Origin of the sequence: Sebaldella termitidis ATCC 33386, assembly GCF_000024405.1 — a bacterium.
GTDB lineage: Bacteria > Fusobacteriota > Fusobacteriia > Fusobacteriales > Leptotrichiaceae > Sebaldella > Sebaldella termitidis.
Map to the genome: position 1 here is coordinate 346029 of NC_013517.1, position 57671 is coordinate 403699.

A 57671-nucleotide genomic window follows, 5' to 3' on the forward strand; every position below is an offset into this window, starting at 1 on the left:
TAATTCAGGGAATATCTATCTGACAGCATTAGGAACTAATGAGGATCAGGTAGGAGTGTATAATTCCGGAACATTTAACATGACAGGTGGAAATATAGAAGTATATTCCAAAAACGGGGCAGGTCTTTACGCTACAAGTACAGCTTCATTATCAGGGGGAACAATAAAAACAGGAAATGGAGCTATAGGTCTTTATGCAGACGGGACAACAATAAACCTGTCTGGGACATATAAATCAATAGTAGAGAATGGCGGTATTTTTGCTTTAAATAACAGCGGTTCGGGAACTATAAATGTAACAGGAAATATAGCAGTGGATATAGAAGCCGGAGGAATGGCTTTTTCATCAACAGGAGCATTAAACACATATCTGTCAGGACTTGTAGCAGGTTCTGGAACACTTGAGATAAATCTGAAAGATCCTACATCAAAGCTGGCAATACTGGATTCTCCGGGAACTATACTTTTAAGTTCACTGGGGACAGCCTATGCACCGGGGTCAACAATAACACCAAATGTAAAAATATCAGCATCAAGTAATCCTAATTATACACCGTTTTCAATAACAAAAGGACATTTAGTAGTAGATCAGATTGTAAATCTGGACAGTACAACAGACAGTTATAATAAGTCCGATTTTATAAATTCAAGTGTGGATGTAAATTCTGCTATATCAGGAACAGGAACGGGACAGCTGGGAGTAGGACAGGTAAACTACGGAACAGGAGCAGCGGCAGCAGACAGAGCAAGAATAACAGTAAATAATAATAACACAATTGATTTATCAGGAAATAATTCCACAGGAATGCTTGCTGATTTTGGAGATATTACAAATACAAATATAATAAAAGTAACTGGTGAAGAATCAGTGGGAATTTATGGTGCAAACAGTGCTGTATCGACTAATACCGGAACAATAAATATAGGAAATAAAAGTGTGGGAATTTATGGAGTTAATTATTTATCAGGAGCAGAATTATATGGTGACGGAAAGATAATAATAAATAACAACGGAAATATAATTTCCACAGGAACGACGCACGGAGGATACGGAATATTTGCTAATGATACTGGAGCCCTAGGTTCAACGGTAACATTAGGTTCAGCATCCAATATAGATGTATCCAGCGGAGAAGCAGGAATCGGAGTGTATGCAGTAAATTCTACTTTAAGTATAGATGGTAATATAACAGTGGGAAAAGACGGAGTAGGAATATATGCAAGCGGAAGTACGGGTACAATAAACGGCGGAACGATATCATTAAACGGTGATAATGCAATAGGCTATTATCTGACTAACGGGAGTGTTTTCACTAATCTGGGAGGAAGTATAGCAGTAAACGGTCAGAATATAACATTGATGATAACAGATGCGAGTTCAAGCATAAACCTGACAACACCGTTTACGGTAACTTCAACACCGGGTTCTACATATGTAGTAGGAAATATGGTAGGAGGAGATTTCTATAATAATACATCTGCTACATTAGGTTCAAACGGGTCATTGATAAATGGAATAGGAACAGTTGCGTTATTTGGAACTGCTTCAAATATAAATTCAACAGGGACAAATGTATCGGGAATGGTGTTGAGCGGACAGCATGCTTCAATTCCAGTTCCAGGACATGTGGTGTCGGGATCTGCAATAACAGTGTATGAAGAAGGGACGAATTTAGGTGTAATAGCACTGGGAGATTCATCAGCAGGAATGTATCTGACAGGAGGAGCCCGTGGAAGAAATGAAGGAATAATAACAATAACTAATAATTCAGTAGGAATGTATGCTGAAGGAACAGGCTCATATCTGGTAAATAATAACGGAATAATAACTGTGGGACAGGAATCGACAGGATTATTCCTTAAAGACGGAGTAAGTATTTCCAATACAGGAACAGCCGAAATAAACAGTACAGGGTTGAAAGCTGTAGGAATATATTCGGAAAATAATTTGGCGGGGTCAGCAACTGTAACAAACAGTAATAAAATAGACTTAAGCGGGGACCAGTCAATAGGAATATATACAACAGGAGAAAATAATGTAGCAAATACAGGAATAATAAATATAGGTAATTCATCAAGCCAGACACAGCCAGGTGTGGGAATATATGCAGATCATGCAGGGAGCAGTATTACAAATTCGGCTACAGGTTCTGTAAATGTAGGGGATAATTCAATAGGGTTATATAACCTAAACGGAAATGTAACAAACAGCGGAGCAATAACAGCAGGAAACGGCGGAACAGGAATATATTCCGAAGGAGGAACGATAACTTTAAATGCCGGATCATCAATAATAACCGGTCAGAATGATGCTGTGGGAGTATATGCAGTAAATCAGACAGGCATAGTAACAAATAACTCGACAGTATCTGTAGGAGACGGGTCATATGGATTTGTGTTTACAGGAGCAACAGCACCGACATTTATAAATAATCAGTCAGCTGTGATAGGAAATAACAGTATATTTGTATTTTCGGATTCGGCATTATCAGCAGATAACAGCGGAATATTAACAATGACAGGCTCTGATAATATAGGATATTATTTGAAAAATGGAGGGTCTTTCACGAATAATATGGATATAATAGGTAATTCCGGAGTATCAAACATTGGAGTATACGCAAAAGGAGCCAATATAATAAACAATGCAGATATAATTTTGGGAGATTCCAATCTTGTAGAACATACAGATGCAGGCGGTGTGAAATATAAGACAGGCTATTCAGTGGGAATATACGGAGAAGATTCCAATATAACAAATAATGCAGGAAATACTATTCAGGTAGGAAAAGAAGGAATAGGAATTTATGTAAAAGGTTCGGGATATACAGCGGAAAACTATGGAATAATAAATGGTTTCGGAAATGATGCAAAAGGTATATTTGCAGCTGATTATGCAATAGTAAATAATTATGGAACGATTAATATGACTGGTGATAATGTAATGGGAATAGTGGGACAGAACGGAGCCCAAATATATAATCATTCAGGCTCGGTAATAAATGTAAGCGGAAATGATGTAACAGGAATATATCTGGCAGGAGATGATACAAAACTTGTGAATAACGGAATTATAAACATTACAGGAACAGGTCTGGGTATCTCTTATACTCCGACGGTGGAATTAAGTAATGTAACAGATACGACAGGTACAACACAGGGTTATACATCAAAGCAGTATGATCTTCCTGATATGCCTACAGTGGTAAATTCGGGCATAATAAATATAAATGTAGGCGGAAATTTTAATTATGACGGAATAAGAGTAATAGTAACAATAGATCCATCTACAAATACACCTACTACTAATTCATCAAGCCAGGTAGGATTCGGCGGGACAATACCGAATAAACTTGAAGTAGCTCCTGATTTTGCAGTAGGAACAGCAGCAGACAGATATGTATTTGAGAATATATTCAAAGGAGCAACAGGAAAAGGAGAATATATATCGCAGTCACTGACATGGGATGCAACAGCTCAGGGAAGCAATCTGATAATGACAAGAAAACCATACATGGATTTTACAGATGGATTATGGTTTGAGGATTTTGGAAAAATATTAAATGAAAAATATGCTGTTACAACAGGAGAAGGCAGAAAGATATTTGATAAGATTAACTACATAACAAATGAAGCAGATTTCAGACATATAATGGCAAGTATGGCAGGAAATGTATATGCCAATATAAATCAGAGAGAATATGACATAGCAAAAGCATTTGAAGAATCACTTCATATATTGCAGGATTCATCAAATAATACAAAAGAAAATATAAAAGTAAGTCTGATAGGCGGAAAAGGTAAAAATAAAGAAGAAACTGACGGAGTAACAGGTTATGATTATACAACAACAGGAGTACTGGCATTAAGAGAAGTGGAAAGAACTTACAGACACACATTCGGGTATTCACTTGGATATCTGCATACAGGCTTTGAATTCAAAGACGGAAATGAAAGTGAAGAATGGGTGGATACAATCCAGCTGGGAGTACATAACAAGTATAGATCAAATGGATGGAAAGTAGTAAATGATCTGACAGGAAGAGCAAGTATCCATAATGTGGACAGAAATATAGACTGGCCGAGTCCTAACAGCAGATCTGAAATGGACGGGACATATGAAACATACAGTATAACAAGTGACAATATACTCGGAAAAGAATTCGGATTAGGCAAAAAAGCAAGTATAATGCCGTACGGAGCCTTTAAGGCTATGTATGTAACAAGACCTGCATTTAATGAAAGCGGACTGGAAGCTCTTGAGGTGGAAGGAAATGATGCATGGAGTGCGAAGCCGAGAGCAGGGGTGGAGCTGAAAGGTGCACTACCTTTAGGAGCTAACTGGCAGTTAAAAGGAGCTCTTGATCTTGCATACGAATATGAGCTTGCAGACCTTAATGAAAGAGAAAAAGCAAGACTGATAGCAATAGAAGACGGCTATCATAAATTATCAAAACCAGAAGATGAAAAAGGAACATTCAGAACAAGAGCAGCAATAGGAGTAGAGGTAGAGGACAGATACGGAATATTCCTGACAGGAGAATATTCAACAGGAAATGATAAAGAAGATGATTACAGAGCAGGAGTAACTTTAAAGGCAGTATTTTAATTAATAAAAATAGAAAGCAGAGTGTTTCCGGAAAAAACCTGGTATGTTCACTCCGGAAACATTCTTTTTCTTATTAGAGAATTAAAGCAGAAGAAAACCACAGAAAGTATGAATATGAAAATTTGAAATTCGGATTATCTTAATACTATATTTATTATGGAATGAGAATAGAAAATCAGGTTCTAAAAGACCTGATTTTGTTAAGTAATTTATAAAAAAATTGTATTTTTGAAATAATAGTTGTATAATCAAAAAAGAAGGCTGTTATAATTAATTATAATATTAACAGGATGCAGATATGTGTAATTTAGTGTGAATAATCGGGTCATTTTTAATTTATTTTTTTTGAGCCTATATTTCTTTAAAATATTTTAAATGCTCAACAAAACTAAATTTTGGAGGTAGGATAAATGGCAAATGGAAATAATGTGAAGAAGAGACCTGATTATCTGTCTGATGATCATTTAAACACTGGAACAAAAGAATATCTGAAGGTTTTAAATTCAGGAGATACACCGGTAGAATCATTGCCGCCTGCAGAAGCACGAAAGGTTCTTGAAGGTGCTCAGTCTTCTGTGAATGTAGATTTATCAGGTATTGATGAAGAAGAAAAAACCATTGAAACAGACGGCTTCAAAATTGTCATAAACATCACAAGACCAAAAGGTGCGAAAGAAAAACTGCCTGTTTTCATATTTTTGCACGGAGGCGGATGGGTATTGGGAGATTATCCAACACACAGACGTCTGGTGCGTGATATTGTGGTAGAATCAGGATTTGTAAGTGTATTTGTAAATTATACAAGATCTCCGGAAGCAAAGTTTCCGCAGGCACTTGATGAAATTTATGCCGTTACAAAATGGGTCGCTGAAAATGGAGATCAGATAAATGTTGACGGGAAAAAGCTTGCCATTATCGGAAACAGTGTCGGAGGAAACATGACTATTGCGACTTCCATGAGAGCTAAACAAAATAACGGGCCGGAAATTAAATGTCAGGTATTGATGTGGCCGTATTCCAATGCTTCGACTGATGCAGATTCATATATTGAATACGGGGAACAGAGATTTTTGACTACTCCGCTGATGGAATGGATGAGAGATAATTATATACGAACACCGGAAGATCATAAAGATTTTTTTGTTTCGCCGGTGCTTGCTGAAAAAGACCAGCTGAAAGGGCTTCCGCCTACATTGATAGAGGTAGCGGAAAATGATATTTTGAGAGATGACGGAGAAACATTGGGACGACATCTGGATGAAGCCGGAGTTTATGTTTCGACAGTACGTTTTAATGGTGTTATTCATGACTGGGGTCTGTTGAACGGGTTTGCAGAACTTGCTCCTGTTCAAAGTCTGGTTTTGCTTTCGGCAGCAATGCTGAAGAAATATCTTAAATAAGAAACTGATTTTGTAATTTTCATAAGAAATTATAGAATACGGTATAGAAGGGCTGTATCAAAATGAAAAATTTTGGTACAGTCTCTATTTTTTATATTTAAAGAAATTTTTTTGCAGTATCTATAATTTAAAACAAAAAAATCAAAGTATTTCTTATCTTCTTTGAAAAAATATTCTTTATTTTTTCTAGTCTAAAAAATAAAATATTAGGTGGAAACTTTCCTGGCATGAAATTCAAGAATGGCATGGTTGTGAAGCATGATTTTATACTGTTAAAATTTTAAATGAACTTATATGAAAATACTGAATCAGTTAATTATGATTATTCAGTATTTTTTATTTTGAATTATAAAATATTAAGAGTCGGTTTATGCTTTGACAATGTAAAATAGAATTGACTTTACGAGTTGTTTTTATTAAAATATAAGAGATAGTATAAAATCAATAAAATTAGTATGCTGATTTTATTGTGAAAATAATTTCAATGAGAGGAGATAAGGTAAAGTAATTTCGAATTTAGCTAAATTATAAAGAGTTTGTGGTATATTTGAGAGAATAGTCAGAAAGTTTTTATAATTAAAGTATGGGGAAGGCTGTCTTAATTAAAATAACATCTAAAAAGTTTTTTATTATTTAAGACAGAAAAGATTTATGGAAAAATAGGGAGGAACAATGAAAACGAACAAAAAATTATTAGTATCATTTATGGCATTAAATGCGGTATTATCAACCGGTATAGAGGCTTCGGGAGCTTCGGCGCCGTCAAAATACGACAGAATGTATAATAATATGATAAAAAATCTTGATCAGAATAAATCTAACAGTAAAAATTACCAGATAATAGAGCAGGTACTTAATAAAAAAAACAAAGAGCTGAAAGATTTGTACATACAGAGTGATTATATCATAAAGCCGGAATATCTTGAATGGCAGGTATTCTTTTCGGGAGGTTATGAAGAATATGGAAAGGGTGTAGATAACAGTTCCGATAATGCAAAGTACAGTTCAAAAGTAACAGGATATTATGATACCAGCGGAAATTATGTGGTTACCAGTGGGAATAAAGGAGGAACTTTAGGAAAACCATACCAGCCGCTGCAGACACCCAAGGAAATAAATCTGGGGGTAAATATACCAATCAGCGGAATCAGCCGTGATCCTTTGAATCTGACTATAAATCCTAAAACAGTCACTGTAGTGGCTCCAAGTCAGAAAACAGTACCGGCGCCTAACCCTAATGTAGTTCTTTTAAATCTCAGCGGTATAGAAGTACCGACTGCTCCTGTTCCGCCTACAGGACTTGGAAGTTCGGGAATTATCATAAATCCGAATCAGATTTATTCGACTAATTCACAATTTACGACAGGAGTAGGAACCATAACCGGTGGTACTTACGCCATAGATTCTGCACCATACAGCAGTTTATATACATTTACGACAAATAATGAAACTTTAAATTTTACAGGAAATATAGATATTAACGGAAATACGGGAGTAATTGTGAGTAATAGCGGACCGACTACTATAACAGGGGCTTCCATTACCAATGATTCAACAATGACTGTGAAATCCAGCGGTTCAGGGCTGGGAGGATTTCATTCAAACAATAGTACAGCTGGTTATTTGGATTTTATAAATAATAATATACTTGATATAGAGTATGTTTCAGGTTCAGGTGCTACACAAAGTCTGTTTTTTTACGGGAATATAAACTTGAAAAATAATGGAACCATAAATTATGTAAATAATGACGGCGGAACAAAGGCTTTATATTCTATGTGGAATTCCTCTCCGGCGGATCCTAATCCGATGAGAGTAGAAAACAACGGAACAATAAACATAATTGGAAATTCAAGTTTAAGTTATTCAAGTACTGTTATGGCACACCATTTCGGACATTTGACTTCTACAGCCCTCGGGCAGCATACGGTTATAAATAACGGGACAATAGATCTGACAAATGCTCTCGGTTATCTGCAGGATTATTCTACCGGTGTTTATGATGCTTCAGGCGGCGGAATTATGAATGTGAGAGAAAATTCTGTGGGTATTGAGCTGACGTTAACAGGGAATTCGGAAAATATTTTTAACAGTTCAACATTAAAAGTGGGAACAATAAATGTTTACGGATCTACTAATACTGGAGGACAGTATAGTAAAGCTATAAACATGAGTCTTAACGCATTTCCAAATGTAATAGTAAATATTTCCGACGGTGAAATAAATCTGGAATCAAATTCAATGGGAATTATAACGAATATTCCGGGTACTCAGACTATAAATAATTCTGCTGAAATTAATATATCGGGAGAAAATTCTTACGGAATAATAACTTATAATAATTCGGCCAGTGCCGGAAGTATTGAAAATACCGGGGATATAACACTGGATGTTAATAATACATCAAAATTAAGTGCGGGAATTTTTCACCAGATAGCTCCCTCATTTGTAAATAAAGGGAATATATATGTAAAATCAACAGGAAGCAACGCTGAAGGAACTATAGGGATTTTGCTGTCACAGGGTGCAAAATTTACAAATGACGGCGGCGGAACGAAAGTAATAAGTGTGGACGGAAGAAAAGCAACAGGAGTGTTTGCTAATCAAAATACCACTAATACAATAAAAAATACGGCAGTAAAAGTGGCTAACAGCGGAATAGGCTTTTTCTCATATAACGGCTCTGATATTAAGCTTGAGAATATTACAGCAGAAGCATCTGCCGGAGGAATATTATTTTATTCTTCCTCTACACCTTCAAATTCTACAATAACATTTGTAAATTCTTCATCAGCAACGGTAAAAGACGGAGGAACTGCTTTTTATGTAGACGGACCTCTGTCAATGATTCCGACCTCTTATGTGAATTTGAATAATCTTAATTTGAAAATGGAGGACGGCTCTACGGTATTCCTGCTTGACAGTCCGGGGACATACTCGATAGGAGCTCTGCCGACAGCTTCTATGGCAGGATTAAATATAGATCCTTCATCAGGGAATTATAAAGATGTAACAATAAACAGAGGAACTATTAATATTGATAATGTAGGCGGAAATCAGGTCTTTGATCTGGATAATCCTAACGACGCACTTAATAAAAATAGTTTTTATTCTTCGAATCTTAATCTGATAACAGGGAGTACTATACAAGGCAGCGGAAGCGGTCAGCTTGCAATGGGGCAGACTTCTTACACGGGTGCTGCTTCCAATGCATTGGTAACGCTGACTAATGGCGGAACTATACAGCTTAGTGGTGCATCATCAGTCGGGATGTATTCTAATTACGGAACTCTTAATAATAATACAGCAATAAACGTTACAGGGACTGACAGTGTGGGAATGTATGGCGAAAACGGAACAGCGGTTATAAATTCGGGTAGTATTACGATAGGAAATAAAGGTGTAGGAATATACGGGATTTCAAATCAGAATATTTTATCTCCTGCATCATACGGAGATCAGAAAGTAAATATAACGAATAATACTTCTATAGTTTCCAACGCGGGGACAGCAGGAACAGTGGGAATATATGCCAATAATAACGCAGGAACAACAGGGAATAATCTGATATTTGGCACAGGGTCAGTTATAAATCTCGGAGCCAGTGACAGTGCAATAGGTGTATATGCGAATCAGATTGATAATGTTCAGGCTCGAGGGGTAATAACTGTTGGAAGCAACGGGATCGGGATGTATGCAAATAACAGTAATATTACTTTAAACAATTTTACAATAAATTTGAACGGTGATAATGCTCTGGGATACTATATAGAAGGAAACAGCTCTTCTTTTACAGGAAACGGGACAATAAATATAGATGGTCAGAATGTTACTTTGTTTAATATAAATTCAAACAGTCCGGCTGTAGATTTCAGCGGAATAACAGTGGGGACAGTTACAGCCGGTTCTAATTACACGCTCGGAAGTCTGACTAACGGAAAAATGACTTATGCTTCAGATGCAAGGCTGGCTACAAACGGAACAATGTTAAACGGAAGAAATACTAATATTTATTTAAACGGGACTTCAGATATAAAAGCAGAAGCCGGAGCAACAGGTGTGGTAGCTGTGGCACTGGACGGGCAGTATACTGGCGGAGCTCCTATTACACCGGGAGTAGACGGAAAGAATGACGGGCAAATTATATTAGGAAACAGCTCTGTAGGCTTATACGGAAAAAATGATGCAAGATTTGAAAATACTCATATAATAACAGTAGGAGATGATTCTGCCGGAATATATACGGACGGAGCGCTTGCAAGTATTAAGAATACAGGAACAATAACAATTGGTAATAATTCACAGGGACTGTATCTTAAGAATGGAGATACAATAGATAACGGAGGATCAATATTAAGTTTGGGAATAAGTACAGTTGGTATTTTTGCGGATAATGTAACAAATCCCGTGATAAATACCGGTATAATAGATTTATCCGGCGATAAATCAGTGGGAATTTATAAAACTGGTGCTGTTAATTCTATTTCAAATAACAATATTATAAAAATAGGAGATTCATCTGATTTGAATGATCCGGGCATAGGAATATATTCTAATACTGCAGGGGATATAATAACAAACTCCGGAACTATAGATACCGGGAAAAATTCAATAGGGATATATGCAGAAGGCGCAGCAGTAAATCAAAATAACATACTGTCAGTCGGAGCAACAGGAACTGGTATATATACAAAAGGCGGGACAGTAACTCTGGGAGCCGGAAGCAATATAACAGTGGGTTCTAATGAATCAGTAGGTGTATACGGAACTAACGGAACACATATAACTAATAACAGTACAAACGCAGTTAATATAAATAACGGAGGATACGGCTTTATACTGGAAACTGGATCTCTTCTGGACAATCACGGGATACTGTCATTAAACGGAAAAGGGACAGGAGTGTATTCTGACGGATTAAACACTGTAAATAACTATACAGGAGCCGATATAAACATGTCAGGTGATAATAATATAGGTATTTATATGGTTTCGGGCGGTATTGTAAATAATGATGCAGATATAAACGGTGCTGCTGGAAAATCCAATATAGGAATATATAACAAAAACGGTACGATTAATAATATAGGAACTATAAATGTAGGAAATTCAGTACTTGTATATAAGTCAGACGGAACAGTGGATTATGACAAAAGCGGCTATGCAGTGGGAATATACGGCGACGGTTCTTATATAAATAACACAGGCAATATAACTGTAGGAGAGAACGGAATAGGGCTGTATACCAGAAATAACCCGGCAGCAGTGGTAAATAAAGGCAATATAACTGGAACAGGAAAAGGTGCTGTTGGTTTATTTGTAGATAACGGGGTAGTGGAAAATAATCTTGGTACTACAATAACAATGACAGGCGATGATTCGATAGGAATGGTGGCTAATAAGAACGGAACAATAATAAATAACGGAGATATAATAATGTCTGGTAATAATGTATCCGGAATGTTTGCCAACATAAATTCTCATTCTGTAAATAACGGGACAATTGATATGACAGGAGCAACAGGTGACAAAAGTACGGCATTTTTATTAGGGGCAGGTTCGACTTTTGAAAATAACGGGACATTACTTCTGGGATCAAATGCCGTTATATCAGGTGTGGCGGGAGAAACTTACAAAATACCGAGTATAGTAAACGGAGGTATAATTTACTCAGACGGTGCACTGGCTGCAGACGGAATATCTCTGGCAATAAAGGTAAACCCTGAAACTGTAGTTTATCAGTCGTTATCTTCAGGTCCGCAGTTTACAGCTAACGGAACTTCGATAATAGCTGATACTCTTACTACAAGCAAGCCTATAGTTGTACTTCCCGGATTTGCAGACGGAACTAATGCTAATGTATATAAGATAGAAAATGCAGTAGTGGCTTCCGGCGGAAATTACGAATTTGTAAGCGGATCGTTATTATGGGAAGCAACTCCTGAAGCAACAGGTACAGGAGCAAATGTATATATGGAAAGAAAAAGCTTTACGGAATTTACTGACGGATTATGGTTTGAGGATTTTGGAAACGCTCTTGAGAAAAATTTCCTTGGTTCTAGAGGAGATGCAATGAAAATTTACAATAAAACAGGTTATATTGAAACAGAAGAAGATTTCAGACAGATAATGGGAAGTCTCGCAGGAAATGTGTACGCAAATATGAATCAAAGAGAAAATGATATAGCCAGAACATTGGAAAATTCAATGCTTACTTTACATGAATCACCTAATAATACAAAAGAAAATGTAAAAATAAATATTATAGGCGGAAAAGGGAAAAATAAAGAAGAAACAGACGGAGTTACGCCGTATGATTATACAACAGCAGGAGTTCTGGCATTAAGAGAGGTCGAACGTACATACAGACATACATTTGGTTATTCATTGGGATATCTGCATACAGGATTTGAATTTAAAGATGGTAATGAAAGCGAAGAGAAAGCAGATACAATTCAGGTCGGAGCACATAATAAATACAGAGCAGGCGGCTGGGAACTGAGAAATGATCTTACAGGAAGAGTAAGCTTCCATAATGTGGACAGAAATATTGACTGGGGATCATCGCTTGGAAAATCGGAAATGAACGGGACATATGAAACATACAGCATAACAAGTGATAATATACTTGGAAAGAAATTTGAGATTGGTAAAAAAACAAGTATAATGCCATATGGCGCATTCAGGGCAATGTATGTAACAAGACCGACATTCAGCGAAAGCGGTCTGGAATCTCTTGAGGTAGAAGGAAATGATGCGTGGAGTGTAAAGCCGAGAGCAGGACTGGAACTGTCAGGTTCACTGCCGCTGGGAAGCAAAGCAGTCTGGCAGCTAAAGGGAACTTTGGATTTTGCTTATGAATACGAGCTTGCAGATCTGAATGAAAGAGAAAAAGCAAGATTAACAGCGATAGAAAGCGGTTATCACAAACTTGCAAAGCCGCAGGATGAAAAAGGAATTTTCAGAACAAAAGGAATGCTGGGAATAGCTGTAGAAGACAGATATGGATTGTTTTTAACCGGTGAATACTCAACAGGAAATGACAAAGAAGATGATTATAGAACCGGATTAATACTTAAAGCAGTATTCTAAAAGAATTATAAATAAATAATATAGTAAAATTTATAAAATAAAAAAACCTCCGGGTAGCAAAAAAATATTTTTCCGGAGGTTTTAAATTTACTTAATAACAGAATAAGAAAAACAGAGCGGCAGGATCACAGGAGGCGAAGCCTGACTTTAAAGTCTCTGAGAGAGTACAAGTGTATTTTTTATTATTCTTACTTGACTTTAGTGTGTTTTATGGTAGAATATTATCAATAGGATTAGAATTGTTACTCTATTTTTTTTGAGGCAAAATCTAAAAATCAAACATTTTTATGATGTTATTTTAGATTTTGTCTTTTTTTATATAAACAGAGAACTAAGAAAAATCCTTATTTTTAGACAGAAATATCTGTGGAATACTATATATTGCGGAAATGGAGGAAGGTATGAAAAAAATATTATTAATTTTTTTTGTGTTTATGAATTTTATCGGGGGGATAATTTACGGGAAAGAGGTAAAGCTTACTATTTTTCATACGAATGATACACACGGAAGAGGTCTGGACGATAAAAGCATAGGATACGGGAAAGTTACTGCATATGTAAATCAATACCGTGCTTCAAATAAAAATGTTCTTTTTTTAGATGCCGGTGATGCTTTTAACGGGCTTCCCGTGATAGATCTGAGTCTGGGGCGCGCTAATCTGGATGTGATGAATCTTATGGGGTATGATGCTTTTACAGCAGGAAATGCAGATTTTGTACAGGGTGGGAAACAGATTCTGGAGCTTGAAAAGGCTGCAAACTTTCCGTTTCTGTCTTCAAATATTTATTATAACGGCAAGCATGCATTTAAACCTTATATTATCAAAGAAATTGAGGGAGTAAAAATTGGAATTATAGGTGTTTCGCCGATGAATTCCATGGTGGCTACCACTGATTCAAAGCTAAAAGGGTTTAAAGTTACTGATGCAATAAAAGAAGTGGAGAAGCAGGTCAAAATTGTGAAGAAAAAAGCAGATATTATAATAATTCTTGCACATCTGGGGAAGACAGATCCAGTGGTAAATGTTCAAAAACTGGTGGAAACTGTTCCGGGAATTGATATTATTGTGGATGGTCATGATCATGTACTTATAAAAGAAGGAATGAAGATAAATGAAACTTTTGTGGTTAATGCAGGTCAGTATAATGAATATCTGGGAATGCTGGAGCTTAGGATAGAGGATAAGAAATTAGTTTCGGCTTCTGGAAAGCTTCTGGGAGCAGATGAATTTAAAAATATTTCTGCTGATAAAAATGTTGAAGAATTAATACAGAAAATAACTAAAGAAAATGACAGAATTTTGAATGAAAAGGTAATGGTATTACCGTTTACCCTTGAAGGAAGAAGGGAGTTCGTAAGATCAGAACAGACTAATCTGGGTTCTATACTGGCAGATGCCGAAAGAGAATATACAGGAGCTGATGTATCAATAACAGTAGGCGCCTTTTTACGCGAGAGTATTGAGGAGGGGCCTGTAACATACGGTAAAGTACTTTCTGCACTTCCTTTTACACTGCCTACGGTTACAAGAAATATGACGGGAAGACAGATAGTAGACTTTATAGAACATAATTATACTGAGGAAAAAATAGTAAGTCCTGCTTATACACATGTGAGCGGTATGACCTTTACAGTAGATTTCAGCCGTCCGGCAGGAGCACGTATGACAGATATTATGATTAACGGAAAGCCTATAGATATGAATAAAATTTATGTTTTGGCATGTAACGAACAAATAAGCGATTTTGGAATCAGAGATACAAAAATAGAAAATAGCTTTGATATAACAATGGCACAGCTGCTTATAAACTATATAAATAAGCATCCGGATATCAAAAATCCTGAAAACAGAGTTACAATAAAAAAATAAATAACTTTATTAAGTGAAATACACCTCAAAAGTCAGATGTACCTGATGAGAAGAGGTGTATTTTATTATACTCGGAAATATAAGGAAGAGAATCTGTTATACAGCAATAAGAAAATATTAGAAAAATATACTTGCGAAATATGCAATATTGCCAGAGTTTAATATTTATAAGCATGAAACAGTTATTCTGAAAATCTGGAAGTTGACAAGTAAAATTAATAAGGGTAAAATTAGTGTAACAAATAAGAACATTTTGTAACAAAAAATATAGGAACTTTTGGGAGCAGGAATGAAAGAAAAGAGAATAGATATTATAATGAAAGAAATAGAAAAGCACGGGATAGTTTCTGTGAATGATCTGATGAAGAAGCTTGGTGTTACCAGAATGACTATAGGGCGTGATTTGAAACTTCTGGAGGATTCAAACATGCTGAAGAGAATTCACGGCGGCGCTGTCAGAAATGAAGATTCAAAATTAACAGAGCTGACACATTTACAGAAAAAGAACATAAATATATCAAAAAAAGAAGAGATAGGAAGACAGGCCGCGGGTTATATAGAGAACGGCGATATAATCTTTATCGGGGCAAGCACTACAAATGAGTGTCTGATGAAATATATAAAAAATAAACGAATAAGAATTATCACAAATTCTTTTTATATATTTGAACAATATAAGGGAAATGATGACTTTGAACTGATATTAACAGGAGGAATATGGCGGGAAAAGTCAGGTGCATTTATAGGAGATGTAACTGACAGAATTTTGTCAGAAATAAAAGTGGACAAAAGTTTTATAGGTGCTAACGGAATTAAGAATAATAATGTAACAAACTCCAATAAGGAGGAAGCCGGACTTCAGAAAATTATTATGGATAATTCCCAGAAAAACTATATATTAATCGACAGCAATAAATTTGACTTAAAGGATCTGTATACTTTTTATCAGACTGACAAAATTAACGGAATAATAACAGACAGCAGGCTTGATAAAGAGCTCAGAGAAAAATACGGAAAATATACTCAGATTATCAATATAATTAAATAAGAAAATTACATTCCTAGAAAAAACGGATTTTTATAATATAAAGAATACAGTTGCAGTAAAGCGGAGGTTTTGTTATAATCGGATAAATAATAGTATTTGCAGGAGGTAAATTATGTTTAGGGAAATCAGAAGAATAAAGAAAAAGCTTCCTGAAAGTGAAGCGGTACGAATGCTTGAACAGCTGAGCTGCTGTACTCTTGCACTGTCAGGAGATGACGGATATACATACTCTGTTCCTGTAAGTTTTGTTTATGACAACGGGAAAATTTTCTTTCATAGTGCTACGGAGGGGAAAAAATGCGATTCTATATTACAAAATAATAAGATTTCATTTTCAGCCGTGGAAAAAGATGATATAAAACCCGCAGAATTTACTACACATTATAAAAGTGTAATAGGATTCGGAGAAATAACACTGCTTGAAAAAAGAGAGGAAATTCAGCATGCCATGGAGCTTATTCTGAAAAAATATTCTCCGGATTATATGAAAGAGGGGAAAGACTATATTGAAAGAGCATGGGGACATTTTTATACTTATGTGATTGATATTCATCATATGACTGCCAAAGGGACAGAGAAGCAGAAGGAATAAAATTTATTTGATAAAAATTTTTGAAATTTTCGAATCAGGACCACCCCTTCAAGGGGTGGTTTGCTCCTTGGCTATAAGCCAACGGGTCTCTGACTACGCCTCAAGGCGTTCGCTTTCTCTTCGTTCAAGCTACTATTGTCTTTGACTCGTGGCTACCTCTTAAAGAGGTTTATTATCACTCCGACTTACCACCCCTAAAGGGGTCTTCGTATTCTTTCACACTCAGCTTATCTCGGGCTATATCCTGTTTTTCCTGTTCCTGAATATACTTTCTTATTGTCGTTTCATTCAAACCTACTGTACTTACATAATATCCTTCTGACCAAAAATGTCTATTCCCAAATTTATATTTTAAATTTGCATGCCTGTCAAACAGCATCAGCGCACTTTTCCCTTTCAAATATCCCATAAAACTTGATACACTTATTTTCGGCGGTATACTTACCAACATATGCACATGGTCCGTTTTTAAGTGTCCTTCCAGTAATTCTACTCCTTTATATTTACATAGACTCCTCAATATTTCTCCTACACTTTTTTTATATTGATTATATATTATTTTTCGTCTATACTTTGGGGTGAATACAATATGGTACTTACACATCCACTTTGTATGAGACAGGCTATTACTTTTTTTAGCCATTCTTACACCATCCTCTCTAATAGTAGCTTGAACAACTTCTATTATATTGGATTGGTGTTTTTTTGTACAACTTCGATTTCCTCACCCGCATAGCGGGTGGTTTTATGTTTCGTACGCTTTGCGTACTCAACTGACTTAAGTCTATAATAAAAAAACAGACCCCTTGTGGAAGGGGATCTGCTCTTTTACTATTATCAACTAGATTCTATTAATAATAAACTTTTCAATGAGCTCGGCTACAGCTCCTTTGTTATTGTCTGCCTCAGTTACATAATGGGCAGCTTTTTTGGCATCATCGACAGCATTGCTTACAGCTATAGATAATCCTGCGGTTTTCAACATGGAAATATCATTGTAGTTATCACCGACTGCAATAGTATCCTTAACATCGATTCCCAAAATTTCAGCCAAAGACCGTAAACCGTTGCCTTTGTCGATTCCTATGGAATTAAACTCCATGTAGCGATTCGAGGAATAGCTTACAGTACAGTTTTCTGTGAGATTCTTCATGGGTTTCTCAAGACTCATAAGATATGGAACATCAGGATTCTGAAAAAGAATTTTGTAAATCTTTTCATTTTTCAAAAAATCAACGGAATTCTCCTCCATGTATACACGGCCTCCGTTATAGCCGTCCATCTTTTCTTTTTCATACTGGTTTACATTAAAAACATAAACTGTATCTTTAGTGTAAACATGCTGACAGACGTTTTTGGTAAGCCCGAAATCAAATATCTCTTTCATGATATTGTAATCCAGACCGTTTGATCGAAGCAGTGTATTTCCTTTATTTTCCGTAATAATCGCCCCGTTATAGGAAATTACATATTCTCCGGGGAGATCATGTAATCCCAGCCGGGCAAGTTCATTCTGAATGGAAGCATAACCGCGTCCTGTAGCAGGAACAAACTTTATGCCGTATTTTTCCTTGGCAAGCTTGATCATTTTGAGATTGTTTTCACTGATTTCACGATTATCATTTAGCAAGGTTTCGTCCATATCACTTACAATAAGCTTATATCCCATTTTGAATCTCCTTTTTTCTTTTATTTACAATTTATAATTTGTGTAAAATTAAGATAAGTATTCAGTAATAATTTTAACATATTTTGTTTTAAAGAACCACAGTTTAATATAATAAAATTGTAAATATAAAAAAGTATTCAGGATGTGTGATTAGATATCGTCCTTTTCATCAACTTTTATTTGCTCAGTAATAAAAGGAATTACCTCATCAGGCTTGATGTTCAGAACATATGCAAATTCTTCATGAAGCTTTTTTTCTGCTTCCTTCATAAAATATCGGTCAGCTGCATGCATTTTTTTACCTTGGTCTAACAGCGACTGATGATAAACATGAAGTGTTTTTATCAGTATGATCAGTTCTTCCCTGTCCTCTCCCAATAAAACTTTTTCGTAATATTCCTTTCGTTGGTCCTTGTCCTGAATCCAAACGGGATATTCCGCGGGAAGAGCCTTAATTAAAGAATATATCTGATCTGCTGACAGAATACGGTGCATTTTTGACAGTGCATTATTGCTGTTTACAGGGATAAAAACCATGGATTTATCACGGTAAACGGGTTTGAGAGCATAGCACGAAGTATGATTTCCGCCAAAATCTTTCTCTGAAATCCCTACGATTTTACACACACCATGTGTGTTGTACAAAACTGTATCATTAACTTTATACATTATGTACCAGCTCCTTTCATTTATATGATGGTATCTTAAAAAAATAAAAACATGCGGCTCACTATAACTGGGCTTACGTTTCTCCAGAGCAAACTACACGTTACATATATATTCTATCATATTTTTGCAAAACTAGCTAGTAAGTAAAAAAATTTTAATTAATCATTTGAAAAGAAAAAAAATTTTATGCTGTAATTGTTAGTGCCGAATGGCGGGAAAGGCGTAAATCCGGCTTTGGATCTACACCTTTTATTTTTAATAAAAATCAGCAGTTTATGACAGCGTTCCTTAAAAGATTCAAAAAAATATTATTAACGGTGGTTATTATGGAAATAAAACAGACAATATTTGTAAATTCTCTGATGCTTAAGATGAGGCTGCCCGTGAATTTGTCAGTGGGATTCAGGCATTCTGGCAAAAGTCTCGGCGAAAACAATAGAAAATAACAGGGAATAGTATATTTTTAAGAATTTGCACATATGCGGTATTTCTGATTATAGATTTATTCAGAATAAATATTTGCGAATACAGGCAGCAGGCGTGAAAAGCTTTTCTGGCGGTTACTTCCTGCTTCGAAATGTGCTGCTTATGCTGTATTCTTTCAGACACTGAAAGAAAAAATTCCGGCTTTGAAAGCAGATTAGCAATATAATATTACAGATGAAAGGCTACAAAGAAAAAATCTAGTTTAGAGTCTGGTTAATATAATAAAGAACTGTTCAAAATTTTGAAAAATTTATAGATTTTTCTTTTTTTATAGTAAAATCAATTCGGAACAATGTTTTCATAAATTTGAAATATTTTTTGTTATTTTAGGTTTGACAGTTGTAAAGTATTGTAAAACCGTTTGATTTGATAAAGAAAATATTGATATTTAGATTTTAGTATTTTATAACTATAGATTACAAGAATATCATATGAAATATAGGGCTTTTTCAAGATTAAAAATAACGCACATTTAATTTATAATATAGAATTAAGAATAGTTGACAAATATAAAAAAAGAGAATATAATTGATATAAATACAGTTCCGTTCTATTGACAAACTCATAGATTATAACTTTCCATAAATAAAATGAAAGATTAGTAAAATGATTGAGTTATTCAGAAAGATATATTAATTTATCCAGTAAAATTTTTTACTTTTAACTCTCTTGGAACAATGTTCTGGAAGAGTAATTTTTGGATTAAAAGTTAGAGAACGAGAAAATTGGGAGAAAATCATTTAAACTTTGAAGGAGAAAAAAGAAAAATATGAAAGTGAATAAAAAAATGCTTACGATGCTGGCATTAAATATTTTAGCGGTAATGCCGGCAATAGCCGGTGAAAGTAAAACAGACAGACTGTACAACAATATAGTAAAAAATATTCAAACCGGCAAATCGAATAACAGTAATTATAAATTAATAGAAAATATTTTGAAACAAAAGAATAAAGATCTGAAAGATTTGTATCTACAGGGGAATTATGTAGAAAAACCCGAGTATCTGGAATGGCAGATATTTTTTTCAGGTTTTTATGAAGAATATAATAACGGAAAAGATAATACCGGAGAAAATGCAGAATATAATTCAAAAACGTCAGGATACTATGATGCGAACGGCAATTATGTTCTGACGGAACATTCAGTTAACGGAATACCCGTAAAGCCTTATGCGGAAGCACAGGATGGGAAATATATTAATTTAGGAATCAATATACAGGTAAAAGAAGTTGTTAAAGATGTTCTGACTCTGAATCCGTCTCCTGTCGTACCGGTAAATCTGGCTCTCAGTATAGGGAATGTTTCCGTACCTGTAATAGGAAGCATAGCACCGGTAAATGTGCCGCAGTTCAGTATTACACAGCCGAATATTAATATTACGACTCCGGCAGGAATAAATATTGTGATTCCTTCACTTTCCGCATATACAAACTGGACAAGCATAACAGGTGCCCAGTGGGCGAATAATACACAATATGGGAATGTTAATCTGACTTCGCCGAGTTATAAGACCAGTGATGGAATTAATGCCATAGCACAGTATACAATATCGGGAGATTATTATGCTGATTCAGATACAATAATGTATGTAGATGTATCACAGACGAGAGCAGTGACTGTAGATCTTACTGAAGATCTCGGAAAACCTTCCAGTAATGTTTATACGACTTTTACCAATTACGGAAAAATATATCTGACTGCTTTAAGCACAGCAGGACTGGAGATTCAGAGCGATAACAGAGGAGAGCACCCTACTCTGAAAAATTCAGGTTTAATAGAAGGACAGAATAAAACTCAGGTTGGGATGATATTCACCCCAGAGGGGTCCACTGATATAAATGCAACCTATATAATGGAGAATACTTCCAGCGGTCAAATAATAATGGGCGGGAATGATTCATCCGGAATGGCTGTAAATAAAATGGGAGCAAGACCGCTTTTCCTTATTAATGCACTTAACACAGGCCTGATAGAAACCAGAGGACTGAATAACTACGGAATAGCTTTGGATTTAAATAATCTGAATTCAGCTTCTAGTATTCTTAATAAAGGAATAATAAATGTAAAAGGAGACAAATCAGGCGGAATTGTACTGAAAGGGTCTATTGGCAATACTGATGATAATGTAGTAAATAAAGGAAATATAAATGTAACATCATCAACTTCATTCGGGATTTATTCAAATGTAAGTGATACAAAATATGTAAATGAGGGAAATATAGATCTGACTTCTGCCGCTAATTCAATCGGCTTAAGAAATGAAGGCGGATTATTAAAAAACGGCAGTAATGGAATAATAAATCTGACAAACGGAACAAATAATATAGGACTTTATTCAACAGACGGAACGACAGAAAATAATGGGAAAATAATAATTTCCAATGGAACAGATAATATAGGAATATATGCTAAAGGTTCAGGTACCTCAGTAGTCAACAGCGGAGAAATTAATGCAGTTTCTTCAGGAAAGATAAAAGGGATTGCTGTAACTGACAATGCTGATATAACAAATACTAAAGATATCAAGCTAAACGGACAGTCGGGATCTGTCGGTATATATGCATCAAATTACGGGACTTTTACTTCTTCAGGTACGGGAGATGTGGATATCAAAGTATCAGGTACAGATTCAGTCGGGATATATTCCGAAAATAACGGGCTTGTTGCTGTAAACGGAAATATAGAAGCAGCAGACAATGCAATAAATTTATATGCTTCAAACGGAAAAATTCTTTTGACAGATGCTGCTTTAACCACAAAAGCAAACTCTCTGTTATTTTATATGACAAATAACGGGAAATTTTCTTTGACAAATACACAGGCAGACATAGAGAACTCCGGAGCAGCCTTTTATTATGATGCTTCTTCATTAGGGGCCATAACTTCAGGAATAATGTCCGGATATATTTCAAATATGTTTTTATCCGGTTCTAATTCTGTTTTGAATATGTCTCAGGATTCCATACTTGTGTCTGTCAATAATGCAGCTGTGAATTTGAGCAATCTGCCGGATTTAAGAACAACACTTGGCTCTGTGGGAATAAATGTATCGGGAACTGGTTACAAAAGCTATCTGTTATATAAAAGTAACCTGACTGTAGATCAAAATGCAAATTTAGATACTGATATACTGGGAACTATAGGACTTTCAGCAACCGGTGTGGTTAATAACAGTGAGATAACGGGAACTCTTGCAGATAAAAAGGCAATAGCTGTAGAAAATGAAGATCTATCTGCAAAAAGTGCCGTAACTATTACAAATAATAATTCCATAATATTGAGCGGGAATAATTCCATGGGAATTTATACAAATTATGGAATAATAAATAACAGCAGCGGTAAAATTATAAAATTAACCGGAGATAATTCCGTAGGATTATACGCTACAAACGGAACAAGTGTACAAAACTCGGGAGATATCTATATCAACGGAGCTGGAATTTACGCTACATCATATAAAGCAGACGGGGTAAGCCAGACTTTTGGCGACGGAAAGACCTCTATAGTGAATTCCGGAACAGTTACAAGCGGTTCAAAGGCTAATTCTGTCGGAATATATTCCAGAAATAATTCAGGTGGAACAGTTTCATCCAATGATTTTACACTGGATTTATCTTCCGGAGAAATAAACATGACAGGTTCATCAGGAGGAACAGCTGTTTATGCAGAAAAAACAAAAGTAACAGACAGTGGCTCGACGATAAGTGTAGGTGAAAAAGGAATAGCTTTGTACGCGAAAGATAGTGATGTAACTTTAAACGGATCTGTAATTAATCTGCTGGGGGACAATGCAATAGGCTTTTATCTGGAAGGAGGAACAGCTTTTAACGGAACGGGAACTATAAATATCGACGGTAAGAACATAATTTTGATGATACCCGGAGCCAGCACAACTGTTTCAAATAACTTTACTGTAGGGACTGTAACATCGGGCTCTACATATACACTAAATGCCATGGTTGACAGTATATATACATATACAGGGACAGCTGCCTTAGAAAGCAACGGAACTCTGATAAACGGAGTAAGAACAGCTGCTTATATAGGCAATCCGGGAGGTGTTTATGCTAACCCTGGAGCAGAAAATATAGGAGCAATTGTATTAAACGGGCAGTATACTGCCGGAGGAACACTGCCGGCCGGAATGAGTGCAGGGGTAGACGGTGAGAATGCAGGAACTGTTATTTTAGGAAATGCATCTGCCGGATTATACGGAACAAACGGAACAAGACTTGGTAATACAGGAACAATTCAGGTAAATGATAATTCCGGTGCCATAATTACATCCGGATCAGGTTCTCTTGGACAAAACAGCGGATTTATCAGCATTGGTGCGAATTCACAGGCTATATATGTAAAGAACGGGGATACTGTTAATAATATGGCTTTTGGAAGTATTGAGAGTGCAGGACAAAAAGCTGTCGGACTGTTTGCTGATACAGTAAATACCGTTGTTAATGACGGGTATATAAATATGACAGGTGCAAATTCCATGGGAATTTATACAGCAGGAGCTAACAGCACCTCAATAACCAATAATGGCGCTGTTACAATCGGGGCTTCTTCTGATCCTGATAATCCTTCCATAGGAATATACAGCAGCTCGTCATCTGTAATTAACAATAACGGCAGTATAGCTTCCGGAGAAAACTCTGTAGGGATATATAGTAATAACGGGACGGTAAATCAAAACGGAGCCTTGAATGTCGGAACGAACGGGATAGGTCTATATCTTTCAGGGGGAGCAGCCAATATAACCAGTAATGCTTCGTTCAGTCTAGGGACTAATGCAGCAGGGGTTTATGCTGAAAATGCAGGTATTTCAAATGCTTCAAATATGAGTGTAAATAATAACAGTTACGGCTTTGTACTAACGAACAGTGCATTTTCAAATACAGCTAATAATGTGTCTCTTGGAACAAATTCCGTTTTCGTATATGCAGGCGGCGGAACGAATATTAATAACGGTAATATAATAATGAACGGTTCAGATAATATAGCTTTTTATACTTTTGACGGTGCAAGAGTAGAAAACTATGGTACCATAACAGGAACTGCAGGAACAGCTAATGTTGGAATATATAATAAAGGCGGTTCGGTTTTAAATGATGTTTCCGGAGTAATCTCCGTCGGTGATTCAATCCTTGCAAATGAAGAATATGCTGTGGGAATTTATGGAGTAAACTCTGCCATTAGTAATTCCGGGACAATATATGCGGGCTCTGGAGCTGTAGGTATAGCAGCAGAAGGTGGAAGAGCAGAAAACACAGGGAATATTACAGCAGTAGGAACTCAGTCTATAGGAATGTATACCGAAGGTGGAATTATAGTTAATGAAACCGGCGGTTTGATTACTGTTTCCGGAAAAGATGCCATCGGTATGGCCGGAAAAGGCAGCGGATCACAAATAATAAATAACGGTATCATAAATGTAACGGGAAATAATTCCAAAGGGATATACGGAGTAGAAGGAGCCACAGTTATAAATAACGGAAAAATTTATGCGGCGGGGAGTAATGCAGCAGGAATTGTTTTAGACAGCAAATCAACCCTTGTAGTTTCCGGAACTGGAGAAATAATAACTAACAGTATAGCAGCAGGAAACAGCTATAGAGAAATGACAGCATACGACACTCCGGAAATAATCAACTCAGGAGTAATACAGGTATTGGAAAAATTTGAAACTGACGGACTAAAGGTTACTATAAAAGTAGATCCTTCTTCTATGACAACGCCGGAAACTTCGGTTGTTTCATCCGGAGGGTACGATAATGTTGATATGGATGCTGAATATTTAATATCTAATGCGGTAAAAATAAAGGCACCTTCATTCAGCATAAGTAATGCTATGGAAATAACAGCTGATTATGCTCTAGGAACAAATTTGAACAAATATAAACTGGAGGATGTCCTTGTTTCGGGCAGTAATGTAGCGGCTAATTCTTCTGATATTGCCGTAAAAAGCAGATCATTAACCTGGGAAGCCACTCCTGTGACTAATTCCAAGGGAAATATCGATATATGGATGACCAGAATTTCTTATTCAAAATTTACTGACGGACTTTGGTATGAGGATTTTGGAAGAACTCTTGATGAAAAATATACTTCTGCAGGAAATGATGATGCTTTGAAAATATATGATAAAATTGATCTTATAGAAAATGAAGTAGATTTCAGACATGTAATGGGAAGTATGGCAGGCAATATATATGCTAATATAAATCAGAGAGAAGAAGATATAACAGGAGCATTTGAAAATACATTACAATTATTGCAGAATTCAGAAAATAATACAAAAGAAAATGTAAAGCTGGGTGTAATAGCAGGAAAAGGTAAGAACAAAGAGGAAACAGACGGAGTTGCAGGCTATGATTATACAACGACAGGAATACTGGCTCTGCGTGAAGTAGAAAGAACATATAAACATACCTTTGGTTATTCTTTGGGTTATACTCACACAGGATTTGAATTCCAGGACGGAAATGAAAGTGAGGAATGGGTAGATACAATACAGCTTGGAGTACATAATAAATATAAGACAAACGGCTGGGCGCTAAGAAATGATTTTACGGGAAGAGCAAGTATTCATAATACAGACAGAAATATAGACTGGCCGTCACCGAATAACAGATCAGAAATGAATGGAACGTATGAGACATACAGTGTAACAAGTGACAATATACTTGGAAAAGAAATAGAGCTCAGTAAAAATGTAAGCCTAATGCCTTACGGCGCATTCAGATTAATGTATGTGACAAGACCGTCATTCAGTGAAAGCGGTCTTGAGGCTTTGGAAATAGAAGGAAATGATGTGTGGAGTGTGAAGCCCGGAGCAGGTCTGGAACTGAACGGGAAAGTATCATTAGGAAGAAACTGGCAGTTAAAGGGAACTCTTGATTTTTTATATGAATATGAACTTGCTGATATGAATGTAAGAGAAAAAGCAAAGCTGAATGCAATAGAGGACGGATATCACAAGTTATCAAAGCCACAGGATGAAAACGGAATATTCAGTACAAAAGCAGCTGTGGGATTGGAAGCAGCAGACAGATACGGAATATTTCTGACAGGGGAGTATAAAACAGGCAATAACAGTAAAAATGACTACAGAACAGGTGTGGTATTAAAAGCGGTGTTTTAATTAAGGAATAAGAAAAAAAGAAATTTTTGAATATTTGTTAAAAGTTTCTTTTTTCTTCTTTGCGAAAGGATGTAAATGAATAGAGAAGATGCTATAAAAATGACATTGGAGGTAATAAAAGAGAAGAAACTTGAGAATTCCTCAATAGGTGAGATAGTAAAAAAAATGGATATAAGTCCGGGGAATTTATATTATCATTTTAAAAGTAAAAATGAGTTATATAGAGAGGTGCTGGAATATTCGATTAATGAAATAGCAGATAGTCTGGATAAGGTAAAATTGGATATAAACAAAAAAAATAATTTATTTCAGCTGACTGAGAAGCTAATCAGATTTTTGGAAAAAAGAGAAGATATATTATTTTTTTTAATAACTATGAAAGGAAGCAGCTATCTGGAAAAAAAATCAAATTCAAGAGATCTTCTGCTGAATTTTAAAAATATGCTGGTAAATCAGGATTTGAACACTGAGCATGAAAAAAGAATAGCATTAAAACTGAATATGTTTTTAGGTTCGGTATACGAAGTATTATATGAAAATAAATTATTAAAAAAAAGAAATCTGACTTCTGCGGAAATAAATGAAATTTATCTCTCTTTTTGGGGAAATGAAGGTAAAGAAGACAATGGAATATGAAGCAGTGTCCAAGTTTGGGTGATTATTTCAAGAATATCACAAAAGAAAACTTTGATTCTAAATATTGTTTAGTTTGCTGTTGATTGAGATATGAGTTTTCATTATTAACAATTATTAAATTTGACCGTTTATAAAGGGCTGTATCAAAATAAAATTTTTTGAAATTTGATTACAAAATATTGTGATAAATTACATAATGATATCAATATATTGTATTCAGGTATTTGGAAAGTTCTGTTTTGATACAGTCCCTTTTGGTATTACTGAGAATAGCTGATTTTTTGAAATATAAAAAAATAGATAACAAAAATATATTTGTAGAACAATATCATATGTAATTACAAGTGCTTATGCAATAAAAATGAAAATAATTATTAAAATTTAATATTCAAAAAATTATATTTTTAATAAAAATAAAAATTTTGATACTGATTATGATAAAAAAAATACTTTTTTTTAGTAATTGAAATTATTATATTAATATAAAATTATAGAAAATAAATATTAAAATTTTATAAGAAAGAAAAAATGATTAGAAAAAAACTTATATATTTATATAAATAATTAAAAAAATGTACGTATTTGTTAAATTTTACGAATAAATGATTATGAATATTTTACTAAATTTGAGCTTTAAAGTCAATTTTAATAGAAAAAAAATTTTTTTATAATTATTTGTCAGACTAATATTTGATGCATGAAAGAATAATTTTTTATTCGTAAAATTTAACAAATACGAATAAAAACTTGTTTAAGTATCACTATTTTTGAAAGGAGGAGGAAGAGGAGGAATGAGGAAACTTATATTTGCAATAGCAATTATGATGAGTTGTTTTATATTAGGTGCTAAAAAAAATAATCAAAATTTAAAACTGCCAGACATAGAAGAACAAATGAAAAAAGCTGATAAAATATCAGATTATGAAGCTAAAAAAGATGTAGCATGGCATAAAACAGAATACAATAAGGTGTTGAAATATCTTAAAAAAAATCAAAAATAGGAGTGCAAATGAGAAAAAATATATTAATATTTTCATTAATAGCTTTTTCGCTTACTATTCACTGTAGTGAAATAAGAGTGCAAAGATCACTGGAAGAAAGTATAACAAAAGACTATGATCAGGATGGTGTATATTCATCATATGAAAAGGCTTTGCGGAGAACTCAGGAATCAGTATATGTAACATTGCCGGAAAAAAGAGGGTATTGGTATACGATGCTGGACAGAATAAAAGCGGAAGAAAAGGAATTAATACCGGATGAAAAAGTGAGAATGAGAAAGAGATAGTACTTAAGGAGGAAGAATGAAAAAGACAGTGATACTGATGCTTTTTATAATAGCGGGAACGATACTGCATTCAGCATCTGTTTACGAGTATAGAAGGGAACTGAGAGAAGGGGCAAGAGGGAAATGGACGAATCTAAGACAGCATCTTAACAGCGGAACAAGACTGGAAAGAGAACTGATAAAAGTGGATAAGCAGATAGATAAGAAAGTATCGGAAATACAGGAAATAGAAGATTTATTATTTAGAATAGAAGAATACAAAGCAGAAAATAATATAAAATAATAAGGAGGAATAATGACAAGGAATAAGAAATTATTAGTATCATTTTTAGCATTAAATGCGATATTAGCGCCGCATGTGTCAGGTGCAGCGGCTTCTTCAAGCCAAAAATATGACAGGCTGTATAACAGTATAACAAAAAATTTGGATAAAGGAAGTTCAAATGAAAAAGCTTATCAAACAATAGAAAAAATACTTAAGCAGAAAAATAAGGAATTAAAAGATCTGCATTTACAGGGTGACTATATAGTAAAACCTGAATATCTGGAATGGCAGATGTTTTTTACAGGTTTCTATAACGAAGATGCAAGAACGGGGAGTTTGAGTTCAAATCATGCAAGAGAAGGAGATGATTCGGAATCAAACTGGTCCGGGAAGAATAAGCCGATGATTCAGGCAGATTCATATAAGGAAGTAAAAGTAGGTCCGAGTATACCATATAAGTATCTGAACTTACAGGATATAAATCCGAATATATCACTTCCCGTAATAGAAAGTGTTGCTTCAATAAATCTGAATAAAATACCTTTGGTAATAGATATTCCTCAGCTGCCGGCTTTGCCGAACATACAGCTTAATACAGTGACAACCACTAATATAAATGATATTAATATCACTAAAAATGTTCAGGTAAGTCCGATAAACATAAGTATTGCCGCAAAAACATTTAATCCGGTAACTTTGGTAAATCCGCAGCTTGCCAGAAATGGTAACGGATTCAACAGCAGTTCCGGTGCAGCAAACTTACATACTAATCTAGATGCACCGGGAACAACTACTTTGGTTACAAGTACAACCAATCCTACAGGATTAATTCAAATAATCGGTCCTCACGGAGTGAACTGGAACGGAGCAATGCAGTCTGGAGGAACAGGCTCAATGACATATAATATAACCGGGAGTTTAAAAACAGAGAAAGTCGGGTCACGTGTTGTGCTTGTAGAGTCTCATAGAGCTTCTTCCGGAGTAACTACAGGGAATACAAATGATATTTTGTATGTGAATTCATCTGGAACTTTAACATCTGATGTATCATATAGTGGAACAGTTACAGGTGTGTATTCTGACACCACTTTAATTGTGGAAATAGAAGGAGGATACGGGGCATATAACCATTCAATGTTTGAAAATACAGGAATGATGCAATCCATAGGAACTGGAAAAACTATAGGAATGGAATTCAAAAGCGGTTCTGATTTAACAAGTACAATAAAAGTTAAAAATTCTGGAACTATTGATATTAAAGGCGACGAAAGTGTCGGGATAGATTCGTTAATAAGTCAAAACGGCAATCAATTTAATATAGGGGTTGAAAATGCAACAGGCGGAACTATATTAATGAGAGGAAATAACAGTTTTGGTATACTGCTTACTCAGGGTAGACTTGACGGAAGCAATGTAAAATCATCAGGCAATATCGGGACTTTAACTAATACATATATTCAAAACGGAACTATTACTATGAAAGGATACGGGAGTTACGGAGTCGTTATAGAAGGCGGGACAGAATTACCAACAGGGACATCATTAAATTCCGGAACTATAAACATAGAAAACGGCGGAGCTTCATCGGCTGCTGATACTTCGTCGGGAATATATCTCAATAAAAATCTGGCATTGAGTAACGACGGAATAATAAATGTAAGCGGAAACTACAGTAATGGAATAAGAATAAATTCCGGTTCTGTAACCAATAAATATGTATCTGGAAAAGCCGTAAATATTTTGGGAACTGCTGCAGATTCAACAGGAATTGCAGTAATCAACAGCAGTTCTACAGGTATAAATAATGGAAAAATAGCACTAACAGCAACAGGCGGTAAAAACATAGGAATGTACGGAACAGGTGGAGGAACTGGAAACAGAATAGAGAACACAGGAACAAATGCAGAAATAACAATGAATATCACAGCCGGAAGCGAGAATATAGGAGCTTCAATAATAGGAACAGGAAGTACTTTTTCAAACAGCGGTAAAATTAACTTAACAGATACAACTACTGCAGGAAAGAATGTAGGAATATATTCTGATAACGCAACAGTAAATAATACAGGTGAAGTAAATCTTACCACTAAAGGAAATGATATAGGTATATATCTGAAAGGTAATTCAATAGGGACAATAGGCGGAAATATAAACCTTACATCTACAGGAAGTAATTATGATTACGGAGTATACTTTGACAACGGATATACTGGAAATGCAGCAATAAACTCCACGATAAGCCTGAAAGGAAAGTCGGCAGGAGTATTCTCGGCTGTAAAACCAATAGTATTTAACGGAACAGTAAATATGGATACGAGCTCTTCACTGCTCTCAGCTGATTCAATAGGACTGCTGTATCAGATAACAGGAGCATTACCAGCCGGAAATATAGTAACAAATAACGGAACATTAAATGCAGCAGCAGGAACAGGAATATATATCCATAATAACAGTACCGCTTTGGGAAAAACAGTAATAAATAATGCAGTAAAGTCTATTAATATAAGCGGAGGCGGAGTAGGAATAGCTGCAGAGTCAGCAGCATATACATCAGGAGATAAGCTTCATATAATAAACAGCGGACTGATAAATAATGTATCATCTTCCACTGCAAACAGCATAGGAATATATGCAAAAAATCAGGATATAAGAATAACAGGAGCAGGAAAAATATCAGTATCATCTCCCGGAAGTGAAAATCTGGGAATACTGATAAACGGAGGAAAAACGGAATTTGAAAGCAGCCTTGAACTCGGTGCAGGAGGTATAGGAGTATATCTGAACGGTAATGCTTCAAATACAAATGATTCAGTACTTGATATAGGAAATACGGCAAATGCAATAACAGCATTAACTAACGGAATAGGAGTAGTAGCCAAGGGAGAAAAAGCTACTGTAAATATCCTGTCAAACGGAATAACACTGACAGGTCATTCAGCATTAAACGAAGGATCACTGGGAGTATTTCTAGAAAACGGAAATATAAATAACAACGGAACAATAAAAACAGGTGATTACGGAACAGCAGCATATTTAAAATCAACAGCAAATGCAAGAACTGTAAATCTTGGTAATCTGGAAACACAGGATAACGGAGTAGGTCTTTATCTGGAAAATCAGAATATAATAGATACTCTTACTTCAATCACAACAGGTGAAAACAGTATAGCAGTATATGCTAAAAACGGAGATATAGATATTGATGTACTGGATTCAGCTAACTTCACACTAGGAAAGGGAAGCACAGGATACTTTCTTGAGGACGGAACAATAAAATCACTGCTGGGTATAAATACAGACATCACACTTGGAAATGACATAACAGGAGTCGCATTAACAGGGAATTCAGCTATAGACAGCTCAATAAACAGCATAACAATAGGGAACAATACCGGATCAGCAGCAAGCATCAAACCAATAGTTCTTGGAATAAAAGATATTTCTTCTCCGTTAACAGTATCAACAAAGCTGACAGGCGGTAACGGAACTGTGGGACTTTACTATGAAGAAGGCGGAACAGGCAATGCAGTAACATATAACGGAAGCGGAAGTCTGACAGTACCGGATATAAAAGTAGGAACAGCAGGAGGAAACCTGTCATCCGTAGGAGTATATCTTGATGCAGCAACTAATGTAAACGGACTGAATATAAATAATGCATACATTCAGGTAAACGGAAACTCTGGAATAGTTCTGGGAGCAGATACAGGAGATATAAATGTAACAGGAGGCAAGGTAGAGCTTACTGAAGGAGGAGTGCTGTTCCTTGTGAAAAACGGAGGTAATGTAAATATATCCCCAAGTACAGTCATAATAACACCTGACAGCGGAATAGAGCTTTTCAGGGTAATATACTCAAATTACACAAATACAGCAGGAACTAAACTGGAAATACCAAAAGAAAGTGTGGCAATCCACGGTGAAACAGGGATAATAACAAATGACGGAGAACTGGTATCAAAACTCATAAGCGGAGTTCCTGCAGAAAGCTCTATAGGAATCTATATAGAAAATACACTGGAAAGCTCTCCGGGAGTACTTTTGCATTCTAATATGTCTTCACAGGGAATAAATAATAACAAAATAGATTTAGGAAACAAAGGAATAGGGATATTTGGAGAAAATTCATATATAAAAAATGAAACAACAGGAACAATAACCATAGCAGATAATGGAGCAGCCCTGTATGCAAGTATAGGATCTATCCTTGAAAATGCAGGAGCAATAAATATCGGGGAAAATTCTGTGGGTATGTATGCTTTAGACAGAACAGGCTCACCAAGCTATACAGGACTAACAAAGGAAAATTATCTGATAAACTCAGGTCAGATAATATCCTCAGGAAACAATACAGTGGGGATATCATCAACAGGAGCAGAGCCTCTGGTAAAATCAGAGATCACAAATAATGGCGTGATAAGTGTAACAGGAACTAATACAACAGGAATCTACGGAAGTCATACTAATATTCTGAATACAGGAAATATTACAGCAGGAAACGGCTTTGACTCAGGGCTGACAATAGAATATGCAGCAGGAATAATAGGAAATAACAGCAGCATAAATATTCAGTCAGGAGCAATACAGTCAGGAAACTATTCAATAGGAGCAGCGGCAACAGGAGATTCAGTTTTAAATATAACAGGAGGAACAATAAGTGTAGGGGATAACTCTATCTTCAATTACATAAAAAGAGGAACAGGAACAAATGTAACACTGACAGACAGCTCAGGAGGAACATATGATCTGAATAGAAGTAAGCAGATAGGTATTTATTCAGAAGAAGGAGATGTGGCATCTAATAAAACCCTTGAGGTAAGAAGCGGAACAGGCTCAATAGGACTTTATGCCCAGAATAACGGAAATGTAAATATGACATTACAGGGACTGACAATAAATGTGGAGAATGGTCAAAAAGGAGTATTTGCCAAAGGAATTTCAGGTTCTGGAGTAAAAACAACACTGGCAAATTCAGTTAATCTAAATGATAACTCAGCATTGGGAATAATACATCAGGACGGTGATATTGAAAATAACGGCTTCACAAATGTATCAGGAATAGGTTCGGTAGGAATATTATCAAGTAATTCAGATAATCTGAATACAAATACTATGTTAAACAACGGCGGAATAAATGTAAATTCGGATTCGGGAATAGGAATCTACGGAACTACTCTGAATAATGCACAGTTAAATGTAACGAATACGGGAAATCTTAATCTGGCAGCGTCATCATCATCAAATGATGTAATATTGGGAATTTACGGAGAAAACGGAGCAGAGATTAATAATACAGGAAATATAGTTATTGGTGCATCTTCAATAGGGATCTACGGAAAAGGAATAGATATAAATCAAAACGGCGGAGTGCTTTCAGCAGATAAAAATGCCCTCGGAATATATTTAAACGGCGGAACAGGCAATGTAAACAATACAGCAATAAATATAGCAGATGATAACGGAGCAGGTATATATGCCACAAATTCAGCCGGTGTAACATTAGGAAATACCAATAATCTAAATGTAGGAGATACAAGCGGAGCTTTAAGCGGAAGTGCGGCAGGAAGCTTTGGAATAGTAGGGAAAGACGGAAGTATAGTAACGAATAATGCTAATATGAATATAGGATTGGCTTCAATTGGAATTTACACAGAAAATTCAACTATCACTAATAACGGAAACATGACAGCAGCCGGAGGAGGAACAGATACCAAAGACGGAAGAGTTCTGATATACGGAGGAAGAGCAGATATTGGTAATATAGGAAGTGCTATTACAAATACAGGAATCTTAAATGCAGGAGATATGGGTGTAGGAATATATTCCAATACAGGAAGTATAGTCAACAGCGGAGATATAACAGTAGGAAATACATATCAGAATCCGTCAAATCCTTCAGACAGACAGTATGCTGTCGGAATATACGGAGTAGGAACTACATCAATAAATAATACTCATAAGATAACTTTCGGAGATAACGGACTGGGACTTTATGCATACACACCAAACGGGACAATATCAAACAGCGGCTTGATAACATCAAGTGCAGATAATGGAGTAGGAGTGTACATAGAAAAGGGAGATACAATTACCGGAGTAACACAGGAATTTATTAATACAGGACAGATCATACTGACAGGAAATAATTCAATAGGAATTGCCGGAGTAGATAATGTAAAGATAATAAATAACAATCTGGTAGAAACAACAGGAGCAAACAGTATAGGAATCTATGCAGATACTTATTCAATAGTGGAAAATAACGGAACAGTAAGATCAACAGGAACAAACGGAATAGGAATCCTGCTGAAAAATAATTCTGTACTGATAAATAACGGAATAATAGACATAAATATATCAGCAAACGGAAGAGCAATAGTAACAGACGGAACAGGAAGCACAAGCGACCTGACAGCAGTGCATACAGGAACAGTGGATGCTTCGGCTTCTTCACCGGTAGATCATGTGGGCTCAGGACCTTCGTATTCAAAACCATCTATCATAAATGCAGGGATAATAAAGGTAAATGAACGTTTTGAAGTACCGGAAGATGCAATAATACAAATAAAAGTAGATCCTTCAAGTGTAAAAGAGGCTTCACTGGCAACGAGCGATTATCATCCGGAAGATGTAAACGGGAAATATCTGATATCAAATGCGGTACAATTCATAGCAGATGAATTCGTACTAAGAAATATACAGGTCACATCAGATTTTTCACAGGGAACAAATCATAAGACTTACAAGCTGGAAGATGTATTCGTGCCGTTAACAGCAGGCGGAGGAATAAATTACGGGAAAGCAGCCATAAAGAGTAAAGGAATATTATGGGAAGCAATACCTATAACAAACAGCAACGGAAATCTTGATATATGGATGACGAAAAGAGACCTGACAGAATTCGGAGAAGGTCTGTCATGGGAAGAAATGGCATCAATACTTGATAAAAACTATGAAGATGCAACAGGAGACAGACTGAGTTTATACGATAAGATAGATAAAATAGAAACAGAATCAGACTTGAGAAGAATAATGACATCACTGTCAGGAGCCTATTATGCCAACAGAGCACAAAGAGGTTATGACATAAAAAGAGGATTTGACAATGCACTCGACCTGATGGAAAATTCAGAGAATAATACAAAAGAGAATGTAAAGGTGTCAGTACTTGCCGGAGCAGGGAAAACTTATGAAAACAAAGAAGGTGTAATGGACTATAAATATGAGACAGCGGGAGTATATGCCTTAAGAGAAGTCGAGAGAACTTATGCACATAAATTTGGTTATTCATTAGGATATGCAAGAAACAGCTTTGAGCTGCAGGATGGAAATAATAGTGAGGAATGGGTAGATACGTTACAATTAGGGGTTCATAATATATATAGAAAGAACAGCTGGAAGCTGAGAAGTGATCTGACAGGAAGGTTAAATTTACATAATGTAGACAGAAATATAGACTGGACAGATTCAATAGAAAAGCTGGATGATAAGTATATGTCATACGGAGTTTCACTGGATAATACATTACTTAAGGAGTTTGAATTAAATAAGGTGTTAAAGATAAGTCCTTTATTAAGTCTAGATTTTGGATATCAGTATCTGGATAAAGTGAAAGAGGAATCATCGGTATCAGCCTTAGAGATAGATTCCAACAATGCATACAGCATAAAGCCGGGAGCCGGAATAAGAGTGGACAGTAATATACCATTGGGAAGCAGATCGGCCTGGGAGCTGAAATCGGCATTGGAAGTAAAATATGAATATGAGCTTGGAGAAGCGCAGCCGGAAGAAACAGCAAGATTACAGTCATTTGGAGAGACATACAAGCTGGCAAAGCCGGCAGAAGATAAAGGGGAATTAAAGCTGAAGGGAATGCTCGGAGTAGAGGTAACAGACAGATACGGGATATTTATTACGGGGGAATACGGCAAGGCCTTTAATGAAGTTACAAAGGACGGGGAAAGCTACAAGGTAGGCGTAACATTAAAAGCTGTTTTTTAATTAACTAATATAGAGTGAGCAGGGAGTTTCCGGACAAAAGCGTGGTATGTTCAAGTCCGGAAGCACTCTTTTCTTATCTCTGAAAGGATAAGAATGGATAGAAAAGAAGTAATCAAAATAACATTAGAGTTAATGAAGGAAAAGAAACTGGAGAAAACAACAATAGGCGAAATAGTAAAAAGGCTGGATTTAAGCCCCGGAAGTCTGTATTATCATTTTAAGAATAAAAGTGAAATATATAAAGAGATGGCGGATTATTCACTGGAAGAGATAACAAGAAATCTAAATGAAGTCAGAACGGCTGAAAGTAATAAAAATAAATTGTTTATACTGACAAGAGCATTAATAAAATTTTTAGAGGAGAGGGAAGAAATCTTATTTTTTTTGATAAGTATGAAAGGCTCCTGCTATCTGGAAGAAGAAATAAAGAGTCAGGATTTCTTGATAAATTTTAAAAATATTTTATTAACTGAACAGCAGGATGTAAATCATAAAAAACGGATGTTATTAAAGCTGAATATGTTTTTAGGTTCAATATATGAAGTATTGTATGATAGTAAACTGGTAAACGGAAGAAATCTTGCAGAATATGAAATAAGAGATATCCATGCTTCTTTCTGGGGGAATGAGATATTGGATACTAAATATAATAATTGAATATATAAGTATTCGGAATTATAGGGGTGGCTGTGGAGAAATTATTTTATAAATTAAGATACAGGAAAAAATTAAGTTATGTAGATTATAGTTTAATGTTTTTTAGACTAATTTTTCAATTTAGGGATTCAAAATATTATTACTTTTAAGATATGTCAGTGAATAAAAAGTATGAAATATTAAGAACTGACGATGAAGAAAGACCAGAGACAATAATGAGCCTGTAGCGGGAAATAAAAAAATAACAAATAAAAGATATATTAAGATTATATATTAGAGTAATCCTAATAATAGTTATTAAACTATTTCATTTGTTTGTTGCTTTATTTTTGGGGAAAAAAGAATTTTTGAATCTGATAATTTGCACAGTATTAAAACTTGGAAATCAAAGAAAATGATATAAACCGATACGGGATCAATACTCTATTTAATACTCGGAATATTTTATAACGAATTTTGACATAAAAAATGCACCGCTGTTTGTTAGTTTTATCTAACTTTTAGGGTGCATTTTATTTTATAATTTTTATATGTTAATTTATTTAGTATATTTTATTCTGAACGGCCCTGCGATACTGTTAAATAACATGTCTCCGTTAGGGAAGAACTGTATTATAGCGTATGCTCCGTTTCCGTAGTTATTATATCCAAATACTGTTCTGTGAACTGTTTTTCCAGTATTCCAATCCATTCCTGTTACTTCCCATCCGGCTTTAGCTGAATATCCGTTGACAAATACTATATTTGATTTTGTACTTACAGCAGGAACCATACTTGTAGAAGAAACATCATTTCTAGTCCATACAGATTTCCAAGAATCAGTTTTTGTATCCCATTCGAATCTTTCGGCACCTACAGGAGGAGTAGTAACCGGTCCTAAAGCTATTACACCGGCCAGTTTATCTTTTGGACCAGGCTGACCAATATTATTAACTACAAATGCACCATAATCTTTTACAACTACTGATTGTTCTGTCTGAACAAATTCTGTACTTTCAGGAAGCCCGGCAGTTACTTTGATCTGGTCGGCAATTCTGTTTGATTTTGTACCTGGTTTTTGTTTGAAATTAGCAGGAATATTATCTCTCCAGAATGCAACAAGATTCATTCTGTTAGCACCGTCAGTAATAACAACGAGTTTGTCTTCATCATTTCCGAATCCCATCAGAGTAGGTGTAGACCCTGTTCCTTTTCCTACTTTAACTGTAGGAGGTTCTATTCCTGTATCATATAATGAAGCCCATGCTCCGTCTTTTTCGTCTGTAGACAGTTTAGTTCCAGTCCACACTACTTTTCTCATATATTTATCAGAAGCTACATAAATTCCATTTTTTTCATCAACGGCAACAGAGTTTGAAATATATTCGTCATCACCGAAACGTACTGTCTGAAGTTCACCTTTCAGGCTTCTGTCAGTAACTGAAATCGAACGGTTTCCTACTATGATAAGTTTTCCGTCATAAGTCAGACTTACACCGGCTAGAGTTTCACCTTGTTTTAGAACATTTTTTAAGTTGAGTGTTCCGATTATTTCAATTCCTTTAGAAGGATTAGAAGAATCTTTCAATGCAAAAGCATAGATTACCGGATCTGAACCGTCGACATAATCAGCATATACAACATTATTGTTGTCTACTACACTGTATATTCCGTTAAAGATTCTTGTAGTACCCAGACCGTAAATATTTGCCACGGCATCCTCGACTTCTTTAGCGGTTTTATATTTTTTCCCAAGTACTTGTTTATGTACTTCCGGAGTTATAACCTTTATTCCGGGAGCATCTAAACGCGCTGCTTCTTTAAAGTTTCCGTTTGAGATATCAATATATGAAACTCCCTGACTGGAAACACCCCACATATAATTTTGGCTTGTAGAAGCAAGTGTTATAATATTTACCGGTCCTCCGTTTACATTTTTTAATTTATTCAGATCAATATTATATGTTCCGCTTTTAACTGCATATGGAACAGAGTCAGTCTGAGCAGGATCAAAATGTGTCAATCCGTAAACAGGTGCAGATAGGTAAGGATTTGGTTTAGGTAAACTTTCAGCATATAAACTTGATGTTAAAGCAAAGCTCATTGTACCAAGTAAACATAATTTCTTAAAAAATTTTTTGGTTGTCATAATTTTTCCTCCTGAATAATTTTATTTTGATATAAATGTTTAAAAAAGATCAAGACTTGCTGATAATTTCAGAATTAAAAGAAAGGCTTCCTTTAATTCATTTTGTTTCAAATTCAAAAGTTACTGTTTATAATTTGCAGGCTGGCAAAGTCTCTTTGGAAATTACTGACTCTTGTTTAGCCGGAAATATTACAGGTTCCTTTGTCTTCTTTGGTATTCTCTTTGTTTCTTAAGTGTTTAAAACATTTAATACTGCGGTATTTGTAATCCTAATTTTTTGAAATATTGATGATGTTTCTGGTAATTGCTTGTTTGAAAACTGAGAGTATACAGTTTATTCATTATCCTCTTCAGATTTTCCTGAACATTCTTGATCTGTTAATAAGACTGAAATGAACTTTTACATCACTGATTTAGCAGTGATATGTTTCTGAGTTAATAAATGAAGTGTTTTTATATCTAAAAAATCACTTCCAATAATAACTGCTTCATTTCAAGAGGTTATTAATATATAATTATTAGCTAACTAAGTCAATTATATAATTAACGCCTTAATTTGTCAATAAAAAAATAAAAATAAAGTTTTCACATACAATTTCTATGTTTATAGTAGTTCACAAATGAAAAAAACAGATATCTTGATTTGTACATTTGGAAAATTTCAGGTTATTTTAGTATAAAATGTCGGATAACTATAAATTTATTTAATAAAATAAATTTTAAGAAATTAATATAAATATCGAGGGATCAAGTATTTTTTACACATGAAAAAAGGCAGCTGAAATTTTCAAAACTGCCTGATTCTAGAAAAAATGTAAGTCAGAATCGGAAAGAATCAGTATATTAAAGGGAAATGTACTATAATGTAAAGATTTTAACTGTAGAGTGAGCTAATTCAGTTTACTCTTATATAAATATTTTACTTTAATTTTTTCTGGATTTTTGAATGTCTTTTTTCGAATTTCTCTTTTGCAAAGCTGTATGCTTCATTAATAAATGGAATTAAAGTATTGTCAGTATTCTTGGCAGGGTTTAGGATACTTATCCATCCCATCCATGCATAAACCGGATGCGGAAGAATTTCATCAGTTTTCTTAAAATCATAATTCATATCGACGACTGCTCCGGCAGCCGGGCGGGCAGGAATTTCACCAAAAAGTTTTATGAAAGCTTCTTTCCTCAATCCGAGATTCACTCTGAATATGTCCTTTCTGTCCAGTCCGGAGGCTTTATCATTTTCTCCGTCCTTTTCCTTTATCGTGAGTACATAAACTCCTTTTTTCAGAATATTTCCCGGGTTATAAAATACTGCTTTTTCACCCCAGGTCTCTATTAAAACTGTTCCTTTAAGATTTTTTATGCAATAATCCAGTATATCATCAGCTTTTCTCATAAATTTCACTCCTATTTTGTTTATATAAAGTATTGTATCTTATAAAATATGACAGCTTTGTGTCATATTTATTTTTGGGAGCAGATCAGGGGAAATTAATTAGTAAAATTTAAAAAAATAATATCGTAATTTTTATATTTAAAACTAATAAAATATGTATTTTTATATTATTTATAAGTAAAGAATTTTAAATATATTTTAGTTAAATAAATGTTTTATTTTTTCATAGCATATGATATTATAATTATATTATAAAATGATTTACTATGGAGGAATATGATGGAAAATAAGAGTTTGGATGATATTTTCAGCGAATTGGCAGAGAAATATTCTGAAAGTACAAATATAAAAAAAGAAGCCGCAGATATTAAAAATAACTTTATGAATGTTAATAAAGCAAATATAAGCAGTCACAGTGTCGGAAATTTACAGAGTCCGGTGAATATTACCGGGGAGAAATTACCTGAATTATTTACCGGAAAAAATATTATTTTAAAGATTAATAAAGAAAGTCTGGATATTAAAGATATCGATTTTGAAATTGATAAGAAGCTTTTTAATCATGACTATTTAAAAATGTAATTTACTATTGCATCAGAGGAGATAGATAAATATTATGGTTATGTTTTTACACTGAATAATGTTTTAGAAATAGAACTGATTAATAAAGACGGCAAATTTAAAAAAATATTTCATACATTCAATATTGAAAATATAAATATTGAGGAAAGTATGGGGGAAAGAGCAGCAGTAATTATAGAAACACCATCAGCAACATTTCAAATGAATAAGATCTTGAAATTCAGATCCTTTCAGAGTATGGAAATAACTTACAGACAGATAGCAGAAACTATTATGGCTGAGTATCCTGATATTACAGCATATATTGGCAATGAATTTGACAGAAATATTGAGAAAATATATATGCAGTATAATGAAAATGACTGGGATTTTCTAGTAAGAATATGTAAAGATATGGGAATTCCGATGGCTTCACATCTTAATGAAATTGTTATGGGGAATGAAATAAATCTTGAAGTATATAACGCCCAATTAAATAATGCTGTATATGGACGGGGACGTGAAAGAGAAAATATTATTTTCAGAGTCAGGGAATCCACTGATCCGTATAATACAGGCGAAAGAGTAAAAATAACTCTTGCAAATCAGGGGAGCCGTGGAGAAGAGGGATCAGATACAAGAATAGTGTCAAAGGCATTACTAAAAATAAAAGATAATTATGTGGTAAATGATTATGAGTTAATAGAAATGTCACATGAATTTGAAACTGTGAATAATTCGGGAGGATATATAATAGAAGGAAAAGTGATGGAAACAGGTGGTGTAGACGGAGTAGCAACTATGAAAATTGATTTTTCCCACGGACTTGAAAAATCGGCAGGAAGTAAATTTCAGGCTTATGAAGATGAATATGCGGGAGCTTATAACTTTCCATATTGTACAGAATACAGCAGCAGTAATAGCGGCATGTTTTGTACGCCTGAAAAGGGAGATGTCGTAACAGTTTATATCCCAAATAATAATGAGAATTTTTCTTATATAACAGGTGCTGTAAACAATCCTGGAAGTGAGCGGTTCAGTAATCCGAATGTGCGAAATTATACTTTGGCAGGTGATGAGAGTGCAGGCGGGGTTCCTATGTTTGATTTTCAATTGAACAGCAGGGTATTTGGGATAAGTGTAACAGATAATGTAAATATGAATGCTAAAAACAGTATGGATTTAGGTGTAGGCAGTGGAAATTTTAATGTAAATGCCAAAGGAAAGAATGAAATAATAGAGGGTGAAACAGTTGTAATTTCTCAAAATATTAATCAGACTGTATCAGGAGAAACTGTTATTAATTCAGTGGGGAATACAACTATAAACTCCGGTGGCTTCTCTGTTGTTAAAGCTGGAACTAATGTTATTATAAATGGTTAATAGCAGCTGAATTCAAATTAGGAGAAAAAAATGAAAAAGTTATGTATATCCGTTGTAAGTTTGCTGGTAATATTTAGCTGCGGGAAGCAAAACTTACCTGATAAAGTGGAGGAACATATAAAAAAGAATCTGGGGGACAACCCTAACAAGCAGCAAATAGAAGAGCTGTTAATATCAGGACAGGTAATATACGGCTCAAGACCGGAAGAAGCTAAGAAATACTTTGAAGCTGCAGCTAAATATGATCCAAGAGGAGCTTATGCATTAAGTGATTATTACCTTGAGAAAGAAGATTATGAAAATTTTGAGAAATGGGTGAAACAGGCAGCAGAAGGCGGCGATAGCCGAGCCCAGTTTAATTTAGGATATTATTATGATGAGAGAAATAGGCTGGAAGAAGCTAAGAGATGGTATATCAAGGCGGGGGAACAGGGGGACTCAGAAGCCCAATTTAATTTAGGAATTATATATTTTAATGAAAATAATTGGAATGAGGCGGAAAAATGGTATTTGAAAGCTATACAAAATAATCATTCAAAAGCATATAATGCACTCGGGAGAATATATTCAGAAGAAAAAAGATTTAAAGAAGCGGAATATATGTATCTACAGGCATTAGAAAGTGGAAATAACTCTTGGCAAATATATAGTAATTTAGGATATCTATATTATGAACTCGGAGATTATAGTAAAAGTTTAAAGTTTTTAGAAATAGCCTTAAGTAAAGATAAGGAAAATAAAGTAATTAATTGTAATATTATGAAAACAAAGGAAAAATTAAAAAAATATGATGGTATAACAATAAATAGAAAAAATTGTAAAAAATAATATATAAAAGGTGGTGGATAATAAAATTTGAAGTTTTAAGGTCTACATATTTTGATAGTGATACAAGGTGGAACTAATTTTGGTTATTTTAAGTTAATGAAGGATATTTTTAAATAGTAAATATTAGATAAAAAATTTAAATGAGTGTGAGAAATGAAAAAAATATTTATACTTACAATGAGTTTGTTTTTAATATTAGGGTGTGGTAGAGGCAACTCATCTGATAGAGTGGAGGAACATATAAAAAAGAATCTGGGGAATAATCCCACTAAGCAGCAAATAGAAGAGCTGTTGATATCAGGACAGGTAATATACGGCTCAAGACCGGAAGAAGCTAAGAAATATTTTGAAGCAGCAGCTAAATACGATCCGAGAGGAGCTTATGCATTAAGTGATTATTACCTTGAGAAAGAAGATTATGAAAATTTTGAGAGATGGGCGAAACAGGCAGCGGAAGGCGGAGATAGCCGAGCCCAGTTTAATTTAGGATATTATTATGATGAGAGAAATAGGCTGGAAGAAGCTAAGAAATGGTATATCAAGGCTGGGGAACAGGGGAATGTAGGAGCTATGTTAAATTTAGGATTAATATACGACATTGAGAACAATATAAATGAAAAGAAAAAATGGTATTTGAAAGCAGCGGAATCTGGAAATATACAGGCACAATATAATTTAGGTGTTATGTTTATGGAAAAGAATCAAAATATCGAGGCTGAAAAATATTTTTTAAATGCTTCTCTTGAAGGAGACAGTGATGCTCAAAATAATTTAGGGATTGTGTATAAAAGAATTGGAAATTTTAAAGAGGCTGAAAAATGGCTTTTAAAATCATCTAAACAAGGGAATATAAAAGCACAATATAATTTAGGAGAGTTGTATGAAGAAAAATTAAATAATAAAGAGAAAGCAATTTATTGGTATGAGAAATCTTTCAGTCTTGGTGATAATGATTCAGAGAAAAAACTAATAGAATTGAGAGGAAAATAAACGTTTTTGGACAATATAGATAAAAAATATAAGATATTTTATATTCCTAAAAAAACTTATGGAGAAAAAATCCAAAGAACTCAATATCAAAAAATACCCAAGGGCTCAGAAAAGATTTATATATGCGATGGAGGAATATTGACATGTCCAAATATAGGAAAGATACTTTTAAATAGTAAATATTTGATAAAGGAGAAAAATGAAAAAAATATTTATACTTATAATGAGTTTGTTTTTAATATTAGGGTGTGACAGTGGCAACTCATCTGATAGAGTGGAAGAGCATATAAAAAAGAATCTGGGGAATAATCCCACGAAGCAGCAAATAGAAGAGTTGTTGATATCAGGACAGGTAATATACGGCTCAAGGCCGGAAGAAGCTAAGAAATATTTTGAAGCAGCAGCTAAATACGATCCGAGAGGAGCTTATGCATTAAGTGATTATTACCTTGAAAAGGAAGAATATGAAAATTTTGAGAAATGGGCGAAACAGGCAGCGGAAGGTGGAGATAGCCGAGCCCAGTTTAATTTAGGGTATTATTATGATGAGAACAGCAGATTGGAAGAAGCTAAGAGATGGTATATCAAGGCGGGGGAACAGGGAGATGTAGGAGCTATGTTAAATTTAGCATTGTTGTATGAAAATGAAAAAGATGAAAAAAAGGCAGAGAAATGGTATTTGAAAGCTGCAGAAGCCGGAAATGCACAAGCCCAGTATAATTTAGGAATAATATATATGGAAAACGCTGATTTCAATAAAGCAGAAGAATGGTATTTAAAGGCAGCTAACCAGAGTCATCTTTCATCTTATCGAGCACTCGGATATATTTATTCAGAAGAAGAAAAATATAAAGAGGCAGAAAAATGGTATTTAAAAGCTTTAGAAATGGGAGATCAATCAAAAGAAATTTATAATAATATCGGAAATTTATATTTTAATATAAATGAATTTGAGAAAAGTTTATATTTTTTTGAAAAAGCTTTGGAAAAAGATTCTAACAATGTAACAATTAATTGTAATATTTTAAAAGTGAAGAAAAAACTGAAAGATGGGAGTAATACGGAAAAAAATGAAGAAAAATGCAATATAAAATAACATATGAAGAGTAATTTGTATGGAATTTAAAGGTATAAAAACAGTATATTTTTATGGTGATAGTAATAGTATGGGAAGAACTGGAATACTTTTAATAGTAAATATTAGATAAAATGTTTATAAGAAGGGAAAAAATGAAAAAAATATTTATACTTGTAATGAGTTTGTTTTTAATATTAGGGTGTGACAGTGGCAACTCATCTGATAGAGTGGAGGAACACATAAAAAAGAATCTGGGAGACAACCCCACTAAGCAGCAAATAGAAGAGCTGTTGATATCAGGACAGGTAATATACGGCTCAAGACCGGAAGAAGCTAAGAAATATTTTGAAGCAGCAGCTAAATATGACCCAAGAGGAGCTTATGCATTAAGTGATTATTACCTTGAGAAGGAAGATTATGAAAATTTTGAGAAATGGGCGAAACAAGCAGCGGAAGGCGGCGATAAGCGAGCCCAGTTTAATTTAGGATATTATTATGATGAGAATAATAGACTGGAAGAAGCTAAGAAATGGTATATCAAGGCAGGGGAACAGGGGAATGTAGGGGCTATGTTAAACTTAGCATTGTTATATGAAAATCAAAAAAATGAAAAAGAGGAAGAATCTTGGTACTTGAAGGCAGCGGAGGCTGGAAACGCACAGGCTCAGTATAATTTAGGGGTAATAAATCGGAATAAAAAAGAATTAAAAAAATCAGAAGAATGGTATTTGAAAGCGGCGAATCAAAATCATCTTTCTGCATATAGAGCTTTGGGAAGTTTATATTCAGAGTTCAAAAAATATAAAGAATCAGAAAAATGGTATTTAAAAGCTTTAGAGAATGGTGATCAGACAAAAGAAGTTTATAATAATATAGGTAATTTATACTTTGAAATAGGGGAATTTAGAAAAAGTTTATATTTTTTTCAAAAAGCTTTTGAAAAAGATCCTGATAATAAAATGATAAATTGTAATATTCTAAGAGTGAAAGAAAAATTAGAAGATAGTGATAATATTAAAATTTATAAAGAAAAATGTGGAGTAAAATAATAATATATTAGGAGAAAATGATTTATATGGAATTCAAAGCCATAAAAGCAGTATATTTTTTTGGCGATAATGATAGCATGGGAAGAACTGGAATACTTTTAATAGTAAATATTAGATAAAATGTTTATAAGAAGGAGAAAAATGAAAAAAATATTTATACTTGTAATGAGTTTGTTTTTAATATTAGGGTGTGGTAGTGGCAACACGTCTGATAAAGTGGAAGAGCATATAAAAAAGAATCTGGGAGACAACCCTACCAAGCAGCAAATAGAAGATCTTTTAATATCAGGACAGATAATATACGGCTCAAGGCCGGAAGAAGCTAAGAAATACTTTGAAGCAGCAGCTAAATATGACCCAAGAGGAGCTTATGCATTAAGTGATTACTACCTTGAGAAAGAAGATTATGAAAATTTTGAGAAATGGGCGAAACAGGCAGCGGAAGGCGGTGATAGCCGGGCCCAGTTTAATTTAGGATATTATTATGATGAGAACAGCAGACTGGAAGAAGCTAAGAAATGGTATATCAAGGCAGGGGAACAGGGGAATGTAGGAGCTATGTTAAACTTAGCTTTAATACATGGAAATGAAAATAATAAAAAAGAAGAAGAAGCTTGGTATTTGAAAGCTGCCGAAGCTGGAAGCGCACAGGCTCAGTTTAATTTAGGTGTAATAGATAAGAATAAAAAAGAATATAGAAAAGCAGAGGAATGGTATTTGAAAGCTGCAAATCAAAATTATGTCCCAGCTTACAAAGCGATTGGAGCATTATACTCAAAGAAAAAAGATTATAAAGAAGCAGAGAAATGGTATTTAAAAGCTTTGGAAATGGGGGATCAATCAAAAGAAATTTATAATAATATAGGAATTTTATATTCTAAAATGAATGAATTTGAAAAGAGTTTATATTTTTTAGAGAAAGCTTTAAAGAAAGAACCTGATAATAAAATGATAAATTGTAATATTTTAGAAGTGAAAAAAAAATTACAAAATAGTAATGATGTAGATATATATATAGAAAAGTGTAATATGGACTAATAATACTTGAGGAGTGGTTAACTTATATGGAATTCAAAGTTATAAAAACAATATATTTTTCAAATAGTGAAAATAATACAGGAAGAGATGAAGAATTTGAAATTCAGCAAGAAAAAACTACAACCCAATACCAAAAAATACCCAAGGGCTCAGAAAAGACTTATATATGTGATGGAGCAATACTGACATGTCCAAATATAGAAAAAGACACTATATTAACTGCAAGCGGAGAATATGATGCATCGCAGAAAATAAGCTTTCTTGTTACTGAACCCAAGGCACTCCTGATGGGGATAGATCCGTTGGGATCGGATAAGGATATAAAACCGGAGAATTTTTCAGTATCTAAAACAACCAAATGTGAGAAAAGTCCGAGTGGATTTTGTGAAATAAAGGAAAAAGCTGTGAGATGGGAAAATACATCGGAATTAGTAATAAATAAGTTTAAAGCATTAAGGCTAAACTCATATTTGGTATGTAAGGTTGATCCGTCGGTAAAGGTGAAATTTGAAAGCAACGGTCAGGATTTGATGCTTGTTACTGCAGATCTGCAAAGGGATTTTAAGGATATTTGGAGTCCGGAGACAGCTGCTGTCTTGGATTTAAGTATAGGTGTTTTAGAGACAGGAATAGGAGTAGCAGGCTTAGCAGGAGCTGGAATTTCTGTTACTAATCCTATGACAATCCCAATTGCACTTCAGCTGGCGCCGGAATCAGGGCTTCTTATACTGGATGGAGGAAGAAGAACTATAAATGCAACTTTAAAATTAAATGATCAGCATAAATTAGATAATATGAGTATAGAGGAAATGAAAGATTATAAAGAGCCTGATATTTTAGCTATGACAGTAGGGTCTATTTTAGGTGATGAAGAAGCAGGTGATAATTTTGCTTTGGGATATGATACGGCAGGTCTCGTAGGTTCAGGAATAAGTGCATTTAGGAATGCAAAACAAGTAAAAAAAGCAGGAGAAACAGCTGAATGGGCTAAAAAAAATAATATACTGCAAACAGAGAAAATGGCAAATCATGCTGAAGGGAGTAAAAAGTGGAATAAGGCTTTGAATAGAAATAATTCTAATAACAGACTTCTGGAGGACTATTATAATATGAAACTTAATAATCAAAAATCAAATATAAAAGATGTGGCAATGAATGTAAAAGATAGTTTAACGCCAAAAGCCGCATATAACTTAAAAATTTCATATGCGAATGAACCGTTTTTCATGTATATGGGGGATTGATATGAGGGATTTGAATAAAAAATACCGGTATGAACTGGAAAATATAACAGATATTGACGGAATAACAGAAAATATAAAATGGACTTCAGAGCTGCATATAAAAACTTTGGAAGAACTGGAGAGCAGCAATCCTTATCAAAAAGGAAAATTTTACTTACTGGGAATAAAAGAAAAAAAACTGCAGTTTGAGAATGAAACAAATAACAGTTATTTATCAGAACTTGAGGAAATTTTCAGCTGTTTATTTATTATTGTGAATGAAAAAATGAAAATTCAGGATGTTCCTAATTATGACATGCTAATAGAAAAATTTTTAATAACGATGGAATATGTTGATGAAATGAATTTGAAAGCCGGAAGTATCGTACTTCTTAGTGAAATATTGGCTGAAAAGGACAGACTGATATATTTTTTAAGCAGTAACAGGATATTCCGGCATCTGTTTTTTCCGCTTTATAGATTTGATGAGATAAATTTTTATGGCAGACTTCCTGAAACTATTGAGTATGAATTTTTTGATCTTATACCCGGTATAATGATTCCGATGAGATTGAAGAAAATAATGAATAACGGCAAAATAATTATTAGCGGAGAAAAAGATGATTTATTATTAAGTGATTACAGTCTGGAAAGAATCATAAGGGAAAAATATAACCATAATATGCGAAGATATAATCTTGATTATAAAGCAGCTATAGCTTCAGATAAAGAAAACGGGTTTGTAAAAGATTATGTTTTTTATTCACAGCTGGAAATAGATTATGATATAAATATATTCCAAAAGGTAAAAATTATTGAAATATAAAACAGGAGGCGGAATGTCAGAGCATTTTTTGAAATTTTCTTCAGGGTTTGAGAAAAATTATGAACTTATTCAGGAAGGATACAGAGATGATGAAATAGAGTATCAATCCAAAAGCAGAATGGAAATAAAAATAGAAAAAAATAAGTATAATGACTTTGAATGTAAAATGAAAATTATATACGGAGAAAGTAATTTTTGTGTAAATTCTTTTAAAACTGCTTTTGTTACAGAATTATATAAAAAATATAATTACTATAATCTGATTTTGAATAGTGAAAATAAAATAATAAAAGTGAAAAATAAAAGAGAAATTATAAAAAATCTGGAATCTGATTCCTTTAGCTATATTAAAAAATATCCCGAAAAAGGTCAGTTATTGGTATATTTAATACAAAAATTTAAGTCCATGATGGAAAATGAAGAAATATTTAAGCAAAATATGATGAATACACATATTTTGAGTTATTTTTTTATAGATATTTATAATAAAGCTTATAATAATGCAGAGTCCGTTAATGTAAGAAAAAATTTTGATGATATTATTTATGGTTTAAGCATCCCGTTTATATTTGATATCAAGCTTTCCGGGAATAATGAAGACACAGTATCTTTGTTATATGAAGCAGAAATGGAAAATAAACAGGAGATACCGACGTTATTAAAAAAGTATTTCGGAAATTCTGAAAATGAAAGTTTTGGATTTGATACAAAAATTATAGGGAATTATAAATTTGACAAAATACATGGTTTTATGAAAGAAATGAATACAACAAGAATATTATCGGCCGAGGGGAAAAATTATAAAACTGTTTATAGAATTATGGAAAAATAAAGCGGAACAATATGAAAAAAATCAAATTCTTTATGATTTTTCAGATAAAGTTTTTGGAAAAGAAAACAGGGAAGATTGTACAGAGCTTATAAAGGCAGATAGCATTAAATTAATTTATTATCAGAACTGAAATTAGATAATAAGGAATTTGATTTTACGATTTTAAAAAAGGGGAGGAATGATGGAGTATATAAATAAAATAATAAAGGAAGCTTTGAAAAATATAAAAAATGATGAAGAGAGAAATTTTTTAAGAGAATTAAGCACAAGTCTGATTCCACAATTAATTAATGATTTTTCTCAAAAATTAGATGAGATACAAAATGAGGTGGATAATCTCTTTCAAAGTAATAACAGGTATATAAATACTGTTCCTGTTAATAAAGAAGAGCTGGAAAATTACAAAGAAACATTATTTCCTGTTTTGAATGATGATATCAGAGTAATTAAAAAAGATAAAAAGAAAAAAACAGATATATATTTAAAAAAAATATTTTTAGATATGAATTATAAAGAAATAGAAAATTTTAAAAATCATAAATTGAGTGCGAAATTAAAAAATGGGAATAATTATGGTCTTGAAGTGTATGCGGTTCAATGTCAGGACTATGTGGAGAAAGAAAAGGAACTGGCAGAGGTATTCGAATCTAATAATATAGACTGGGAAGTCTTGTACACTCCGTACAGCAGAAGATTTTTTGAAATTTATGCTAAGAAAAATTCTTATGAAATAAATTATGACAATGCAGATATAGAAATAGATTATGGTAAATATACTGAAAATATTTATGAAAATTATTTTTTAGCATGGAATATTGAAGAAAAGGAAGTTTTGGCAGATCAGATTTCAGTTGAAAATATAAAAGGCCGAGTATACGAGCACAGAATATTTTCAAGTAATGCCAAGAATGATCTTGTGAAAATAATAAACGGCAAAATTTTTAGAATAGACAGGGAAAAAGAAAAATTATTTGTTTATTCTGATGTTGCAAGCAGCAGAAACTGGAAAGTGTGGAATATAAAAGATACGGGAAAAAATACTTATACTAATTTGAAATTTAAAGTATTGGGGAATAGCAAAATAAATGATTTCATTACGAGATTTAAAGGGAATTCGCCGCTAAGGACAAGGAGTGAATCTGAGATATTTGAGATAATAAATAGTTTTTCCGATATAAAAAACTTAAGGCTAAAAAGTATCACAGTAGATGAATATACAGAAAAAACAGCAGATTCATTTGATATGAATAAAGTTTTTAATGAAAAGAAAACTTTTAAAAGAAATAACAGGGGAAAACTGAATTTATATTTTGAATGTATAGAGAAAGACAGGTATTTTACTGATGAACTCAGCTATATATTAAGCTGTATAGAATATAAATATCCGGAATATGAAGTAAAGGGGATAACGGAATGGAAATAAAAAATGAGGAAGAAATATTGAAAATTAATTTCAAAATATTTCTTTTTTTCTTTGTAAGCTTAAAAAATTAATTTTCATGATTTTTGTCTGACTTAATATTCGGGATATTTGATGGCTGTATATCAAAGCAATTATACTTAAAATATATATTTTATCAAAAATAAGCCGTATTATAATATTTCAGTACGAAAAAATATCAAAATCCAGCCAATATTATAAGTAAAGATACAAAAAAAAAACTTTATTATTGCCATATTTTTATTTAAAAATTATATAAAATATTTTAAATGATCTGACGGATGACAGTAACAGCAGTGCTGCAGGAAAACCGGGCGGAATTATTTTAATAAAATCAGGGAATAATAATATTCCATTCAAATATGAAAGTGAAAATAGATTAATATTATTTATTTGACAAATAAAGAAATTATAGTATAAATTATAGTAAGCGGAAAAATTTATATAAAGGAGAGGAATATATGAAAAAGCTTTTTATTTTTTTATGTATGGCAGCGGGAATAACTGCATTTAGTGCGACAACAGCCAAGAAAGTACCGGCAGGCAAAGACAACTTTGAAATAAATATCATCCATATCAATGATCACCATTCACATCTTGAAGCAGAAAAAATGGATCTGGTTCTTGGAGGTAAGAAGACAAAAGTAACTATAGGCGGAATCGGAAGAGTGGCGTCTAAGGTAAAAGAATTAAGAGCAAAAGAAAAAAATCCTCTGGTTTTACACGCTGGAGATGCAATGACAGGAACACTTTATTATACATTATTTAACGGTGTAGCAGATGCAGAAGAGATGAATTCAATAGGCTTTGATGCTTTTACTTTGGGTAATCATGAATTTGACGGAGGAAACGAAGGTCTTCTGAAATTTTTAAATGCTTTGAAAGTACCTGTAGTTTCATCTAATGTTGTTCCTGAGGAAGGAAGTATTCTTGCAGGAAAATGGACACCTTATATAATAAAGAATGTAAACGGCGAGAAAATAGGTATAATAGGACTGGATATAGTGGGGAAAACAAGAGACTCGTCTAATCCGGGAAAAGATATAAAATTCGAGGACGAAGTTACGACTGTTCAGAAATATGCAGATGAACTGGCTGCAAAAGGGATAAATAAAATCATTCTTCTTAGTCATTTCGGTTATGAAAATAATGTAGATCTGGCAAAGAAAGTCAGCGGTATAGATGTGATAGTCAGCGGAGATACTCATTATCTGCTGGACAGAAATTTTGAAAAATTCGGATTAAAAGTAGAAGGAGACTATCCGACAGGAGTGACTTCAAAGACAGGAGAACCTGTATATGTAGTGGAGGCATGGAATTATTCTTATGTAGTAGGTCATTTGAAAGTAGTTTTTGATAAAAACGGTGTAATAAAAAGTGTCGCAGGAACTCCGCAGCTGCTTCTCGGAGATGATTTCTTTGAAAGAAGAAATGAAAGCGGGGAAAAATATCAGATAGAAGGTGCGGAAAAGCAGGAAGTATTAAGAGAGATTGCGGTAAATCCTGAATTATCTTTAGTAAAGCCTGATGCTAAAGCAGAAACTATATTAAAAAAATACTCTGACCAGAAACAGGAGCTTGGTAAAATTGTTATAGGAACTGTAAAAGACGAGATACCGGGTGGTTCTGAAAACAGAATACCTGATGCAAAAAATCCTAACGGGTCATACGCAACACAGCTTGTGGCAGAATCTATGCTTTATACATTACAGCACATGGGAACAGGTGAAGCGGACCTTGTTATACAAAATTCAGGAGGAGTAAGAATTTCAATAATGCCCGGTGAATTTACTTATGACAGTGGTTATACGCTGCTTCCATTCTCTAATACTTTATATACTTTGAAGATGACAGGAGCAGAAATAAAAGCAGTTTTGGAAGATGCGCTTGATTTTGCGCTGAAGCCCGGAGGTTCGACTGGTTCATTCCCATATGGTGCGGGAATAAGATATGAAGCTAAGAAGGCCGGTACTTTGGGAAATAGAGTAACAAAAGTAGAAGTAAAAGACAGACAAACTGGAAAGTGGACAAATATAGATCCTAAGAAAATGTATGTAGTAGGAACTAATGCATATATCGCATCAGGGAAAGACGGTTATGTGACATTTGGAAAGGTAAATGAGGAAAGAGGCGGAACTGATACTTACTTAGATGATGCAAAAGCATTTATAGATTATGTAAAAGAAGTAAAAGAAATCAAAAAACCGGACTCTACAGGAGTAAAATTCACATTCTGATTTTTACTGCAATAAAAGAAAACTGAAAAGAGGACCAGATAATGAAAAAAATTATAGTTTTGACAATGCTTGTATTATCAGCATTGGGATTCGCAAAAGAAGTAAATATAAAGATACTGGGAACATCTGATGTCCACGGGCATATAGTGCCGTGGAACTATCAGACGGATGAATTTGATGATTCGGGTTCATACAGTCAGATAGCGAAGATGGTAGACGGATACAGAAAAGGAAACAAAAATGTTATATTGGTAGATGCAGGGGATATTATACAGGATAATTTGATAGAAAGATTTATAAATGAACCGAGACATCCTGCAATGCTGGTATTGAACCAGATGGGCTATGATGTAATGGTGCCGGGAAATCATGAGTTTAATTTCGGTATGCCTGCACTTGATAATGTTTTGAAGCAGTTCAAGGGAAAAGCACTGGCTGCGAATATTTATTACGACAACGGTGCAAATTATCTGCCTGCTTCTACAATAATTACCAAAGAAGGAGTAAAAATAGGGATTATAGGTGTTACGACCCCGTTAACAGAAAAGTTTGAGGAAAATACAGGGAATGTAAAGGGGATGAAATTTACAATGCCTATTCCGGAATTAAGAAATCAGGTGAATTCATTAAGAGGAAGGGTAGATGCAATAGTAGTCGTGGCACATATGGGGCTTCCCAATGAGAATAATATACCCGGAACAGGTGTTATAGATATAGCCAATGAGGTTCCCGGTATAGATGTTATAATAGCAGGACATTTTCATAAAGATGTATCAAAAGAAACGGTAAATGGTGTTCTTATAACTGAGCCTTATAAATATGGAATGTCTTTATCAGTTGTTGATTTGAAATTTAATGTGGAAAAAGGTTCTGTAAGCCTTATAAATAAGGATTCAAGAACCTTAAGCGTAAAAGGTGAGGATTCTGAACAGGGGATAGAGGTTATTTACAATCCTTTTCATCAGAAACTGCGTGAAGAAGTAAATCAGGTTATCGGGGAGACTGCAAATAATATGGTTCCTGAAGGGAAAATAAAGGGAATTCCGTATGCATTTGCATCTGATACAGGACTTTCGTCGCTTATCACAGCTGCTGAGCTTTATTACAGCAAAGCGGATGTAGTTTCATTTTCATATGATACTGAGAATGTAAAGCTCGAAAAAGGACCGATCAGAAGAAAAGATATATATGCGAATTACAGATATGCAGGCGGTGAAGTGACTGTGTATGAGATGACAGGAAGAGATCTGAAAGATTATATGGAATGGTCAGCCGGATATTTTGACACTATCCGTTCAGGAGACACTGAATACAAATATAATGCTGAAAGACGAAACTTTAAATATGTAACTTATGATATATTCGGCGGAGTAAGATATAAGATAGATCTGAAAGCGGCGCCGGGCAGCAGAATAAGAGATCTTACACTTGTTTCCAGTTATAAGAGAATAACTGATAATATGAAGGTAAGAGTAGGGATGAATTCATACAGATATGAGATGCTTGTTCAGAAAGGCGGTCCTCTTGAAGGGAGAAACATAAAAAAAGTATGGGATTCCAAAGAAGCAATGGGGCAGGAAAAAGGAACAATCCAGAATATGGTTATAAACTACATTGTGGATGTAAGAAAAGGAAAGGTAACAGGACTGTCAAATAATTACTGGTCAATAACCGGTCTGAGATAAAAATATAATTGATATAAAAAGGAGAGTTATATGAAAAGATTAGTTTTACTGTTATTAACTTTGTTATCATTATTATCTTTTGCAAAAAAGGTAAATATTGTAATATTGGAAACATCAGATCTTCACGGAAGACTTTTTGCGTACGATTATGCTATAGATCAGCCTGATAAAAGTGCGGGAATAGTAAAAGTAGCAACAATAATAAAAGAGGAAAGAGCTAAGAATAAAAACCTTATTCTGGCTGATAACGGTGATACGGTACAGGATAACAGTGCCGAGCTGTTTAATTCCGAACAGGTTCATCCAATGGTACAGGCTTTAAATGATTTGAAATATGATTTTTGGACTTTGGGAAACCATGAGTTTAACTTTGAAAAAGAGTTTCTTGAAAGAAATATAAAAGGATTTAAGGGAACTGTATTAAGCTCAAATATCATAAAGGATGACGGAAAAACATTTGTAACTCCTTATGTTATAAAAAATATCGATGGTGTAAGAGTGGCATTCGTAGGAATGACTCCTCCTCATATTCCTATGTGGGAAGCCTCAACTCCTGACCACTTTGCAGGGCTGAAGTTTATCGAGCCGGCTGATGCGGTTAACAATACTCTTAAAGAAATAGACGGGAAGTATGATGTTCTTGTAGGATTATTTCATATTGGAAGAACTGACGAAAAAGACGGTGACGGAGTACACAAGCTTGCTGAAAAATTTCCGCAGTTTGATATAATTTTCGGAGGACATGAGCACGCTGTATATGTGGAAAAAATCAACGGAGTTACTCTGATAGAGCCTGGTTCATATGGTTCAAATGTAGCGAAGGGGGAAATAACTTTTGATACTGTTACAAAGGAAAAAACAGTAACTGCAAAAAATATTCCTACCAAAGATGTAGCGGAAGATGAAGCAATGAAGAAAAAATTCGCTTATGTAGATGAGAAGTCAAAGGCTTATTCTAATGAAGTGGTCGGAGAAGTTACAGAAACATTTATAAAAAATCCTGACTTTATTACAGGGGAAAAAGAAATAACTACTATGCCTACTGCACAGTTAATGGAAACACCTGTAATGGAGCTGATAAATGAAGTTCAGCAGCATTTTGCAAAATCTGACGTATCGTCGGCAGCTTTGTTTAATTTTGGTTCAAATCTTGAAAAAGGGCCTTTTAAGAGAAAAGATGTGGCATTTATCTATAAATACACAAATACCCTTATGGGAGTAAATATCACCGGGGAAAATCTTCTGAAATATATGGAATGGTCTGCAGATTATTATAACCAGCTTATGCCAGGGGATCTTACAATCAGCTTTGATGAAAATGTAAGAGGATATAATTATGATATGTTTTATGGAATCGACTATAAGATTGATATTACAAAGCCAAAAGGAAAAAGAATAATTGATGCTAAAATAAACGGAAAGCCGGTAGATAAGAAAAAAGTATACAAACTGGCTATTAATAACTACAGATTTGGAACATTGCTTACTCTCGGTCTGATTAAGGAAAGTGATATGTACTATGATTCATATGCTGAACTGCAGGACGGAGGAAGAG

Annotated in this window: 34 protein-coding genes (2 of these 34 cut by a window edge); 29 read left to right on the top strand and 5 right to left on the bottom strand. The window is 34.2% G+C overall.

Going from position 1 to position 57671, the window contains the following annotated elements; genetic code table 11:
- From STERM_RS01590 to STERM_RS01615, 6 genes are all read left to right on the top strand, one after another.
- Nucleotides 1-4609, top strand: partial view of an autotransporter domain-containing protein gene (locus STERM_RS01590; protein WP_012859800.1) — the 3' portion only. Its footprint begins 3662 nt before the window's first position; only the last 4609 of its 8271 coding nucleotides appear in the window; the start codon falls outside the window, past its left edge; it ends in the stop codon at nt 4607-4609.
- A gap of 410 nt (nt 4610-5019) precedes the next feature.
- Entirely contained in the window at nt 5020-6009 is a 990-nt protein-coding gene (locus STERM_RS01595) for an alpha/beta hydrolase (protein ID WP_012859801.1), read from the top strand.
- Between the two features lie 672 nt (nt 6010-6681).
- On the top strand, nt 6682-13101 hold the full coding sequence (locus STERM_RS01600) for an autotransporter domain-containing protein (RefSeq protein WP_012859802.1): 6420 nt from the start codon (nt 6682-6684) through the stop codon (nt 13099-13101).
- A 401-nt stretch (nt 13102-13502) separates the two neighbouring features.
- Nucleotides 13503-14972, top strand: a complete 1470-nt coding sequence (locus STERM_RS01605) for a bifunctional metallophosphatase/5'-nucleotidase (RefSeq protein ID WP_012859803.1) — start codon at nt 13503-13505, stop codon at nt 14970-14972.
- 289 nt (nt 14973-15261) lie between these two features.
- Nucleotides 15262-16020, top strand: a complete 759-nt coding sequence (locus STERM_RS01610; protein WP_012859804.1) for a DeoR/GlpR family DNA-binding transcription regulator — start codon at nt 15262-15264, stop codon at nt 16018-16020.
- A 112-nt stretch (nt 16021-16132) separates the two neighbouring features.
- Complete coding sequence (locus tag STERM_RS01615; RefSeq protein ID WP_012859805.1) at nt 16133-16612, top strand: pyridoxamine 5'-phosphate oxidase family protein; 480 nt, start codon at nt 16133-16135, stop codon at nt 16610-16612.
- Nucleotides 16613-16787: 175 nt separating this feature from the next.
- Here STERM_RS01615 and tnpA read toward each other — a convergent pair whose 3' ends face one another.
- The 3 genes from tnpA to STERM_RS01630 form a co-directional block, all read right to left on the bottom strand.
- Entirely contained in the window at nt 16788-17255 is a 468-nt protein-coding gene (tnpA, locus tag STERM_RS01620; protein ID WP_012859806.1) for an IS200/IS605 family transposase, read from the bottom strand.
- A gap of 198 nt (nt 17256-17453) precedes the next feature.
- Complete coding sequence (locus STERM_RS01625) at nt 17454-18281, bottom strand: Cof-type HAD-IIB family hydrolase (RefSeq protein WP_012859807.1); 828 nt, start codon at nt 18279-18281, stop codon at nt 17454-17456.
- A gap of 150 nt (nt 18282-18431) precedes the next feature.
- On the bottom strand, nt 18432-18950 hold the full coding sequence (locus tag STERM_RS01630; RefSeq protein ID WP_012859808.1) for a CarD family transcriptional regulator: 519 nt from the start codon (nt 18948-18950) through the stop codon (nt 18432-18434).
- A 1255-nt stretch (nt 18951-20205) separates the two neighbouring features.
- On the opposite strand from STERM_RS01630, the gene STERM_RS01635 reads away from it, so the two are divergent.
- The 7 genes from STERM_RS01635 (at nt 20206) to STERM_RS01665 (ending at nt 37424) form a co-directional block, all read left to right on the top strand.
- The gene (locus tag STERM_RS01635) at nt 20206-26577 is read left to right on the top strand and encodes an autotransporter domain-containing protein (protein ID WP_012859809.1); all 6372 of its coding nucleotides are present in this window, start codon (nt 20206-20208) and stop codon (nt 26575-26577) included.
- Nucleotides 26578-26652: 75 nt separating this feature from the next.
- Complete coding sequence (locus tag STERM_RS01640) at nt 26653-27213, top strand: TetR/AcrR family transcriptional regulator (protein WP_012859810.1); 561 nt, start codon at nt 26653-26655, stop codon at nt 27211-27213.
- Between the two features lie 791 nt (nt 27214-28004).
- Complete coding sequence (locus STERM_RS01645) at nt 28005-28214, top strand: hypothetical protein (protein ID WP_012859811.1); 210 nt, start codon at nt 28005-28007, stop codon at nt 28212-28214.
- An 8-nt stretch (nt 28215-28222) separates the two neighbouring features.
- Nucleotides 28223-28501 (top strand): hypothetical protein, encoded by a 279-nt coding sequence (locus STERM_RS01650; protein ID WP_012859812.1) that lies wholly within the window; start codon nt 28223-28225, stop codon nt 28499-28501.
- Nucleotides 28502-28517: 16 nt separating this feature from the next.
- A complete protein-coding gene (locus STERM_RS01655) occupies nt 28518-28784 on the top strand; it encodes a hypothetical protein (RefSeq protein ID WP_012859813.1) in 267 nt (88 codons plus the stop codon).
- A gap of 12 nt (nt 28785-28796) precedes the next feature.
- A complete protein-coding gene (locus STERM_RS01660) occupies nt 28797-36767 on the top strand; it encodes an autotransporter domain-containing protein (protein ID WP_012859814.1) in 7971 nt (2656 codons plus the stop codon).
- 93 nt (nt 36768-36860) lie between these two features.
- The gene (locus tag STERM_RS01665) at nt 36861-37424 is read left to right on the top strand and encodes a TetR/AcrR family transcriptional regulator (RefSeq protein ID WP_012859815.1); all 564 of its coding nucleotides are present in this window, start codon (nt 36861-36863) and stop codon (nt 37422-37424) included.
- A gap of 538 nt (nt 37425-37962) precedes the next feature.
- Here the strand turns inward: STERM_RS01665 and STERM_RS01670 are convergent.
- A complete protein-coding gene (locus STERM_RS01670; protein ID WP_012859816.1) occupies nt 37963-39552 on the bottom strand; it encodes a hypothetical protein in 1590 nt (529 codons plus the stop codon).
- A 35-nt stretch (nt 39553-39587) separates the two neighbouring features.
- Between STERM_RS01670 and STERM_RS21990 the strand changes: the two genes are divergently transcribed.
- A complete protein-coding gene (locus STERM_RS21990; RefSeq protein ID WP_147289461.1) occupies nt 39588-39785 on the top strand; it encodes a hypothetical protein in 198 nt (65 codons plus the stop codon).
- A gap of 686 nt (nt 39786-40471) precedes the next feature.
- Here the strand turns inward: STERM_RS21990 and STERM_RS01675 are convergent.
- Nucleotides 40472-40945, bottom strand: a complete 474-nt coding sequence (locus tag STERM_RS01675) for a DUF6194 family protein (protein ID WP_012859817.1) — start codon at nt 40943-40945, stop codon at nt 40472-40474.
- 279 nt (nt 40946-41224) lie between these two features.
- Between STERM_RS01675 and STERM_RS01680 the strand changes: the two genes are divergently transcribed.
- The 15 genes from STERM_RS01680 to STERM_RS01750 all read left to right on the top strand — a co-directional run.
- Nucleotides 41225-41527, top strand: coding sequence for a hypothetical protein (locus STERM_RS01680; protein WP_012859818.1), 303 nt, complete (start codon nt 41225-41227; stop codon nt 41525-41527).
- Between the two features lie 150 nt (nt 41528-41677).
- Nucleotides 41678-42889 carry a hypothetical protein gene (locus STERM_RS01685; RefSeq protein ID WP_012859819.1) on the top strand — a complete coding sequence of 404 codons (1212 nt, stop codon included), beginning with the start codon at nt 41678-41680 and terminating at the stop codon, nt 42887-42889.
- Between the two features lie 30 nt (nt 42890-42919).
- The gene (locus STERM_RS20975; RefSeq protein WP_012859820.1) at nt 42920-43717 is read left to right on the top strand and encodes a tetratricopeptide repeat protein; all 798 of its coding nucleotides are present in this window, start codon (nt 42920-42922) and stop codon (nt 43715-43717) included.
- A 153-nt stretch (nt 43718-43870) separates the two neighbouring features.
- Complete coding sequence (locus STERM_RS20980) at nt 43871-44707, top strand: tetratricopeptide repeat protein (protein WP_012859821.1); 837 nt, start codon at nt 43871-43873, stop codon at nt 44705-44707.
- Between the two features lie 6 nt (nt 44708-44713).
- Complete coding sequence (locus tag STERM_RS01700; RefSeq protein WP_012859822.1) at nt 44714-44959, top strand: hypothetical protein; 246 nt, start codon at nt 44714-44716, stop codon at nt 44957-44959.
- Nucleotides 44907-45803 (top strand): tetratricopeptide repeat protein, encoded by an 897-nt coding sequence (locus STERM_RS01705; RefSeq protein WP_012859823.1) that lies wholly within the window; start codon nt 44907-44909, stop codon nt 45801-45803. The genes STERM_RS01700 and STERM_RS01705 overlap by 53 nt, the downstream gene beginning before the upstream one ends.
- 134 nt (nt 45804-45937) lie before the next feature.
- A complete protein-coding gene (locus tag STERM_RS20985) occupies nt 45938-46834 on the top strand; it encodes an SEL1-like repeat protein (protein ID WP_012859825.1) in 897 nt (298 codons plus the stop codon).
- A gap of 141 nt (nt 46835-46975) precedes the next feature.
- Entirely contained in the window at nt 46976-47872 is an 897-nt protein-coding gene (locus tag STERM_RS20990) for a tetratricopeptide repeat protein (protein ID WP_012859827.1), read from the top strand.
- A gap of 26 nt (nt 47873-47898) precedes the next feature.
- Complete coding sequence (locus STERM_RS01720) at nt 47899-49116, top strand: PAAR-like protein (protein ID WP_012859828.1); 1218 nt, start codon at nt 47899-47901, stop codon at nt 49114-49116.
- A 1-nt stretch (nt 49117) separates the two neighbouring features.
- Nucleotides 49118-49921 (top strand): hypothetical protein, encoded by an 804-nt coding sequence (locus STERM_RS01725; protein ID WP_012859829.1) that lies wholly within the window; start codon nt 49118-49120, stop codon nt 49919-49921.
- Between the two features lie 13 nt (nt 49922-49934).
- A complete protein-coding gene (locus STERM_RS01730; protein WP_012859830.1) occupies nt 49935-50753 on the top strand; it encodes a hypothetical protein in 819 nt (272 codons plus the stop codon).
- A 181-nt stretch (nt 50754-50934) separates the two neighbouring features.
- Nucleotides 50935-52176 carry a hypothetical protein gene (locus STERM_RS01735; RefSeq protein ID WP_012859831.1) on the top strand — a complete coding sequence of 414 codons (1242 nt, stop codon included), beginning with the start codon at nt 50935-50937 and terminating at the stop codon, nt 52174-52176.
- Nucleotides 52177-52655: 479 nt separating this feature from the next.
- A complete protein-coding gene (gene nadN, locus STERM_RS01740; RefSeq protein ID WP_012859832.1) occupies nt 52656-54431 on the top strand; it encodes an NAD nucleotidase in 1776 nt (591 codons plus the stop codon).
- Nucleotides 54432-54472: 41 nt separating this feature from the next.
- Nucleotides 54473-56116, top strand: coding sequence for a bifunctional metallophosphatase/5'-nucleotidase (locus STERM_RS01745; RefSeq protein WP_012859833.1), 1644 nt, complete (start codon nt 54473-54475; stop codon nt 56114-56116).
- A gap of 30 nt (nt 56117-56146) precedes the next feature.
- Nucleotides 56147-57671: the 5' portion of a bifunctional metallophosphatase/5'-nucleotidase gene (locus tag STERM_RS01750; protein ID WP_012859834.1), read on the top strand. The gene runs 215 nt beyond the window's last position; the window shows 1525 of its 1740 coding nt (coding positions 1-1525); it begins with the start codon at nt 56147-56149; its stop codon lies off the right edge, out of view.

What these genes read in the sequence shown, in the direction of transcription:
- STERM_RS01675 (WP_012859817.1), bottom strand. Translation starts at nt 40,945, where the DNA reads ATGAGAAAAGCTGATGATATACTGGATTATTGCATAAAAAATCTTAAA.
- STERM_RS20975 (WP_012859820.1), top strand. Translation starts at nt 42,920, where the DNA reads ATGAAAAAGTTATGTATATCCGTTGTAAGTTTGCTGGTAATATTTAGC.
- STERM_RS01705 (WP_012859823.1), top strand. Translation starts at nt 44,907, where the DNA reads ATGAAAAAAATATTTATACTTATAATGAGTTTGTTTTTAATATTAGGG.
- STERM_RS01720 (WP_012859828.1), top strand. Translation starts at nt 47,899, where the DNA reads ATGGAATTCAAAGTTATAAAAACAATATATTTTTCAAATAGTGAAAAT.
- nadN (WP_012859832.1), top strand. Translation starts at nt 52,656, where the DNA reads ATGAAAAAGCTTTTTATTTTTTTATGTATGGCAGCGGGAATAACTGCA.
- STERM_RS21990 (WP_147289461.1), top strand. Translation starts at nt 39,588, where the DNA reads ATGTTTAAAAAAGATCAAGACTTGCTGATAATTTCAGAATTAAAAGAA.
- STERM_RS01725 (WP_012859829.1), top strand. Translation starts at nt 49,118, where the DNA reads ATGAGGGATTTGAATAAAAAATACCGGTATGAACTGGAAAATATAACA.
- STERM_RS01605 (WP_012859803.1), top strand. Translation starts at nt 13,503, where the DNA reads ATGAAAAAAATATTATTAATTTTTTTTGTGTTTATGAATTTTATCGGG.
- STERM_RS01735 (WP_012859831.1), top strand. Translation starts at nt 50,935, where the DNA reads ATGGAGTATATAAATAAAATAATAAAGGAAGCTTTGAAAAATATAAAA.
- STERM_RS01665 (WP_012859815.1), top strand. Translation starts at nt 36,861, where the DNA reads ATGGATAGAAAAGAAGTAATCAAAATAACATTAGAGTTAATGAAGGAA.
- STERM_RS01610 (WP_012859804.1), top strand. Translation starts at nt 15,262, where the DNA reads ATGAAAGAAAAGAGAATAGATATTATAATGAAAGAAATAGAAAAGCAC.
- STERM_RS20985 (WP_012859825.1), top strand. Translation starts at nt 45,938, where the DNA reads ATGAAAAAAATATTTATACTTGTAATGAGTTTGTTTTTAATATTAGGG.
- STERM_RS01670 (WP_012859816.1), bottom strand. Translation starts at nt 39,552, where the DNA reads ATGACAACCAAAAAATTTTTTAAGAAATTATGTTTACTTGGTACAATG.
- STERM_RS01640 (WP_012859810.1), top strand. Translation starts at nt 26,653, where the DNA reads ATGAATAGAGAAGATGCTATAAAAATGACATTGGAGGTAATAAAAGAG.
- STERM_RS01600 (WP_012859802.1), top strand. Translation starts at nt 6,682, where the DNA reads ATGAAAACGAACAAAAAATTATTAGTATCATTTATGGCATTAAATGCG.
- STERM_RS20980 (WP_012859821.1), top strand. Translation starts at nt 43,871, where the DNA reads ATGAAAAAAATATTTATACTTACAATGAGTTTGTTTTTAATATTAGGG.
- STERM_RS01685 (WP_012859819.1), top strand. Translation starts at nt 41,678, where the DNA reads ATGGGGGAAAGAGCAGCAGTAATTATAGAAACACCATCAGCAACATTT.
- STERM_RS01635 (WP_012859809.1), top strand. Translation starts at nt 20,206, where the DNA reads ATGAAAGTGAATAAAAAAATGCTTACGATGCTGGCATTAAATATTTTA.
- STERM_RS01655 (WP_012859813.1), top strand. Translation starts at nt 28,518, where the DNA reads ATGAAAAAGACAGTGATACTGATGCTTTTTATAATAGCGGGAACGATA.
- STERM_RS20990 (WP_012859827.1), top strand. Translation starts at nt 46,976, where the DNA reads ATGAAAAAAATATTTATACTTGTAATGAGTTTGTTTTTAATATTAGGG.
- STERM_RS01745 (WP_012859833.1), top strand. Translation starts at nt 54,473, where the DNA reads ATGAAAAAAATTATAGTTTTGACAATGCTTGTATTATCAGCATTGGGA.
- tnpA (WP_012859806.1), bottom strand. Translation starts at nt 17,255, where the DNA reads ATGGCTAAAAAAAGTAATAGCCTGTCTCATACAAAGTGGATGTGTAAG.
- STERM_RS01625 (WP_012859807.1), bottom strand. Translation starts at nt 18,281, where the DNA reads ATGGGATATAAGCTTATTGTAAGTGATATGGACGAAACCTTGCTAAAT.
- STERM_RS01615 (WP_012859805.1), top strand. Translation starts at nt 16,133, where the DNA reads ATGTTTAGGGAAATCAGAAGAATAAAGAAAAAGCTTCCTGAAAGTGAA.
- STERM_RS01645 (WP_012859811.1), top strand. Translation starts at nt 28,005, where the DNA reads ATGAGGAAACTTATATTTGCAATAGCAATTATGATGAGTTGTTTTATA.
- STERM_RS01630 (WP_012859808.1), bottom strand. Translation starts at nt 18,950, where the DNA reads ATGTATAAAGTTAATGATACAGTTTTGTACAACACACATGGTGTGTGT.
- STERM_RS01730 (WP_012859830.1), top strand. Translation starts at nt 49,935, where the DNA reads ATGTCAGAGCATTTTTTGAAATTTTCTTCAGGGTTTGAGAAAAATTAT.
- STERM_RS01680 (WP_012859818.1), top strand. Translation starts at nt 41,225, where the DNA reads ATGGAAAATAAGAGTTTGGATGATATTTTCAGCGAATTGGCAGAGAAA.
- STERM_RS01660 (WP_012859814.1), top strand. Translation starts at nt 28,797, where the DNA reads ATGACAAGGAATAAGAAATTATTAGTATCATTTTTAGCATTAAATGCG.
- STERM_RS01650 (WP_012859812.1), top strand. Translation starts at nt 28,223, where the DNA reads ATGAGAAAAAATATATTAATATTTTCATTAATAGCTTTTTCGCTTACT.
- STERM_RS01595 (WP_012859801.1), top strand. Translation starts at nt 5,020, where the DNA reads ATGGCAAATGGAAATAATGTGAAGAAGAGACCTGATTATCTGTCTGAT.